The organism is Phyllobacterium sp. LjRoot231, assembly GCF_964253365.1.
GTDB lineage: Bacteria > Pseudomonadota > Alphaproteobacteria > Rhizobiales > Rhizobiaceae > Phyllobacterium.
Genome location: NZ_CAXUQT020000001.1, coordinates 1,077,296 through 1,134,099, shown reverse-complemented (window position 1 = coordinate 1,134,099; position 56,804 = coordinate 1,077,296). Strand labels below are relative to the sequence as shown.

At 56.4% G+C, this 56,804-nt stretch carries 53 protein-coding genes and 1 riboswitch (2 of these 54 running past the window's edge); of the genes, 17 read left to right on the top strand and 36 right to left on the bottom strand.

The annotated features are described in order from the left end of the window. Together gap and tkt are read right to left on the bottom strand one after the other, a co-directional pair. Positions 1-449, bottom strand: the start of a protein-coding gene (gene gap, locus ACSQ3H_RS05440; protein ID WP_436116106.1) for a type I glyceraldehyde-3-phosphate dehydrogenase. Its footprint begins 559 nt before the window's first position; only the first 449 of its 1,008 coding nucleotides appear in the window; it begins with the start codon at positions 447-449; its stop codon lies off the left edge, out of view. A 57-nt stretch (positions 450-506) separates the two neighbouring features. Further along, entirely contained in the window at positions 507-2,492 is a 1,986-nt protein-coding gene (gene tkt / locus ACSQ3H_RS05435) for a transketolase (RefSeq protein ID WP_436116105.1), read from the bottom strand. A gap of 294 nt (positions 2,493-2,786) precedes the next feature. On the opposite strand from tkt, the gene ACSQ3H_RS05430 reads away from it, so the two are divergent. Together ACSQ3H_RS05430 and ACSQ3H_RS05425 are read left to right on the top strand one after the other, a co-directional pair. Continuing rightward, entirely contained in the window at positions 2,787-3,059 is a 273-nt protein-coding gene (locus ACSQ3H_RS05430; protein ID WP_436116104.1) for a DUF4164 domain-containing protein, read from the top strand. Between the two features lie 18 nt (positions 3,060-3,077). Further along, entirely contained in the window at positions 3,078-3,443 is a 366-nt protein-coding gene (locus ACSQ3H_RS05425; protein ID WP_436116103.1) for a cell division protein ZapA, read from the top strand. Here the strand turns inward: ACSQ3H_RS05425 and ACSQ3H_RS05420 are convergent. From ACSQ3H_RS05420 to ACSQ3H_RS05405, 4 genes are all read right to left on the bottom strand, one after another. After that, entirely contained in the window at positions 3,440-5,254 is a 1,815-nt protein-coding gene (locus tag ACSQ3H_RS05420) for an ABC-F family ATP-binding cassette domain-containing protein (protein ID WP_436116102.1), read from the bottom strand. The two genes, ACSQ3H_RS05425 and ACSQ3H_RS05420, sit on opposite strands and share 4 nt — an antisense overlap. A 139-nt stretch (positions 5,255-5,393) precedes the next feature. After that, on the bottom strand, positions 5,394-5,717 hold the full coding sequence (locus ACSQ3H_RS05415) for a glycine zipper 2TM domain-containing protein (protein WP_436116101.1): 324 nt from the start codon (positions 5,715-5,717) through the stop codon (positions 5,394-5,396). A 155-nt stretch (positions 5,718-5,872) separates the two neighbouring features. Continuing rightward, the gene (locus ACSQ3H_RS05410) at positions 5,873-6,166 is read right to left on the bottom strand and encodes a glycine zipper domain-containing protein (protein ID WP_436116100.1); all 294 of its coding nucleotides are present in this window, start codon (positions 6,164-6,166) and stop codon (positions 5,873-5,875) included. A gap of 92 nt (positions 6,167-6,258) precedes the next feature. Beyond that, positions 6,259-6,894, bottom strand: coding sequence for a thiamine diphosphokinase (locus tag ACSQ3H_RS05405; RefSeq protein WP_436116099.1), 636 nt, complete (start codon positions 6,892-6,894; stop codon positions 6,259-6,261). A gap of 596 nt (positions 6,895-7,490) precedes the next feature. Beyond that, positions 7,491-7,608, top strand: a riboswitch (TPP riboswitch). 79 nt (positions 7,609-7,687) lie between these two features. On the opposite strand from ACSQ3H_RS05405, the gene thiB reads away from it, so the two are divergent. The 4 genes from thiB to ACSQ3H_RS05385 all read left to right on the top strand — a co-directional run bounded on the left by thiB (position 7,688) and on the right by ACSQ3H_RS05385 (position 12,670). After that, on the top strand, positions 7,688-8,668 hold the full coding sequence (gene thiB / locus ACSQ3H_RS05400) for a thiamine ABC transporter substrate binding subunit (protein WP_436119361.1): 981 nt from the start codon (positions 7,688-7,690) through the stop codon (positions 8,666-8,668). A gap of 4 nt (positions 8,669-8,672) precedes the next feature. Then, entirely contained in the window at positions 8,673-10,298 is a 1,626-nt protein-coding gene (thiP, locus tag ACSQ3H_RS05395; RefSeq protein WP_436116098.1) for a thiamine/thiamine pyrophosphate ABC transporter permease, read from the top strand. Between the two features lie 64 nt (positions 10,299-10,362). Beyond that, positions 10,363-11,037: a thiamine ABC transporter ATP-binding protein gene (gene thiQ, locus ACSQ3H_RS05390; RefSeq protein ID WP_436119360.1), complete on the top strand. Its 675-nt coding sequence runs from the start codon at positions 10,363-10,365 to the stop codon at positions 11,035-11,037. 205 nt (positions 11,038-11,242) lie between these two features. After that, the gene (locus tag ACSQ3H_RS05385; RefSeq protein ID WP_436119359.1) at positions 11,243-12,670 is read left to right on the top strand and encodes a M48 family metalloprotease; all 1,428 of its coding nucleotides are present in this window, start codon (positions 11,243-11,245) and stop codon (positions 12,668-12,670) included. A gap of 53 nt (positions 12,671-12,723) precedes the next feature. On the opposite strand, the gene ACSQ3H_RS05380 is transcribed toward ACSQ3H_RS05385, so the two are convergent. The 6 genes from ACSQ3H_RS05380 to ACSQ3H_RS05355 all read right to left on the bottom strand — a co-directional run bounded on the left by ACSQ3H_RS05380 (position 12,724) and on the right by ACSQ3H_RS05355 (position 20,518). Then, a complete protein-coding gene (locus tag ACSQ3H_RS05380; RefSeq protein WP_436116097.1) occupies positions 12,724-13,323 on the bottom strand; it encodes a CarD family transcriptional regulator in 600 nt (199 codons plus the stop codon). A gap of 356 nt (positions 13,324-13,679) precedes the next feature. Next, positions 13,680-14,018 (bottom strand): ferredoxin FdxA, encoded by a 339-nt coding sequence (fdxA, locus tag ACSQ3H_RS05375; protein WP_436116096.1) that lies wholly within the window; start codon positions 14,016-14,018, stop codon positions 13,680-13,682. Positions 14,019-14,333: 315 nt separating this feature from the next. Next, on the bottom strand, positions 14,334-14,756 hold the full coding sequence (locus ACSQ3H_RS05370; protein WP_436116095.1) for an RNA-binding S4 domain-containing protein: 423 nt from the start codon (positions 14,754-14,756) through the stop codon (positions 14,334-14,336). Position 14,757: 1 nt separating this feature from the next. Further along, complete coding sequence (locus tag ACSQ3H_RS05365) at positions 14,758-17,820, bottom strand: helicase-related protein (RefSeq protein WP_436116094.1); 3,063 nt, start codon at positions 17,818-17,820, stop codon at positions 14,758-14,760. A 657-nt stretch (positions 17,821-18,477) separates the two neighbouring features. Continuing rightward, positions 18,478-19,203 (bottom strand): beta-ketoacyl-ACP reductase, encoded by a 726-nt coding sequence (locus ACSQ3H_RS05360; RefSeq protein ID WP_436116093.1) that lies wholly within the window; start codon positions 19,201-19,203, stop codon positions 18,478-18,480. Between the two features lie 130 nt (positions 19,204-19,333). Beyond that, positions 19,334-20,518: an acetyl-CoA C-acetyltransferase gene (locus tag ACSQ3H_RS05355; RefSeq protein WP_436116092.1), complete on the bottom strand. Its 1,185-nt coding sequence runs from the start codon at positions 20,516-20,518 to the stop codon at positions 19,334-19,336. Positions 20,519-20,777: 259 nt separating this feature from the next. On the opposite strand from ACSQ3H_RS05355, the gene phaR reads away from it, so the two are divergent. The 5 genes from phaR (at position 20,778) to ACSQ3H_RS05330 (ending at position 23,935) form a co-directional block, all read left to right on the top strand. Beyond that, entirely contained in the window at positions 20,778-21,389 is a 612-nt protein-coding gene (gene phaR, locus ACSQ3H_RS05350; RefSeq protein WP_436116091.1) for a polyhydroxyalkanoate synthesis repressor PhaR, read from the top strand. An 88-nt stretch (positions 21,390-21,477) separates the two neighbouring features. Continuing rightward, complete coding sequence (locus tag ACSQ3H_RS05345; RefSeq protein WP_436116090.1) at positions 21,478-21,915, top strand: GlcG/HbpS family heme-binding protein; 438 nt, start codon at positions 21,478-21,480, stop codon at positions 21,913-21,915. Between the two features lie 23 nt (positions 21,916-21,938). Then, the gene (locus ACSQ3H_RS05340) at positions 21,939-22,220 is read left to right on the top strand and encodes a cupin domain-containing protein (RefSeq protein ID WP_436116089.1); all 282 of its coding nucleotides are present in this window, start codon (positions 21,939-21,941) and stop codon (positions 22,218-22,220) included. A 103-nt stretch (positions 22,221-22,323) separates the two neighbouring features. After that, positions 22,324-22,683 carry a YciI family protein gene (locus ACSQ3H_RS05335; protein WP_436116088.1) on the top strand — a complete coding sequence of 120 codons (360 nt, stop codon included), beginning with the start codon at positions 22,324-22,326 and terminating at the stop codon, positions 22,681-22,683. Between the two features lies 1 nt (position 22,684). Beyond that, complete coding sequence (locus tag ACSQ3H_RS05330; protein WP_436116087.1) at positions 22,685-23,935, top strand: RNA polymerase sigma factor; 1,251 nt, start codon at positions 22,685-22,687, stop codon at positions 23,933-23,935. Positions 23,936-23,986: 51 nt separating this feature from the next. On the opposite strand, the gene rpmF is transcribed toward ACSQ3H_RS05330, so the two are convergent. Next, on the bottom strand, positions 23,987-24,169 hold the full coding sequence (gene rpmF, locus ACSQ3H_RS05325) for a 50S ribosomal protein L32 (RefSeq protein WP_008121851.1): 183 nt from the start codon (positions 24,167-24,169) through the stop codon (positions 23,987-23,989). Positions 24,170-24,329: 160 nt separating this feature from the next. Beyond that, complete coding sequence (mtgA, locus tag ACSQ3H_RS05320; protein ID WP_436119358.1) at positions 24,330-25,031, bottom strand: monofunctional biosynthetic peptidoglycan transglycosylase; 702 nt, start codon at positions 25,029-25,031, stop codon at positions 24,330-24,332. Between the two features lie 210 nt (positions 25,032-25,241). Between mtgA and ACSQ3H_RS05315 the strand changes: the two genes are divergently transcribed. Next, a complete protein-coding gene (locus ACSQ3H_RS05315) occupies positions 25,242-26,159 on the top strand; it encodes a polyprenyl synthetase family protein (protein WP_436119357.1) in 918 nt (305 codons plus the stop codon). Between the two features lie 3 nt (positions 26,160-26,162). On the opposite strand, the gene ispG is transcribed toward ACSQ3H_RS05315, so the two are convergent. Next, entirely contained in the window at positions 26,163-27,434 is a 1,272-nt protein-coding gene (ispG, locus tag ACSQ3H_RS05310) for a flavodoxin-dependent (E)-4-hydroxy-3-methylbut-2-enyl-diphosphate synthase (RefSeq protein WP_436116086.1), read from the bottom strand. Between the two features lie 184 nt (positions 27,435-27,618). Between ispG and ACSQ3H_RS05305 the strand changes: the two genes are divergently transcribed. Then, positions 27,619-28,398, top strand: a complete 780-nt coding sequence (locus ACSQ3H_RS05305) for a 3-hydroxybutyrate dehydrogenase (RefSeq protein WP_436116085.1) — start codon at positions 27,619-27,621, stop codon at positions 28,396-28,398. Continuing rightward, positions 28,398-29,516, top strand: a complete 1,119-nt coding sequence (locus ACSQ3H_RS05300; RefSeq protein ID WP_436116084.1) for a patatin-like phospholipase family protein — start codon at positions 28,398-28,400, stop codon at positions 29,514-29,516. Before ACSQ3H_RS05305 ends, ACSQ3H_RS05300 begins: the two co-directional genes overlap by 1 nt. A gap of 2 nt (positions 29,517-29,518) precedes the next feature. Here the strand turns inward: ACSQ3H_RS05300 and ACSQ3H_RS05295 are convergent, their stop codons facing one another. From ACSQ3H_RS05295 to ACSQ3H_RS05245, 11 genes are all read right to left on the bottom strand, one after another. Beyond that, positions 29,519-30,688 carry an MFS transporter gene (locus ACSQ3H_RS05295; RefSeq protein WP_436116083.1) on the bottom strand — a complete coding sequence of 390 codons (1,170 nt, stop codon included), beginning with the start codon at positions 30,686-30,688 and terminating at the stop codon, positions 29,519-29,521. A 156-nt stretch (positions 30,689-30,844) separates the two neighbouring features. Beyond that, positions 30,845-34,351: a pyruvate carboxylase gene (pyc, locus tag ACSQ3H_RS05290; protein ID WP_436119356.1), complete on the bottom strand. Its 3,507-nt coding sequence runs from the start codon at positions 34,349-34,351 to the stop codon at positions 30,845-30,847. A 119-nt stretch (positions 34,352-34,470) separates the two neighbouring features. After that, positions 34,471-35,586: a branched-chain amino acid ABC transporter substrate-binding protein gene (locus ACSQ3H_RS05285; protein WP_436116082.1), complete on the bottom strand. Its 1,116-nt coding sequence runs from the start codon at positions 35,584-35,586 to the stop codon at positions 34,471-34,473. A gap of 126 nt (positions 35,587-35,712) precedes the next feature. Next, on the bottom strand, positions 35,713-36,066 hold the full coding sequence (locus ACSQ3H_RS05280) for a DUF6867 family protein (RefSeq protein WP_436116081.1): 354 nt from the start codon (positions 36,064-36,066) through the stop codon (positions 35,713-35,715). A gap of 50 nt (positions 36,067-36,116) precedes the next feature. Further along, positions 36,117-36,848, bottom strand: a complete 732-nt coding sequence (locus tag ACSQ3H_RS05275; protein ID WP_436116080.1) for an ABC transporter ATP-binding protein — start codon at positions 36,846-36,848, stop codon at positions 36,117-36,119. Then, positions 36,848-38,242 (bottom strand): ATP-binding cassette domain-containing protein, encoded by a 1,395-nt coding sequence (locus ACSQ3H_RS05270; RefSeq protein WP_436116079.1) that lies wholly within the window; start codon positions 38,240-38,242, stop codon positions 36,848-36,850. Before ACSQ3H_RS05270 ends, ACSQ3H_RS05275 begins: the two co-directional genes overlap by 1 nt. Then, positions 38,242-39,639 carry a high-affinity branched-chain amino acid ABC transporter permease LivM gene (livM, locus tag ACSQ3H_RS05265; protein WP_436116078.1) on the bottom strand — a complete coding sequence of 466 codons (1,398 nt, stop codon included), beginning with the start codon at positions 39,637-39,639 and terminating at the stop codon, positions 38,242-38,244. Before livM ends, ACSQ3H_RS05270 begins: the two co-directional genes overlap by 1 nt. Before the next feature lie 4 nt (positions 39,640-39,643). Continuing rightward, positions 39,644-40,552 (bottom strand): branched-chain amino acid ABC transporter permease, encoded by a 909-nt coding sequence (locus ACSQ3H_RS05260; protein ID WP_436116077.1) that lies wholly within the window; start codon positions 40,550-40,552, stop codon positions 39,644-39,646. Positions 40,553-40,818: 266 nt separating this feature from the next. Continuing rightward, positions 40,819-41,820 carry a 4-hydroxyproline epimerase gene (locus ACSQ3H_RS05255; RefSeq protein ID WP_436116076.1) on the bottom strand — a complete coding sequence of 334 codons (1,002 nt, stop codon included), beginning with the start codon at positions 41,818-41,820 and terminating at the stop codon, positions 40,819-40,821. Between the two features lie 8 nt (positions 41,821-41,828). Then, complete coding sequence (locus ACSQ3H_RS05250) at positions 41,829-43,082, bottom strand: NAD(P)/FAD-dependent oxidoreductase (RefSeq protein ID WP_436116075.1); 1,254 nt, start codon at positions 43,080-43,082, stop codon at positions 41,829-41,831. A 17-nt stretch (positions 43,083-43,099) separates the two neighbouring features. Beyond that, positions 43,100-43,993, bottom strand: a complete 894-nt coding sequence (locus tag ACSQ3H_RS05245) for a dihydrodipicolinate synthase family protein (protein WP_436116074.1) — start codon at positions 43,991-43,993, stop codon at positions 43,100-43,102. Between the two features lie 82 nt (positions 43,994-44,075). Between ACSQ3H_RS05245 and ACSQ3H_RS05240 the strand changes: the two genes are divergently transcribed. Further along, positions 44,076-44,729: a GntR family transcriptional regulator gene (locus ACSQ3H_RS05240; RefSeq protein WP_436116073.1), complete on the top strand. Its 654-nt coding sequence runs from the start codon at positions 44,076-44,078 to the stop codon at positions 44,727-44,729. A 32-nt stretch (positions 44,730-44,761) separates the two neighbouring features. Here ACSQ3H_RS05240 and ACSQ3H_RS05235 read toward each other — a convergent pair whose 3' ends face one another. Both ACSQ3H_RS05235 and ACSQ3H_RS05230 read right to left on the bottom strand, forming a co-directional pair. Further along, positions 44,762-45,079 carry a hypothetical protein gene (locus ACSQ3H_RS05235; RefSeq protein ID WP_436116072.1) on the bottom strand — a complete coding sequence of 106 codons (318 nt, stop codon included), beginning with the start codon at positions 45,077-45,079 and terminating at the stop codon, positions 44,762-44,764. A gap of 259 nt (positions 45,080-45,338) precedes the next feature. Next, a complete protein-coding gene (locus ACSQ3H_RS05230; protein WP_436116071.1) occupies positions 45,339-46,835 on the bottom strand; it encodes a CoA-acylating methylmalonate-semialdehyde dehydrogenase in 1,497 nt (498 codons plus the stop codon). 133 nt (positions 46,836-46,968) lie between these two features. Between ACSQ3H_RS05230 and ACSQ3H_RS05225 the strand changes: the two genes are divergently transcribed. Both ACSQ3H_RS05225 and ACSQ3H_RS05220 read left to right on the top strand, forming a co-directional pair. Continuing rightward, positions 46,969-47,850, top strand: coding sequence for a LysR family transcriptional regulator (locus tag ACSQ3H_RS05225; protein ID WP_436116070.1), 882 nt, complete (start codon positions 46,969-46,971; stop codon positions 47,848-47,850). A gap of 117 nt (positions 47,851-47,967) precedes the next feature. Continuing rightward, positions 47,968-48,312: a DUF3011 domain-containing protein gene (locus ACSQ3H_RS05220; protein ID WP_436116069.1), complete on the top strand. Its 345-nt coding sequence runs from the start codon at positions 47,968-47,970 to the stop codon at positions 48,310-48,312. Between the two features lie 6 nt (positions 48,313-48,318). On the opposite strand, the gene ACSQ3H_RS05215 is transcribed toward ACSQ3H_RS05220, so the two are convergent. The 8 genes from ACSQ3H_RS05215 to obgE form a co-directional block, all read right to left on the bottom strand. Further along, positions 48,319-50,262 (bottom strand): MacB family efflux pump subunit, encoded by a 1,944-nt coding sequence (locus ACSQ3H_RS05215; protein WP_436116068.1) that lies wholly within the window; start codon positions 50,260-50,262, stop codon positions 48,319-48,321. A gap of 3 nt (positions 50,263-50,265) precedes the next feature. Continuing rightward, a complete protein-coding gene (macA, locus tag ACSQ3H_RS05210) occupies positions 50,266-51,558 on the bottom strand; it encodes a macrolide transporter subunit MacA (RefSeq protein WP_436116067.1) in 1,293 nt (430 codons plus the stop codon). Between the two features lie 167 nt (positions 51,559-51,725). Continuing rightward, positions 51,726-52,208 carry a 23S rRNA (pseudouridine(1915)-N(3))-methyltransferase RlmH gene (rlmH, locus tag ACSQ3H_RS05205; protein ID WP_436116066.1) on the bottom strand — a complete coding sequence of 161 codons (483 nt, stop codon included), beginning with the start codon at positions 52,206-52,208 and terminating at the stop codon, positions 51,726-51,728. 124 nt (positions 52,209-52,332) lie between these two features. Continuing rightward, complete coding sequence (gene rsfS / locus ACSQ3H_RS05200; RefSeq protein ID WP_436119355.1) at positions 52,333-52,695, bottom strand: ribosome silencing factor; 363 nt, start codon at positions 52,693-52,695, stop codon at positions 52,333-52,335. Positions 52,696-52,906: 211 nt separating this feature from the next. Then, positions 52,907-53,503, bottom strand: a complete 597-nt coding sequence (locus tag ACSQ3H_RS05195) for a nicotinate-nucleotide adenylyltransferase (RefSeq protein ID WP_436119354.1) — start codon at positions 53,501-53,503, stop codon at positions 52,907-52,909. A gap of 56 nt (positions 53,504-53,559) precedes the next feature. Continuing rightward, positions 53,560-54,843, bottom strand: coding sequence for a glutamate-5-semialdehyde dehydrogenase (locus ACSQ3H_RS05190; protein WP_436116065.1), 1,284 nt, complete (start codon positions 54,841-54,843; stop codon positions 53,560-53,562). 3 nt (positions 54,844-54,846) lie between these two features. Continuing rightward, positions 54,847-55,998 (bottom strand): glutamate 5-kinase, encoded by a 1,152-nt coding sequence (gene proB / locus ACSQ3H_RS05185; RefSeq protein WP_436119353.1) that lies wholly within the window; start codon positions 55,996-55,998, stop codon positions 54,847-54,849. Positions 55,999-56,051: 53 nt separating this feature from the next. Further along, a protein-coding gene (obgE, locus tag ACSQ3H_RS05180) for a GTPase ObgE (protein ID WP_436116064.1) crosses the window boundary here: on the bottom strand, positions 56,052-56,804 show its 3' portion. The gene runs 282 nt beyond the window's last position; 753 of the gene's 1,035 nt are visible here — the last part of the coding sequence; its start codon lies off the right edge, out of view; the stop codon is at positions 56,052-56,054.

Genomic DNA, 56,804 nt, shown 5'->3' with positions numbered 1-56,804 from the left:
TTGGAAATGACCATGTGGTCTTTCGTCAGCTTGTGATCATTGACGCCGAAGACAACGGTCAGGTCAGCACCATCGGCAGGCGCCGAAACGATGACGCGTTTCGCACCGGCTTCAAGATGGGCGGCAGCCTTGTCGCGCGCGGTGAAGATACCGGTGCATTCCAGCGCGATATCGACGTTGAGCTCTTTCCACGGCAATTCGACCGGATTGCGCACGGCAGTAACCTTGATCGGTCCGCGGCCCACGTCGATCGTGTCGCCGTCAACTGTCACTGTTCCCGGAAACCGGCCGTGGACACTGTCGTAGCGCATCAGATGGGCATTGGTCTCGACCGGGCCGAGATCGTTGATCGCAACGACCTCGATGTCGGTGCGGCCGGATTCCACAATGGCGCGAAGAACGTTGCGGCCGATGCGGCCAAATCCGTTGATTGCAACGCGAACTGTCATTTGTATTTCTCCCTGGGTTCTGGGGCCCCTAAATGAATTATGCAGGAATGATGGAGATTATTTCAACTTCGCTTCCGCCGCTGCGACGATATGGTTCGCGGTGATGCCGAAATGCTCGTACAGCGCTTCGATCGGGCCGCTGGCGCCAAAGCCGGTCATACCGACAAAAATGCCGTCGACACCGATAAACCGGTCCCATCCAAGGCGAATGGCAGCTTCGACCGCCACCTTCACCGGCGCATCACCGAGCAGTACGCGCTTGTACTCGTCGCTTGTCTGTTCAAAAAGTTCGAAGCAGGGAACGGAAACGACCCGCGTCGGATGGCCGTCTTTTTCCAGCTGCGTCCGCGCATTGAGAGCGATTTCGACTTCCGAACCCGTGGCGAAGATGGTGACTTCGGCCTTGCCGCTTGCCGCTGCGAGTTCATAGGCACCATAGGCGCACTTATTCTCCGCGACATGTTCGGTGCGGACCGTCGGCAGGTTCTGGCGGGTCAAGGCGATTGTCGACGGTGTCTTGCGTGACTTCAGCGCCAATTCCCAGCACTCGGCTGTTTCAACGACATCGGCCGGGCGGAACACATAATTGTTAGGAATGGCCCGCAGTGCCGCCAGATGTTCAACCGGCTGGTGCGTCGGACCGTCTTCGCCGAGACCAATCGAATCGTGGGTCATGACATAGACAACGCGAATGCCCATCAGGCTCGAAAGCCGCATCGCGCCGCGCGCATAATCCGAGAACGTCAGGAAGGTGCCGGAATAGGGGATGAGGCCGCCGTGCAGCGACATACCGTTCATCGCCGCCGCCATGCCATGCTCGCGAATACCGTAATGCACGTAGCGCTGGCCGTAATCTTCAGGTGTAATATTGCTGGTCTGGCTGGTCTTGGTATTGTTGGACCCTGTCAGATCTGCGGAACCACCAATCGTCTCCGGGATAATCCCGTTGATAACTTCAAGCGCCATCTCGGAAGCCTTGCGGGTCGCAACTTTCGGCTTCTCTTCCGAAAGCTTTTTCTTGTAGGCACTGATTGTCGCTTCGAAATTATCCGGCAAATCACCGCGAAGGCGGCGATCCCATTCCGAACGGATGCTGGAACCGGCAGCCGCGAGACGCTCGTCCCAGGCTTGATGTTCCTTGGCGGAACGCAGACCGGCAAGACGCCACGCGTCAAGAATGTCCGCAGGCACGACGAAAGGCTCCGCCGTCCAGCCAAGTGCCTTGCGTGCGCCGGCAAGTTCTTCGGCGCCAAGCGGCGAACCGTGAACCTTGTTGGTGCCAGCCTTGGTCGGGGCACCAAAGCCGATCGTCGTCTTGCAGGCGATCAGCGTCGGCTTGTCTGACTTTTGCGCCTTTTCGATCGCAGCGGCAATCGCATCCTGATCATGGCCGTCAATGCTTATGGAATTCCAGCCCGAGGCTTCGACGCGGGCGCATTGATCGGTATTGTCCGCCAGTGAAACCGGGCCGTCGATGGAAATATTATTGTGGTCCCAGAAGACAATGAGCTTGTTCAGCTTGAGGTGACCAGCAAGTGCAATCGCTTCCTGGCTGATGCCTTCCATCAAACAGCCATCGCCAACGATGACATAGGTATGGTGATCGACCAGCTCATCGCCGAAATGCGCATTCATGATGCGTTCGGAAAGCGCCATGCCTACGGAGTTGGCAAGGCCCTGACCGAGCGGGCCGGTTGTCGTTTCGATACCGGCGGCATGACCGTATTCAGGATGACCTGCGGTGCGCGATCCGAGTTGGCGGAAGTTCTTGATCTCGTCGATGGTGATGTCTTCGTAGCCGGTCAGATACAGCAGCGAATAGAGCAGCATCGAGCCGTGACCGGCGGAAAGCACGAAACGGTCGCGGTCGGGCCAGTGCGGTGCTTTCGGATCAAATTTGAGGAAGCGGGTGAAAAGGACGGTCGCAATATCGGCTGCGCCCATGGGAAGACCAGGATGGCCAGAATTGGCTTTTTCCACAGCATCCGCCGAAAGGAAGCGGATTGCATTGGCCATTTGGTTGGATTTTTCAGAATTGGTCATGTTCACCGTCTTTCAAAGAGGAAAGGAGATGCCGTCTCTGGACGCCGGTCAGACAATATCCAAAAGGCACGCGACACATAGCAGGTGTCTTCAGGGAGTCAATAAAACCTAAGGCAAATTGGCCCCATCGACAAACGGGTCTTTCGTCGCAAGAGATTATTATCGGTGCATGACCGAACCATGACTGCTCGGATTGATTGACGCGGCGTTGATGTAACCCTTAGACTCTCCAAGATAAGCTGTTCTTCTTTTTGCGATTCGTTTAAAAAGATTGACACATGGGGAAGTGTTGAAATGGCATCGGAAGCCACCCTCAAACAGGTTCTTGAAAGACTGGTAAAAGCTTTGGCGTCCCTGGAGGATGCGGTTGACGTGCGTCTCGAGCATGAAGGCGATTTTGCCGAGGCCGAAGAAGAAGTGCAGCGCATGAACATGGACCGGCGCAAGCTTGCCCAGGAACTCGACGCATCGGAAGGTCGGGCCGAGCGTCTGGAAGCGGCCAACAAGGAAGTATCGCGCCGCCTCGTGGCTGCGATGGAATCCATCCGCACCGTTCTTGATCGATAAACCTGAAAGAGACTAACCATGGCCACTGTAACAGTTACGATCGACGGCAAAGCCTACAGAATGGCTTGCGACGAAGGCCAGGAACAACACCTGACCGGCCTTGCCGAACGTTTCGACCGCTATGTCACACATCTGAAATCATCATTTGGCGAGATCGGCGATTTGCGTCTGACGGTCATGGCCGGCATCATGGTCATGGACGAACTCAGCGAATTGCAGATGCGGGTCAAGGGTCTCGAAAACGAAGCGGAAGCGCTCCGCAAGGGTCGTGACGAGGCCTTGGCCAAGGCTGACAACAATGACGCGGCGATCACCGGCGTGCTGTCCGAAGTGACGACCCGCATCGAGACGCTGGCAACCAAGCTCGCGCCAAAGGCGAATTAGCCTTCAATCTCTTCGCGCAGCATTTCGAGCTCCAGCCACTCGTGCTCGTAGGTTTCGAGGCTGTGGCGCTTCTTTCCGATTTCTTCGACCGTCTTGTTAAACGATGCGGCGTTCTTGGCGAACAGTTCAGGATCTGCCAGTTTCTCCTCAAGCGTAGCAATCTCGCCGTGCAGTGCTTCAATCTTTCCCGGCAGGGTTTCAAGCGCGAATTTCTGCTTGTAGGAAAGCTTGCGTTTTTCCTCGCGCTGCACCTGAGCCTTGTCGGCTGAGCCACCAGATTGCGGCTTGGCGCTCTTCAACTCCTTGCGCGTTGCCAGCGCAGCTTCCTTACGTTGTGCCAGCATGTCTGTGTAGCCGCCGGCATATTCCAGCCAACGCCCATCACCTTCAGGCGCAATGACAGACGTCACTGTCCGGTCGAGGAAATCGCGATCATGGCTGACGAGGAGCACGGTTCCGGCAAAGCCGGCTACCAGTTCCTGCAACAGATCGAGCGTTTCCATGTCTAGATCATTGGTCGGCTCATCGAGCACCAGCAAATTGGCCGGCCGCGCAAGAACCCGTGCCAGCATGAGCCGCGCCCTTTCACCGCCGGAAAGCTCGCGAATGGGCGTGCGCAGTTGCTCTGGCTGGAACAGAAAGTCCTTCATATAGGAGGCAACATGGCGCTGCTCGCCATTGACGATGACGTTTTCGCCGCGCCCGTCGGTCAGATAATCGGACAGTGTCTGTTCGAGGTTGAGACTGTCTCGCTTCTGGTCGAGGATGGCGATCTCGAGATTGGTACCGAGCTTGACAAACCCGCTGTCTGGCGCAAGCACCCCGGTCAGCATCGACAACAATGTCGTCTTGCCCGCACCGTTGGGCCCGACAAAGCCGACGCAGTTTCCGCGCTGGATCCGCGTCGAGAAATCATTGACCAGCACCAGATCGCCATAGGCTTTGACGAGATGCTCCGCCTCTATGACGAGCTTGCCGGACTCTCTTGCATCGCTGGCTTTCAGCACGGCCTTGCCTTGAGCGCCGCGGTGATTGCGGAACTCACTGCGCATGGACTGCAGATCGCCCAGACGTCGCATATTGCGCTTGCGCCGCGCCGTCACGCCATAGCGCAGCCAGTGCTCTTCCCGTACGATCTGACGCCCTAGCTTGTGCAGATCGCGCTCTTCCTCTTCGAGAACCTTGTCGCGCCATTCCTCGAAAGCGCCGAAGCCCTGATCGAGACGCTTCGTCACGCCGCGATCCAGCCAGATGGTCGAGCGGCTGACATTCTCCAGGAAGCGCCTGTCATGCGAAATGACCACGATCGCAGAACGTATCTGGCGCAATTCGCCTTCCAGCCACTCAATCGTTGTCAGATCCAGATGGTTCGTCGGCTCGTCGAGCAATAGAATGTCGGGTTGTGGCGCCAGCACCTTGGCCAAGGCGGCACGCCGCGTTTCGCCACCGGAAAGATTGTCGGGCTCTTCCTCGCCCGTCAGGCCGAGATGTTCCAGCAGGTAGCTGACGCGGTAGAGATCGTCGGCCGGTCCAAGACCCGCCTCGACATAGGCGCGCACATTGGCAAAGCCGTCCATATCGGGAGCCTGCGCCAGATAGCGCACGGTCACCCCCGGGTGCTTGAACACTTCGCCATCGGTCGGTGCGATAAACCCGGCGGCAATTTTCAGCAGTGTGGATTTACCCGATCCGTTGCGGCCGACCAGCGCAATGCGGTCGTTTTCGCTGACGGAAATGGCCGCGTCGCTCAAGAGCGGTGTGCCGCCAAATGTCAGCGCTATCTGGTCAAGACGGAGAAGAGGGGGAGCCATGCACGTTTACAGTTCTGGAAAATGAAGCCACGATCGAAGGTCGCCGTGCTTGTCGGCGAGATTGTCGCCGCTGTCAAATGACATGAAGCAAAACAGGCCGGAATTTCCGGCCTGCTGGATTTAAATCAGTCGGTTGCGATCAGTATCCGCCGCCGCCGCCGCCAGTGCCTTCGCACGGGGCCTCGTAAATCGATCCATCACGCCGCTGGTAACGGCAGTAGTTGCCACTCTGGCCCTTGGGCGTCGTGGCTGTACCAATGACTGCACCAAGAAGTGCGCCGCCTGCTGCACCAACTACAGTGCTCTTTGTATCATGTCCAAGAGCCTGGCCGGCCAGCGCACCAACGCCGCCACCGATCAAAGCGCCCGTCCCGGCACGTTGATTTTGCTCACTGGTTGCGCAACCGGCTAGAGACATGGCCAGAAGCGCGGAAACCGCAATTGCGGTCAAACGAATTGTCATCTTAAAAATCCTCTCACATCAAATAGAACGCCACAAACCCTGCTTTGGTAATGCGGCAGAAGAAAGATCGCAGCGCCTTCGCTTAACATCTGCAACCTTCAAAACGATACAGGCCGGTAAGCCGGCCTGTATGTCGTTCTCGGATCGTAAGCTGATTAGTAGCGACGGCACGGCGCGCGGTAGCGTTCACCATAGCGATTTTCGTAAGTGCAATAGCGGCCGCCACTGTTGTTGTTGGTTGCAGCGCCCACCAGGGCACCACTGGCACCACCGATCGCGGCACCTGCGAGGGCACCACGGCCACTACCCGTGATTGCGCCACCGGCCAGCGCACCCAGTGCAGCACCACCGACGCCATAACCGGCTACGCGCTGATCGCTGGTCGTGCAACCGGCAACCGAGAGCGCTAAAAGCCCCGCAACTGCAATCGTAGACAAACTTTTCAACATGGAAGACCTCTCCGTTTTAAAACCAAACTCACCAGCTTGCGTCCCCAATGCTGTGTGCCAACAATTACACTTTCCGCTTTATTTTACAAGCGTTAGGCGATTTGCGTCGCAGCAATCAGGATCGCTTTACCCGAATGAAGTGACACGTGGAGATTCCCACGCACGGCATTCGACACCGTAAGCGATGAACCGAAAGAAAGTTCCACATTTTCCAGCGGCCAGCGCGCGCCATGGATAAAAAGTCCGTGTAATTGCGAAAATGCAACAATGCTGAAGAGCGTTCCATCGGCAAAATCGAAGTCATAGGAGCCCGCAACCAGAGGATGTGCCTCCTCATAACCGCTGGAGAGAACAAGCTTTCGCCCTTCAGCCGCGTGAGCCGTCGCCATGGTCAGATGCAGCAGCGCGTGATCGGTACGCGGACCGCCAAATGCACCGCACAGAATGACCTCGGTTGCACCCAAGCGGTAAGCTTCGTTCAGGGCAAGTTCGCCATCGGTCATGTCCTTGGCCGCTGGAAATACAACGCGCGGCACGTGGGCATATAACGCGTCGAGTTCCGGTGAGGTCGAATCGAAATCGCCAAGCCAGAGTTCTGGGTCAAGCCCGAGCGATTCGGCATGCGCAATCCCGCCATCGGCTGCAAGCACCCGCGCGCCGGCGACAAGACGCAGGAGACGGTCAGTGACGTGGACGGTTCCGCCAAGAAGAAGAACGAATTTGCTCATGTTTCGCCCATAGCATGCGTGAGGGCGGGGAGATAGATGCGCCTGGATAAAGAACCCCTCCCTGCTGCTGCGCAGCCTCCCTCCTCACAAGGGGGAGGGCAAGGGGCGGCGCCGTCGCGGCGAGCCCTCCAGATCAAAAATAATCGTGGCGACTTATCCACACCCTCCAAACATCACTTATTCTAACGGCGTCCTTTCCATGGGGAACTGCTTCCGGAGCCGTTCGAAGTGGGGAGAGGATCGGCGCCTCCGATGGCGGGTAACGGACCCGCCGTCCGGGGAAGTTCTGTCCAAGGGTTCCCCTGCCGGTACTAAGGCCGGTGCGTGCTGGACGAGCACTGTGAGGGCGGCAGATTGGCTGGGCGCAGTCCTGGCCGCTGGCGTTTCCGACGCGGAACGGACGGGATCAAAAAACGCCGGACGGGCGGTCTTCGGATCGCATTTTTATTCTACCAAGACGCGCTTCGACGACCGCCCGGCTTTCCCACCATCATTCGATGGCCAGACTCAGATGAGGGCGTGGCAACGGGAAAACATGTCGCTCGGCCGACGAGGCATGTTGCTTGCACGGCCAAGGCTTTATCTCTAATCTTTGCAATGCTCTAACGGGGTGCCAATTCGCAAGGATCGGCTGAGAGGCTTCAGGAAAAATCCTGCCAACCCGCGGAACCTGATCCGGTTTGTACCGGCGGAGGGATTAGACGCGGCATGTAGCCGGCGCACCAATCCTTTTGAATTTTAACTCTAGGAGGCGCCGATGCGGCCATTCGACATTATTCTGAAATCTGTGAGCATGGCGAGCGTTCTCGCGCTTGCGCTTGCCGGACCGGCAAAAGCCGATGGCAAACTGACCGTCTATACCTATGAAAGCTTCACTGCCGAATGGGGTCCAGGGCCAAAGGTCAAGGAAGCTTTCCAAAAGCAATGCAATTGCACCGTGGACTTCGTCGCCGTCACCGATGGCGTCGCTCTGCTTAACCGCCTCAAGCTTGAAGGTGCATCGACCAAAGCGGACGTCGTACTCGGCCTCGATACCAACCTGACCTATGAGGCGAAGGAAACCGGACTGTTCGCCCCACACGGGATCGACACAAGTGCGATCAACATTCCGGGGGGTTACAAGGACGATACTTTCGTTCCTTACGACTACGGCTATTTCGCTGTGATCTACGATACGGAAAAACTCAAGAATCCGCCCGCGAGCCTGAAGCAATTGGTCGAGGGCGATCCAAAACAGAAGATCGTTATCGAAGACCCTCGCACCTCGACGCCGGGACTTGGCCTCCTGCTCTGGGTGAAGGCCGTCTATGGCGACAAGACCGGCGAAGCCTGGGCCAAGCTGAAAGATCGCGTTCTGACAGTGACTCCGGGCTGGTCGGAAGCCTACGGCCTGTTCACCAAGGGCGAAGCACCGCTGGTTCTTTCCTATACGACCTCGCCTGCCTATCATCTGATCGCCGAGAAAACCGATCGCTACAAGGCCGCTGCATTCGAAGAGGGGCACTACCTGCAGGTCGAAGTGGCCGCGCAAACCGCCAATGGCGCCAAAAATCCACTTTCGGCCCAGTTCCTGACATTCATGACCGGCACATCGTTTCAGGACACCATTCCCGAAAACAACTGGATGTTTCCGGCGGCAAAGACAAGCGGACCACTCAACCCTGCCTTCGACACGTTGGTGAAGCCGGCAAAGACCCTGATCTTTTCGCCGGAGGAAGTGGCCAAGAATCGGAAGGTCTGGATCGACGAATGGTTGTCGGCCATGAGCCTGTAGCGCTTTGACCGCCTTGAAGCCATTGGCGGGGGCTCTCGCCCTCGCCTTTCTTGCCCTGCTTGCGGGGGGCGCTTTGCTCAGTCTTGCTATCGAGGCGCTAAGCGGCAGCATGGAAGGTTTCGCGGCCTTCGACAGCTATCTGTGGCGGATTACCCGCTTCACATTGCTGCAGGCGCTGCTCTCAATGCTGCTTTCGGTGGCATTCGCCATTCCGCTCGCCCGCGCGCTGCATGCGCATCCGGCCTTCCCCGGACGCGCCATGATCCTGCGGCTTTTCGCTCTGCCCCTTGCTCTGCCTGCCCTCGTCGCCGTGCTCGGCGTCACCAGCATCTATGGCCGCAATGGTCTGCTTGCTGCTTTTTTCGATTGGCTCGGGCTGGACGTCACTCCCAATATTTACGGCCTGACCGGCATCCTTATCGCACACGTGTTCTTCAACCTGCCGCTGGCAACACGGCTTATCCTTTCGAGCCTCGATTCCATTCCGGAAGACTATTGGAAACTCTCCTCACAACTTGGCATGGGGGGATGGGCACGGTTCCGGCTGATCGAGTGGCCAGTGATCCTGCGCAACCTTTCCGGCATTGCCGGGCTGATTTTCATGCTGTGCATCACGTCCTTTACCGTCGTCTTGACGCTCGGCGGAGGACCACGGGCGACCACGCTTGAGGTCGCGATCTACCAGTCGCTGCATTTCGATTTCGACATTGCGCGAGCGGTCTCGCTGACGCTCGTGCAGCTGTGCCTGACCATTGCGGTTCTGTCGGTTCTGGGCTTGACGGGACGCCCTGCCGAGGAGGGATTCAGCCTGCGCACGACAACACGCCGTTTTGAACAGCCGACAGGAAAAGCAAAGCTTCTGGACGGCACGTTAATAATCCTCGGACTGCTTTTCGTTGCACTACCCATAGCTGGAACCGTGGTTTCCGGTCTGGCGGCCGATCTCACCCGGCTTCTCGGCGAGAGTCTTGTGTGGCGTGCAATCCTGACGAGTCTAGTCCTTGGAGCAAGCGCGGCTGCGCTGTCGCTGATCATTTCCCTGGCGCTGGTCATGGCCCGCGAATATCTGGCGAGTCGACGCCGTTATGCACCGCCAAAACTGTTCGAGCGCTCGCTTGATCGCGGCGCAAGCCTGATCATGGTTGTTCCGCCGATTGTGCTCGGCGCCGGATGGTTCATCCTGTCGCGCCATTTTGCTGATCCATTCAGCCTAGCACCCGTCATGGTCGTGAGCGTCAACGCTGCGATGGCGATACCCTTTGCTTTTCGCATTCTGCGCCCGACATGGGATACGGCGGCAAGCCGCCACAACAGGCTGTGTGCGCAATTGGGCATTAGCGGACGGAACCGGCTTCATCTGATCGACTGGCCGGTTCTGAAACGGCCATCGAGCGTCGCTTTCGCCTTTGCGATGGCGCTATCGCTCGGGGATCTTGGAACGATTGCTCTCTTCGGTAACAATTCCGTTCAGACCCTGCCCTATTTACTGCTGCAACGCATGGGCAGCTATCGGACACAGGACGCCGCAGGTCTCGCGCTTATTCTTGGGGTGCTGTGCCTGTTCCTGATGATCGCGGCTGACAAAGGTGCAGGCACTCTGACGAAGAGAGAGGTCGGAAACATTGGCTGAACTCTCCCGAACCCAAAGCGGTGCCGACATCCGCCTTGATGCGGTCGATTTCGACTATGGCGATATGGCGATGCATTTCGATCTTACCATAGAGCCATCGACGATCACCGCGGTCATAGGACCGAGTGGATCTGGAAAATCGACGCTTCTCAATCTCATTGCCGGATTCGAAACGGCCAAATCCGGAAGAATTTTGATCGGCGGTACCGACGTCACTGGTGCCGCGCCATCCGAACGGCCTGTCTCCATGGTTTTTCAGGACAACAATCTCTTTGCGCACCTCGATGTCGCCGCAAATATCGGCCTGGGTCGAAGACCTGATCTCAAGCTCAACGAGACCGACAAGGCGGCAATTGCCAAGGCTATTCAGAAGGTCGGACTGACGGGGAAGGAAAAGCGAAAGCCGGAAGCGCTGTCAGGCGGCGAACGTCAGCGTGTGGCGATTGCCCGCGCCCTCGTACGAAACCGGCCAATACTTCTGTTGGATGAGGCATTCGCCTCTCTCGGCCCGGCTTTGCGACACGAGATGCTCGACCTTGTCGGTATTCTGCAGGAAGAAACCAGCATGACCGTAGTTATGGTCACGCATCATCCGGATGATGCGTTGCGTCTGCCCTCCAGGCTAATTTTCCTCGACAACGGTAAAATCGCGGCTTCCGGATCGGCAAAAGAACTATTGTCTGATAAGAGACCGTCGCTGTTGCGAAAATACCTCGGCGCAGAAGACTCTGGCCTTTGACATATTTTCGACGCCTTGCCACATTCAAGAGACCAATGAATTTCTTGCCCAGAACTGCTCGCCGGGCTAGCAAGAATACGTACATACAAGTTTTGCGCGCGCGCGTGACGATAATGAGGACATGATACTGGCTTCGCACAATTCCCCCACAAGCAACGGATGGTTCCATCCTGCCGCTCGCGTCCGGAATCTTGCGTCGGCAACATTGCTGCTTGCCTTTTTGTCAGGATGCCAGGTTCTCAATGTCGGCAAGGAAGATGCGCTCGGACCTTCGTCCAATCCGGTAACGGTTGATAATGTCACCAAGAACGACAGGCTGGCAAAACTGAGTGCCGAGCAGCATCCGCGTATTCTTGCGACTTATGGTGGTGAATACAAGGATGCCAAGCTCGAACGCATGGTCGCCAAGGTCGTCGGTAACCTGACCACGGTTTCCGATAATCCGACGCATACCTATCGCATCACCATCCTGAACTCGCCGAACATCAACGCCTTTGCGCTCCCCGGCGGCTATCTGTATGTGACGCGCGGCCTTCTCGCCCTCGCCAATGACAGTGCCGAACTCGCAGCCGTCATCGCACATGAGATGGGTCATGTGATCGCCAATCACGGGATTGAACGCCAGCAGCGCGAACAGGAAGCACAAATTGCCGGTCGCGTCGTTTCGGAAGTCTTGCAGGACGACAGTGCTGGACGCGAAGCGCTCATCCGGGGCAAGCTGCGCATGGCGCAGTTCTCGCGTAACCAGGAACTGCAGGCCGACGCCATCGGCATCAAGATGATAGGTGAGGCTGGCTATGATCCGTTCGCGGCTGCCCGCTTCCTGCAATCCATGGCATCTTATGCGGATTTCCGCAGTGTCTCAGGTGCGACCGATGCCAGCCTCGACTTTCTTGCCAGCCACCCTTCAGCACCACAGCGCATAGAACTTGCGCGTGGTCACGCCCGTCGTATAGGCGCACCGGGTGTCGGCACGACCGATCGCGATTCCTTCCTCCAGGGCATTGACGGCCTTCTTTATGGTGACACGCCGGAGGAAGGCTACGTTCGCGGACGCAACTTCGTTCATCCGCTGCTTGGCGTGAGCTTCACCGTTCCCGACGGTTTTGTTATCGACAACAGCGCCGACGCCGTCATGGCAACGGGTCCCGGCGAAGTGGCAATCCGCTTCGACGGAACGCAGGTTTCCGGCAACCCGACAATGACCGACTACATGCGTAGCGGCTGGGTAACGGGTCTGGACAATGCGAGTGTTCAAGCGACGACTTTCAATGGCATGCCCGCCGCAAGCGCAAAAGCGCGCGCGGATCGCTGGGAATTCGACATATTCGTCGTCAATGCCGGCAACCGGATCTATCGCTTCCTGACCGCTGCGCCAACAGGAAGCACCGCGTTGATACCGGCATCTCAGACCGTGATCCAGAGCTTTCACCTGCTGACGCCGGGAGAGAAGGCAAATATCAAGCCCCTGCGCATCCGTGTCGTCACGGTTAAGCCAGGCGACACGCTGGTCAGCCTCTCCAACCAGATCATGGGAACCGATCGCAAGCTCGATCTCTTCCGTCTGATCAATGCATTGCCGCCCGGCGGAACGGTTTCCGCCGGCGACAAGGTCAAGATCATTAGCGAATAAAAAAAAGCCCGGCATTGCCGGGCCTTCTTTTATTGAATTGGATGAACCCGCTTTTACGCGGCCTCTTCCTGCTCGTCTTCAACAACGACGTCTGCCTCAACCTCACTCTCTTCAGCCTTAGCACCACGCTTCGGCCCCTTGGCGAGGTTAACCTCAATAAGACGCACGGCTTCTGTTTCCGACATCTTGTTGACCGCAGAAATCTCGCGAGCCATGCGATCGAGCGCAGCCTCATAAAGCTGGCGTTCGGAATAGGACTGTTCCGGCTGGTTGTCGGCGCGGAAAAGATCGCGTACGACTTCCGAAATCGAGATCAGATCGCCTGAATTGATCTTCGCATCATACTCCTGGGCGCGGCGCGACCACATGGTCCGCTTGATACGCGCGCGACCCTGGACAACCTTCAACGCGCGATCAACGTAGTCTGTCTCTGAAAGTTTGCGCATACCGATAGCTGTTGCCTTGGCGACCGGTACCTTCAAGCGCATCTTGTCTTTCTGAAAATCAATAACGAACAGTTCAAGCTTGTGGCCTGCCACTTCCTGTTCCTCGATATTGACAATTTGACCTACGCCGTGTGCCGGATATACAATAAACTCACCCGTTTTAAATCCGATACGCTGGGCGGTTTTTTTCTGCTGAACTGCTGTCATGCGCTTAACTACTCCTTGCTGCGCCCGGCAAAACGCACCGGCTAAACCAATCACTGGAAACCGGAACCCGGTTTGTCGGCCGCCAATATTGTCACGCAAAAGCACTCCGGACAACACAGCCTGACGGGCAAACAAACCACAACGCCCTGAACTGCCGAGTCCGAAATAAATCTAGCCGATTGGTGATTTATGCTTTAGCGCCACGAAATTGACGTCCAATGATCCACATATGCTGGAACCATATCACGAAAAGTGATTAGAATCAACTTTTTGCTGCGTTTGCTCAAAAGGCGGAATATTGCAAGACCTGCCCCTTGATAGAACCCGACTATTTATTTCTAAACTCGAATAAAATATTAGTCGCCTTCTCCGGGCTCCGGCGAAAAGAACTTTTCAAACTTGCCTTCAATGCCATCCATATCCTTGGCGTCGGCAGGAGCGTCGCGTTTCTGGGAAATATTAGGCCACTTTTCTGCATATTCCGCATTGATCTGCAACCATTTGTCGAGCCCCGGCTCGGTGTCCGGCTTGATGGCTTCCGCGGGACATTCAGGTTCGCAAACGCCACAATCAATGCATTCATCTGGATGGATGACGAGCATATTGTCGCCTTCGTAAAAACAATCGACGGGACAGACCTCAACGCAATCCATATATTTGCAGCGGATGCAATTGTCGGTCACAACATAAGTCATTTGCTGGCTCCTGAAGACACCGCTATCAGCGTGTCAGCGGTTGAGGTAACGATTTGACGCCGGGCTGACAAGAGGGGAAAATAAGCTGCGGCACCAGAACGCGGCCCGCATCATGTCAAAGCTCCGGAGATCGTCCCCGTTGGACCCGAACATGGGCCACACCCAAGTACGCACGGCGCCATTCATCGCACCACGAAGCCTGAGCTACAAGCAACCCTTGTCTCTTGCTAGCACATTTCGCGAAATATTATTTTATCTGGACGGCCGCTAGTGAAGATTATTTCGACGCAACGGCGAATATTTGAAATCCAGACATCAATCCTCTGAAATATCCTGATCGCCTTGCATCAGCCGGTCCACCTGCCGCCGTTCGCGTTTTGTCGGGCGACCACTGCCAGTGTCGCGCCTTGGCAATCCATCGAGACTGCTGATGCCGTCTTTGGGCGGAGGCGGCGGCGAGATGTCTTCGTACAGTGTGCGCGCTTCTTCGGCCGGACCGCGGCGCGTCCCACCAGAGAGCACCTTGTAGATGAGAATGCGCCGGTCGAGAGTAATCGTCAGCACGTCACCCGGCTTCACGCCGTGCGATGGTTGATCGATCTTGTCCTTGTTGGATCGGACACCGCCACCAGACACAAGCTTTGCCGCGAGGGACCGGGATTTGACCACCCGCGCGAAGAACAGCCATTTGTCGATGCGCTGCCTCCCGCTTCCGTCATTTGGGGCCGTTCCCACCATCCTATTTCTTCATTTGTTCCTTCAGCGCCAGCAATTTGGCGAAGGGTGAGTCCATATCGATCTTGACCGGGCGCTCTTCACGTTCCGGACGCTTCGCATGAATCGGTGGCTTGTCCGCAGGCTTTCCGTCCTGCTTGAAGCGTTCCTTTCCGCCGGGCTTGCCTTTGCCGCGGAAATGCTCTTTGCGCTCACCGCGCTCGTTCTGCTGGTTTTCGTTGCGTTCAGGTCTGGCGGGACGCGGTTCGGCCTGACCATTTCGCGCTTGACCTCGTGGATGCTCGCGTTTCTCCTGATGTCCGCGATTGTTGCGTCCGTCGAAACGCGCCTGCCGCCAGAGGAATATCGGTTTTGGCGCTTCTTCAGGTATGGCTGGCGCAAGGGTGGTGGGCTCTCCAGCGGGCTCGCTTGCTTCGGTAACCGGTTCAGCCACAGCTTGCGTTTCCGCAAGTGGCTCTACGGGTTCAACAGCAGTTGTTGGTTCCGTTACCGCCGAGGTCATATCCTCGACAGGAGCCGTTTCCGCCACAGTGGTCACGACTTCTTGCGGTGCGGCGGCAGGCATTGGTGCTGCATCGAGTTCCACCAGCTTTGCAGCGACAATCGCTGCGTCGACCGGCTCCTGACGATAACCGAGGCTCTTCAGAATTTCTTCCATGTCGTCGGCAGTGGCACCTAGAATCGACATCATCGACGGCGTGACAACAAAACGCGTGCCATCATAGGCGCCGTCCGGCCGTAAACCGATTCCCGGTTTCCAGGAAAGCGCGGGACGGATGAGATCGGCAAGCCGCTCTAGAATATCGATGCGGACGGCTCGCCGGCCGAGGAGACGATAGCCTCCAAGCCGATAGAAGGCTGGATCAAAGCTCGGGTCTGTAACCACCGATGTGCGTCCGGCGGATAAGACCTGCACCACATCGCCATATCCCGGGCGATCCTTGGCGTCTTCCTTGAGCGCCCACAAAAGCGTCAGCAGACCGGCCGGTGCAGGTTTGAGCAACGCCGGCAGAAAGACGTGGTAGGCGCCAAAGCGGACGCCGAGACGGCGTAGAGCGGCGCGGGAATCCTGATCGAGGCCACGAACGTCTTCCGCCACATCACGGCGCTGAAGAACGCCGAAATTCTCGACGAGTTGGAAAGCGAGGCCCTTGGTGATACCAACCAACGCATCGGCATTGGCAAGGTCGACAAGTGGCTTCAGGATCGTATCGATATGATGGGCGAGGAAGCGATCGACACGGGCCGCGACCTTGTCGCGTGCCGGCCCGGTCAGTTGCTCGTCGGCCAGCAACACAGCGCGGGGCTTAAGTGCTTGCTCTCCGGAGACGACCGAAGCAACTGGAGCGCCGATCCATCGTAAGGTCCCGTCGGAACCAAGAGCAAAATCGCCATTTGCCGAAGCGGAAAAACGCTCGGCGCGATTTTCGAACTCCGTCGCGAGGGCTTTTTGCGCAGCCGCTTTGACGGCTTTCGCATCCGTTCCGTCGACTTGAGCGTCCGTGGTGAAACGGAACCCATCCAAACGTCCAACATGGTGCCCTTCGACAACAACGTCCCCGGCAGGGCTAATTTCGGCTTCTAGCATTGTATTCTCTCTCAGGCGCCTCATAAGCACGCTTGTCCTGCGGTCTACGAAGCGTTTCGTCAACCGTTCATGCAGTGCATCTGATAATCTGTCCTCAATTTCACGCGTCTTTTCTTGCCAATGTGCCTGATCTGCAAGCCATCCAGGCCTGTGAGACACAAAAGTCCAGGTTCTGATCTGGGCGATACGCCGTGAAAGCGCATCGATATCGCCGTCCGTGGAATCCGCTCGGCGAACCTCTTCGGCCATGTAATTTTCATTCACATGGCCCTTATCGGCGAGATCGGTATAGATCGATGCGATGATATCGGCATGTTGCGCCGGCGCGATCTTGCGATAGTCGGGCAAGGCGCAGGCGTCCCACAAAAGTGCAACACGCTCTGGGGTATCGGCCAATGGTGCGACATCGGGGTCGTTGGACAGATATTCGAGCGCCTGCTGATCCACCGCGGGCAGCGCTCTGGTCAGTCCTTCAACCGGCGCAGGCGTGTCGATGGATCGCTTCAGCGCATCAAGGCTGGAGTAATCAAAGCGAGCAGTTCGCCATTGCAGGATTTTTACCGAATCGAAGGCATGCGATTCCACACGCTGTACGAGTTCTTCGGAGAAGCTGGATACCTGTCCGGTGACACCAAATGTACCATCGCGCAAATGCCGTCCCGCGCGCCCCGCGACCTGACCGATTTCGCCCGGCGACAGATTGCGGAACTGATAGCCATCGAACTTCCGGTCCTGGGCGAAAGCCACGTGATCGACATCGAGATTGAGACCCATACCAATGGCGTCGGTCGCAACAAGGTAATCTACGTCACCCGATTGATAGAGATCAACCTGAGCGTTGCGGGTACGCGGACTCAGCGCTCCCATGACTACTGCCGCACCACCGCTCTGGCGTCGTATAAGCTCGGCGATGGAATAAACCTCCTCCGCGGCGAAGGCGACGATGGCCGACCGGGGAGGCAAGCGGGTTATCTTTTTTGGCCCGGCATAGGTGAGATTTGAAAGCCGCGGTCGCGTGACAACCGAAATCCCGCGCAGGAGCTTCTCAAGGATCCCACGCATCGTTGCTGCGCCGAGCAGCAGAGTTTCCTGACGCCCCCGCAGATGCAGAATACGATCGGTAAAGATATGACCGCGCTCAAGATCATTGGCGAGTTGCACTTCATCGATAGCGACAAAGTCCATATCGGTCTGGCGCGGCATGGCTTCGACAGTGCAGACCGCATAGCGGGCACCGGGGGGATTGATCTTTTCCTCACCAGTGATCAGCGCGACGTTTGCGAAGCCTACCCGTTCTGCCACACGATGATATACCTCGCGGGCCAGCAGGCGGAGTGGCAGACCGATCATTCCGGTCTGATGCGCAAGCATCCGCTCGATCGCCAGATGGGTTTTTCCCGTATTGGTGGGCCCCAGGACGGCTGTAACATCGCGGCCCGTCAAGACGAGGGGAAGTTCGAGGCTAGGCATAAGGTTCATCAATTACAATCCAATACCGGCCAAACGAGGCGGTGCGAGCCGGGCATGTATCTGCGATTAGCATTTTAAGCGTCCGACAGAAAGGTATGCGGGGCTCTCCAGATAAACAATCGCGAACCGATTCACGGAGTGTTCCGTGAAGAAATAGAACGCGAGGAGAACGAATCAGCTACGAAATGGCTCTAGGATGAGATTCCTGATTTGTTCACGGCCATATTTAGCTTTTTAGGCCAAGATTCGCACTACATGCTGAATCGCTCAAGATTGCATCACTCAGATCCGTCTCTAAGGTATGTACGTTTGTAAATTTGTTATTATGACCACGCTTCCGATATTTCAAAGTTTAAAAAACCTGAATGATTCCTTATAATTAGTTAATACATTTGGCATTCGAAAGACTACTTCTATTAACACTTCGATCAAAGCCGGAACGAATCAGCGACGAATCAGCGCCTCCCGAGATTTCCCGTTTTGTTCACCACAATATTTTGTGCTGCAACGACAGAATCCATACAAGCCGAAGAGAATCCCAAGCTTTACTAGGACAAGATTCAGATTGATCGTTAATGTTCTCGCACAGATTCGGACAACCATAATCGACGAGAGGTAAACCGCCACGCACCTTTTCCACGCGCAGCGGCACCGATTTAATTGCATTCAGGTTGAGTATTGTCCGCCATTGGCTGTAAGCGTAGAACCGGTAATGAAGCCAGCATCGTCGGAAGCAAGGAACACGACGCAGCGAGCAACCTCTTCCGGTTCGCCGAGGCGTCCGACCGGAATCTGCGGAATGATCCGCTCATTGAGCACTTTCTCATCAATTGCCCGCACCATCTCGGTACCGATATAGCCCGGGCATATGGCGTTGACAGTGATTCCGGCGCGGGCACCCTCTTGGGCCAAAGCTTTGGTAAAACCGATATCACCGGCCTTCGAAGCAGAATAGTTGGCCTGCCCCGCCTGACCTTTTTGTCCATTGATCGATGAGATATTGATCACCCGACCGAACTTGCGATCGCGCATACCATTCCACACCGGGTGGGTCATGTTGAACAGACCGGTGAGATTGGTGTTGATGACGTCACTCCATTGGCTCGGTGTCATTTTGTGGAACATCGCATCACGGGTGATACCCGCATTGTTGACCAGCACGGCGACGGGGCCGAGATCTGCTTCGATTTTGGCGACACCGGCTGCGCATTCCTCGTAATTGGAAACGTCCCATTTGTAGGTCGCGATTCCGGTCTTTTTGCTAAATTCTTTCGCCGCGTCATCATTACCGGCGTAGTTCGCCGCTACTTTGTAACCCGCCGCTTTCAAAGCGACGCAAATGGCAGCGCCTATACCGCGCGTTCCACCTGTAACGATTGCTGTTTTTGTCATTTACCCCTCCCTCAAACTGATCTCGTACAAACGCTCTGTAGTTATGAAAACATGAAACGGCGGTTTGGTTTCAGCGACAGCCACCGACATCGAAAACCGGCCCAATAATGCTTGGGCCGGTGAAGCGTCACTAGTCCTTGATGCGCTCGATGCAAAGCGCTACGCCCATGCCGCCGCCGATGCAAAGCGTCGCGAGGCCCTTAGTTCCGTTGCGACGCTTCAACTCGAACAGCAACGTATTGAGAACACGAGCACCAGACGCGCCAATTGGATGGCCTATGGCAATTGCGCCACCGTTCACGTTGACAATGTCCGGGTTGAAGCCAAGATCCTTGTTGACTGCGCAGGCCTGCGCAGCAAACGCCTCGTTTGCCTCGACCAGGTCGAGGTCTTCGGCCTTCCAGCCAGCCTTTTCCAAGGCTTTGCGAGATGCCGGGATCGGTCCTGTTCCCATGATCGACGGATCAACCCCCGCCGTGGCCCAGGACGCGATGCGCGCCAGTGGCTTGATCCCGCGGCGCTTGGCTTCTTCCTCGCTCATCAACACGACCGCTGCGGCACCATCATTAAGACCCGACGCATTGCCCGCGGTCACAGTGCCGTCCTTATCGAAAGCTGGCCTCAACTTTGCCAGCGAGTCCAAGGTCGCTCCGTGACGGATATATTCATCGTCGGCAACCACGACATCGCCCTTGCGCGTCTTGACCGTAAACGGCACGATTTCGTCCTTGAACTTACCAGCCTTCTGGGCCGCCTCAGCCTTGTTCTGCGAGCCAAGCGCGAACTTGTCCTGATCCTCGCGGGTCAACTGCCACTTGCGGGCGATATTTTCAGCGGTAATACCCATATGATAACCGTGAAACGCGTCCGTCAGGCCGTCCTTGATCATCGTATCAATCAACTTCATGTCGCCCATCTTTGTACCATTGCGAAGATGCGCGCAGTGCGGCGCCAAGGACATTGATTCCTGACCGCCAGCAACAACAATATTCGCATCGCCCATTGCAATCTGTTGCATGCCAAGCGCCACTGCGCGCAAGCCAGAGCCGCAAACTTGGTTCAGACCCCAAGCCGTCGCTTCCTGGGGAATGCCGGCAGCCATGGCTGCCTGTCTCGCGGGGTTCTGGCCCTCGCCTGCGCCGAGGACCTGGCCCATGATCACTTCATCGACATCGGCGCCGTCAACGCCCGCGCGGCTCAGTACTTCCTTGATAACGGCCGCACCCAACTCGTGTGCCGGAACATTGGCGAATGCACCGTTGAACGATCCAACAGGAGTGCGGGCAGCGCTAGCGATGACGATGGATTGGGTCATAACGTTTCCTCATATTTGTCATTCTGAATTCATAAAGCATATATCGGCCAGAATTAGCCGCCTGCAACAGTTTGACAAGGCCCATTTAAGTCTAAGGCGCAAATATCGCTCTTCGCGCTGCAGCATTGACCACAATGCACTGCGTTGAATGCAATGCACAAATCGCTTTGAATTGGCGCGCTTTGCCCCTATCCTCTTAAGTCTGTCCGTAAGCCGCCACGCAAATTCGGCGAAGGAAGCGAAGTTGGGGAGTTGAACAATGGCAGCAAAAACCGGGGACATCGTCATCAAGAAATACGCTAACCGGCGTCTCTACAATACCGGAACAAGTACTTATGTGACGTTGGAAGACCTGGCCGAGATGGTAAAGCGAAATGAGGACTTTACGGTTCAGGATGCAAAAACCGGCGAGGATATTACCCACTCAGTCCTCACCCAGATTATTTTCGAACTTGAGAACAAGGACGGGCAGAACATGCTGCCTATTCCCTTCCTCCGCCAATTGATTGCCTATTATGGTGATCAGATGCAGGTCGTGCTTCCAACGTTCCTCGAACAGTCCATGTCGGCCTTTGCCAAGGAGCAGGAGCGCATGCGAGAGCAGCTGACCGCCGCGTTCGGCAAGACGCCAATGGACATGATGAATGTCAGCGCCCCGATAAAGTTGGTCGAGGAGCAGGTTCGCCGCAACACGGAAATGTTGCAGCACGCCATGCGCATGTTCACACCCTTTCCGTTGAACAAGACAGCCGGTGCGGCTGAGCCCAATGAGACACCTGCGCCTGAAAAACCGGCGAAGGATACGGGCCTCGACGAGTTGAAGGAACAAATCGCCGCCATGCAGCGCAAGCTCGATTCCCTCGATAAATAACGAGCACAGATCATCAAGTTGATAGACACCGGCTGTCACAACAGGCAGCCGCATATTCAATTCGATAACACGTATGAAACAAACCATCATGGCCCAGATCACACTTTCCAAAGCCAATGGCATCATCAAGGCTGCTCTCGCCAAAGGTACCCAACTCGCAATGCGTCCCCTGTCGGTAGCAGTGCTCGATGCAGGTGGCCACCTCAAGGCATTCCAGAAGCAGGATGGCTCGTCCATGCTGCGGTTTGAAATCGCCTTCGGCAAAGCATTCGGGGCGCTCACCATCGGCGCCGGTTCGCGCACGGTCGAGAAGTTCGCGAAAGACCGGCCACATTTCATGGAAGGTCTGGTTGCAGCGTCCGGAGGACATGTCATTCCGGTTGCAGGAGGTGTGCTGGTCAAGAACGCCAAGGGCGAAATACTTGGCGCGGTCGGCATCAGCGGTGACACGTCAGACAATGACGAAACAGCAGCTATCGCTGGCGTTGAGGCGGCGGGTTTTGTCGCCGACGGCGGTCAAGGCTGACCATCATTAAGGAGAGAATGGCAATGGCAGGATCGGCGAAAGCAACAGTCTTCATCGACAATGAGCGGGTCCTCGTCACGGAGTATCGTTTCGCGGTTGGAGAGAACACCGGCTGGCACCGCCACGCACATGATTATGTCGTGGTTCCGTTGATGGACGGTCGCGTGAAGCTGGTGACGAAGGATGGGGATACTTTCGCCGAAATGAAAAAGGGCGTTCCCTATTTTCGCGCGGAGGGCGTCGAGCATGATGTCGTCAACGCCAATGATGGCGAATATGCTTTCATCGAGATAGAGCTAAAATAGCTCCCGAAAAACAATTTCTGCGGTTCATGTCAAAATGCGATCTGATGAGCCGTCATTGCATCGAGCGCATGTCTTTCGCGCTTTAAACCCGAAAGGAACTGCCATGAACTACACGATTTTGGCTTACGAAACAGCAGACGCATACGCGGCCCGCACTGATCCCAACAAGCAGGAAAACTATCGCGCCGGGTGGATGGCTTATACCCAGGTCCTCAGAGAAGCCGGCATAATGGTCACGGGCGCCGGGCTTCAGGCACCCGATACCTCGACCACGGTGAAGTTGCACAATGGCCAGCGGTTGGTCCAGGACGGACCATATGCTGACACGAAGGAACAATTGGGCGGCTTTTATATCATTAACGTGCCCGATCTTGACACGGCGCTTGGCTGGGCGGCTCGCTGCCCGGCTGCCGTTGCAGGCGGCGTGGTCGAGGTAAGGCCCAATATTCAAATGCCAAGCTGAAATGGAAGACTTCGACGCGCGCCGTGCCATCGAAATTGCGGCGCGCGACTCCTACGGCCGGTTGATTGCTTTTCTCGCGGCACGCTCACGCGACGTCTCTGCAGCCGAGGACGCATTGGCCGACGCTTTCGCTTCGGCCCTGGAACACTGGCCACGTAATGGCATACCGGACAAACCCGAGGCTTGGCTGTTGACCGCCGCCCGCAACCGGATGACCGACGCGAGACGCCATGCCTGTGTGCGGTCGGAAGCGGTTCCAGCCCTGCTCATGATAGCCGACGAGGCGCACGCCATGGCTGACAGCAATATTTCGTTCCCGGATGAGCGGTTGAAACTGCTTTTCATCTGCGCCCATCCGGCGATCGAAGCACCTGCCCGCACGCCCCTCATGCTCCAGACCTTGCTTGGACTGGGTGCTGTGCGTATAGGGTCCGCCCTTCTCGTTCAGCCTGCAGCCATGGGTCAGCGTCTCGCGCGGGCAAAACGCAAGATCCGTGATGCCGGCATCGGTTTCGAGGTACCAACAGCCAAGGAATTGCCTGCTCGTCTTGAAGCCGTACTGGAGGCAATATACGCCGCCTATGGCAGTGGTTGGGATGATGTGGCAGGCGCCGATCCACGTCGCAAGGGGCTGGCGCTTGAAGCGATCGGTCTATGCCGGATGCTTCTGCAGCTTATGCCAGGACAACCCGAAGTAATGGGCCTTCTGGCGCTCATGCTGTACTGTGAATCGCGACACAAAGCGCGGCGCAGTGCTACCGGTGAATATGTCCCTCTTTTGGAGCAGGACACAGCACGATGGTCGAGGCCGATGATCAATAGCGCAGAGCAGTTATTGAAGGCCGCTGCGCACTCAGGCCTCATCGGCAGCTTTCAGCTTGAGGCGGCGATTCAGTCGGCGCATGCGCAGCGCATCAAAACAGGTCATACTGATTGGGAGGCAATCGCACTGCTGTACGAAGGTCTGGTTGTCCATGCGCCAACGATCGGCGCACTCGTTGGCCGGGCGGCGGCCGTTGCCGAGGCACGAGACGCCGCTGTTGGCTGGGCGCTACTCGAGGCTATTCCCGCCGAATCGGTAAAGAGCTACCAACCCTATTGGGCACTTGCGGCCCATCTGCTCGCGCGCCTGCAACGCATTGACGAGGCCCGCGTCGCCTACGGTCGCGCCATTGGTCTATGCGAAGACCCGGCTATGCGTGAGTTCCTCACACGGAGACTTGAGGCACTGCCAGTGGAACCAACCAAATGAAAAGACCGGCACAAAGGCCGGTCTTTTCAATCGCAAACTCGAAAAAAGCGATTAGCCTTCCTTCGGCGTCAAAACCTGACGGCCGCGATACATGCCAGTCTTGAGATCGACATGATGAGGACGGCGCAGTTCGCCCGAATTCTTGTCTTCGACATAAGTCGGTGCCTTCAGCGCGTCGGCGGAACGGCGCATGCCGCGCTTCGACGGAGAAGTTTTTCGTTTAGGTACAGCCATTGTTCCAGCTCCAGTAATCAGTCAAAATCCGGCACTGGCCCGATTGAGCCTGTCACAATGGACAAAATTCCGGAAAGTTCGGTGGGGCTATACACGGCCTGAGAGCTTTTGACCAGCAGGAGTCACATATTTTTTGTCACAAAAGCTTTGTCCCGCCGATTCAGGGCCCGTTGACGCAGCCGACATAGGCACCAGCGCCACGTGCGCGACGCTCGTTGACCCGAGCCAATGTCTGCATACCTCGTCCGGGTCTGGCCGGATTGCGTACGATGGGATTGGGCAAGGTCACCGCGAGATATGCAGCCTGACGCGGCTGAAGCTTTGCGGCGCTTACCTTGAAATGGTGCTCCGCCGCAGCCTCGATGCCGTATATGCCCGGCCCCCATTCAGCTATATTGAGATAAATCTCCAACAGACGGCGCTTAGGCAAGATAAGATCCGTGAGTACCGCCAGAGGCACTTCCAGCCCCTTGCGAATAAAAGAACGGCTCGTCCAGAGGAAAAGATTCTTGGCTGTCTGCATTGGAATTGTCGAAGCACCGCGCGTCTGCTCGCCATCGATCGTATCCGAGACAACAGAATTGAGTGCGTCCCAGTCCACGCCGTTGTGGAAACAGAATCTGGCATCTTCGGACATCATCACCGAATTGACGAGAGATGGAGATATCTGATCGAGCGGCACCCAGCGGCGATCGTAACCGGAGAATGTCACGAGATCCTTGACCATCAACGTGGAAATTGGATGGATGAATGGCAGACGGTAGAGACTGAGCAGGATGATCGGCAACATGATCAGAATGATTCCGATCAGAATGAGATAGCGCACGACACGGCCGAAGGGCGAACGTCCGGGATCGACCAGATAACCTCTGCCCCGCTTGTTTCTGACGAGAACCCTTGCCACACATGCCTTCCAGTTGAATATTCCTGTCGGACATAAAGCAAAGAGTAGCAGAAGGGAATTCTTTCTGCGATTTTCTGCGTGGTACACACAGGGCGGCTGTAAAAAAACAATAGAGGCTTTGCTCAACCATTGACCGGGAGACCATTTGTCGGCAATTGGCTGAGCATGATGACAGATCAGGATTCCTCATTGTTCCAGATCGCGCTGCAGCAGCGCGCAGCTTCGGTCGAGGCGTTGCTCGCCGATCTGTTGTCGGATCGGCCGCAATCCGGCGAGATCACTCGCCCGGACCGATTGATGGCTGCTATCCGCCATGGCGTGCTGAATGGCGGGAAACGCTTGCGCCCATTTCTGGTGATGGAAAGTGCCGCTCTGTTTGGCGCGGATAACCTTGCCGCTTTGCGTGTTGCTGCGGCGCTCGAATGCATTCACAGTTACTCTCTCGTCCACGACGATTTGCCCGCCATGGACAATGATGATCTGCGCCGCGGCCAACCGACGGTGCATCGTAAATTCGATGAAGCTGCCGCCATTCTGGCCGGGGATAGTCTCCTGACCTATGCATTCGAATTGATCGCTTGCGAGGAAACCGAGCTTGATGCGCACGCGAGGGTAACGCTCATCTCAACGCTGGCCCGCTCCGCAGGCATAGGCGGCATGGTTGGCGGCCAGGCGCTCGATCTCGAAGCAGAGAAAGTCAAACCCGACGAGCAAGGCATCATCCGTCTGCAGGCAATGAAGACCGGAGCGTTAATCCGCTTTGCCTGCGAGGCGGGCGCCATCATCGGCCATGCAGACCCGAAGGATCGCGAACGACTGGCGGAATATGGCTCCGCCATCGGCCTCGCCTTTCAGCTTGCCGATGACCTGCTTGATGTGACTGCCGATGCGGGACACATGGGGAAAGCAACAGGCAAGGATGCTGCGGCGGGCAAGGCCACACTTGTCTCGATGCATGGCGTCGAGTGGACCAAGCGACAGCTGGCCGGTCTGGTCGCGCAGGCAGAAGAGCTTCTTGCGCCATTTGGTGAGAAGGCAGCCTTACTCAAGGATGCGGCGCACTTTATCGCCGAAAGACAGAGCTAGTCATTATTCTGCTGCGTGCGAATCCGCACCTTGGCCGAAGCGGTTTTCGATGTACTCCGCCACCATTTTCTGGAAATCTTGGGCGATACCGGCACCGCGCAAGGTCGCAACTTTCTTGCCATCGACAAAAACAGGCGCGGAGGGCGTTTCGCCCGTTCCCGGCAGCGAAATGCCGATATCGGCCATCTTGGACTCGCCCGGTCCGTTGACGATGCAGCCCATGACGGCGACGTTCAGCGCTTCGACGCCGGGATATTTTTCCCGCCAGACCGGCATGTTAGTGCGGATATCACTCTGGATCGATTGAGCCAGCTCCTGGAACACTGTCGATGTCGTGCGCCCACAGCCCGGGCATGCCGCAACGATTGGAATAAACTGGCGGAAGCCCATCGTCTGCAGGAGCTCCTGCGCCACCTGCACTTCACGTGTGCGATCCCCACCCGGTTCTGGCGTCAGCGAAATTCGGATCGTGTCCCCTATCCCCTGCTGCAAAAGGATACCCATTGCAGCCGAGGAAGCGACGATGCCCTTGGTGCCCATGCCCGCTTCGGTCAGCCCGAGATGCAATGCGTGGTCGCAGCGACGTGCAAGTTCGGCATAAACAGCGATCAGATCCTGAACCTGGCTTACCTTTGCAGAAAGTATGATCTTCGAGCGCGGCAGGCCGATCTCTTCGGCCAGTTGCGATGAAATGAGGGCCGATTGGACAATCGCTTCTCGCGTAACGGCTTCGGCGGTCAGCGGTGCACCCGCCGCATGGTTCTGGTCCATTAGGGCGGTCAGCAGTTCCTGATCAAGCGAGCCCCAGTTGACGCCGATGCGCACCGGCTTGCCATAGCGGATCGCCATTTCAATGATCGCACCGAACTGCGCGTCTTTTTTGTCCTTGAAGCCAACGTTTCCTGGATTGATGCGGTATTTGGCCAAGGCTTCGGCGCAGGCCGGATGATCGGCAAGAAGCTTGTGGCCGATATAGTGAAAGTCGCCGACCAATGGCACGGTAAGACCCACACGGTCGAGTCGCTCGCGAATTTTCGGCACGGCCGCGGCGGATTCATCGCGGTCGACGGTAATACGCACGATCTGCGAGCCAGCACGGGAGAGCGCCGCCACTTGCGCCACAGTTCCGTCCACATCGGCGGTATCGGTGTTGGTCATCGACTGAACGACAATCGGCGCGCCTCCGCCCACCATGACTCCACCCACATCCACACCAACTGAGCGTCGCCGGGCGAAAGGCTGCGAATAATAGTCTGACATTGTCAAGCTCCACATATGCTGTTCAGGTGGCGCAGCAATCGCTGTTTGTCAACATGCGACTTTCATGGATGCTACTCCCGTATCGCAGACACTGCATGACAAAGTGTTCATGCTCCAAGCCTAGTAATTTTGCTGCAATGCAATATATTCCGGGAGCTGCCAGCACACCCGGTTGATTGAACCAAAGGAAATTTATGCCATGGCCAAGAAGACTGCAGTCGTTACAGGTTCCAGTTCCGGTATCGGGCTCGGAACGGCGCATGCCCTCGCAGCAGCCGGTTACAATATCGTGATCAATTCATTTACTGACCGGCCGGAAGATCATGCACTTGCCCAGGAGATTGCCGACAAGCATGGGGTCGGGGTCGCCTATATCAAAGCCGATATGTCGAATGGTGCTGAGTGCAGGGCCTTGATCGACAAGACGGCTGCAGCGTTCGGCAGTGTCGACGTGCTGGTCAACAATGCCGGCATTCAATTTGTCGCTCCTGTTGACGAGTTCCCCCCCGAAAAGTGGGATGCGATCATCGCGATCAACCTGACATCGGCTTTCCATACGACAGCTGCTGCTCTTCCCTATATGAAGAAGGCCGGCTGGGGCCGCATTATCAATATCGCTTCGGCGCATGGCCTGAGGGCTTCGCCGTTCAAATCCGCCTATGTTGCCGCCAAGCATGGTGTTCTCGGTCTGACCAAGACCGTCGCACTGGAGGTTGCCGAGAAACACATCACCAGCAATGCCATCTGCCCCGGTTACGTGCTGACGCCTCTCGTCGAAGCCCAGATCCCGGATCAGATGAAGGCACACAACATGGATCGCGAAACGGTCATTCGCGAAGTCATGCTCGACAAGCAGGCCACGAAGGAATTCGCTACAGTCGATCAGATCGGCGCAACAGTTGTGTTTCTTGCCAGCGACGCTGCCGCGCAGATCACAGGAACGTCCATATCCGTCGACGGCGGCTGGACGGCAGAATAATGAGCGCGAAGCCAAAGACGATCAACATCGCCCTGCAAGGCGGCGGTTCACACGGTGCTTTCACGTGGGGCGTTCTCGATCGCATCCTCGAAGATGGCAGGCTGACGATCGAGGGCATATCTGGCACCAGCGCGGGTGCGATGAATGCGGTAGCCCTCGCGGATGGCTGGTCGCACAATGGCGCGGAGGGCGCTCGTGCCAAACTTCATGAATTCTGGCGCGCCGTCGGACGGACAGGACAATTCAGTCCGGTCCAACGCACGCCGTGGGACAGGTTCTTTGGCAACTGGTCGGTCGAGAATGGCCTTGGCTACAATCTCTTTGAACAGTTTTCCCGGCTGTTTTCTCCCTATGAATTCAATCCGTTCAATCTCAACCCCTTGCGGGACGTGGTTGAAAAGGAAATCGATTTCAAACGGGTGAGAGCCTGTTCGCAGTTCAAGCTCTTCCTCTCCGCGACCAATGTCGAGACAGGGCGGTTGCGGGTGTTTTCGCAATCCGAACTCAATGCTGATGTCGTCATGGCCTCCGCCTGCCTCCCCTATATTTTTCAGGCAGTGGAGATTGATGGCGAGCCCTATTGGGATGGCGGCTATGGCGGCAACCCGGCACTATTCCCGTTCTTCTATTCAAGTGAGAGCGAAGATGTCCTGCTGGTCCAGATCAACCCCATCGAGCGGCGGGGCACACCAAAGACGGCCCGTGAAATCACTGATCGTATCGACGAAATCACTTTCAATGCCGCCCTCCTGCGTGAGTTCCGTTCCATTGCATTCATCAATTCCCTGATCGAGACGGGTAGGCTTGAGCACGGCGAGTACCGCAACATCCGCATGCATCGCATCGACGCGGATGAAGCGCTTGCCGGTCTCTCGGCATCGTCCAAGATCAATGCCGAATGGGCCTTCCTCGAATATCTGCGTGACCTTGGCCGCGCCGCCGCTGAGGACTGGCTGGAGGAACATTTCGATGCTGTCGGAGAACATGCCACGCTTGACCTGTCGGGCGAGTTGGCGCCGGAAATGAGTGCCGGTCTCAAGTCGAAGAAGCCTGGCAGACGCGTGACTGATTTCCTCATGCAGCGCAAGAAGCCCGCTGTCGCAGCGCGCCGGGCATAGATCTACGAGGCTTGTTTCCTGTCAGCGTTCGCAGCGAGATTGGCCATCAGGAATACAACGATCAGCAGTCCGGCGAGCACCATATAGACCGGGCCAAAACCGGTTCTGCCACTGACAAATCCGATGGCCGACGGCGCGACGAGAATGCCCGAATAACCCATCAACGTGACCATGCTGAGCGCCACACCTGAGGACGTGCCCTCCTGATTTCCCGCCGCGGAAAAGGCAATGGGCACCATATTCGCAATTCCCAAGCCGGAGAATGCAAAAGCAAGAATCGCAATCCAGGACGTCGGAGCAAGACTGGCCACCAGCATTCCCGTTGCGCCAATGAGCGCAGAATAGCGTAGCGTTTTCACTGCGCCGAAGCGGTTTCGCACACCGTCGCCGAGAAAGCGCATAATCGACATGGTGCCGGAAAAGGCAGCGAAAGCGAATCCCGCCATTGCGATATCGGCGCCACGTTCCTGCTGAAGGTAGAGCGCCGCCCAGTCAAGAACCGAACCTTCCGGCACCATGGAAAACAGTGCCATCAAACCGATGAGATAGATCAGCGGATTGGTCGGGAACTCAAGTTTATGTTTCTCGTGCGCTGCCGGTGCGTCTTCGGTAATCATGTAGCGGAAAGTTGCGAGCCCAAGCACAATGGCGATAAGGGTAACAACAACCGCATGGGCCAAGTGGCCATGAGCTTCGATCAACAGACCTCCGAGAGCACCGCCTGCGAACCCACCGAGGCTCCAAAATCCATGCGATGACGACATAACCGCGCGGGAAAGTTTTTTCTCTACCTCTACCGCATTGGCGTTCATCGCGACATCCATGCCGCCAATCACTGCACCGAACAGAAACAGCGCTGGCGCAGCAGTCAGGACATTCGGGGCGAGAGCGACGAGCAGCAGCGAAAATGAGCAAAAAACCGCGAAGCCCTTGACCACCGCCCGCGATCCAAAACGGCTGATGAGATAACCGCACCACGGCATGGCAGCAAGCGCGCCTACGCCGAAAACCAGGATAAGCAGACCGAGCATGAATTCGCTGATCCCGAGACGCGCCATGAACACGGGAATTTGCGGCGCCCAGCTGCCAACCAGGAAGCCATTGAAGAAGAACGCGCAGGCGACAGCCCATCGACCGTAAACGGCCCGCTTGAGATAGACAGAGGCATCCATTGATTCGTCACCGGCTGGAAATTCGGGAGCAGGCGCACGATTAAATCGATTGAACGCTAAGTCAATTCACTCTTTTTGATGGATTATGAAAATAATTGAGCGCGTCCTCCAATTTTATGCGTGATTGGACGAGCATCGAGCCACGCATTACGGATATCACTCGTAGACGACCAGCAGATCCTTCGCGTCGATCTGGTCACCGGCACGGACAAGCACTTCCCCAATCGTGCCATCTCGTTCCGCGCGCAACGCGGTTTCCATCTTCATCGCCTCGATCGAGAGCAACACATCTCCGGCATTGACCTTCTGCCCTGTCGTGATGCCAACGGTTGAGATGATACCCGGCATCGGCGCACCGACATGCTTGTCATTGCCAAGTTCGGCCTTGCGCCGGACGCCTGCGCCGCTGCCGGCACGAGTGCGGTCGGGCACTTTTACGCGGCGTGGTTGACCATTCATTTCAAAGAATACTGTGCACATGCCTTTGTCGTCGGGCTCGCCCACAGCCTGATTCCGCACGACGAGGGTTTTGCCGCGCTCGATATCGAGAAACACCTCTTCCTCCTGCGCCAAACCATAGAAATAAACATGGGTCGGCAGTACGCTCGTCGGTCCGTATGTGTTGTGTGTCACGGCAAAATCCGTGAACACTTTCGGATACATGAGATAAGAAGCGAAATCCTGATCGCTGATCTTCCGTTCCAGTTTTGCCTCGACCTCTTTGCGCTCGGCATCAAGATCAGCAGGCTTCAAAAGTGCGCCGGGCCGTTGAGTAAACGGCTTCTCGCCTTTCAGGATTTTCTTCTGAATATCCTTGGGCCACCCCTTCGGCGGCTGTCCGAGATCGCCGCGCATCATCGAGACAACCGAATCCGGAAAAGCGATATCCTTATCGGGGTTCTTCACGTCAGCGACGGACAAATCCTGGCTTACCATCATCAGAGCCATATCTCCGACAACCTTGGAGGACGGCGTTACTTTGACGATATCACCGAACATCTGGTTCACGTCCGCATAAGTCTGCGCGACCTCGTGCCAACGCGTCTCAAGCCCGAGCGAGCGTGCCTGTTCCTTCAGATTGGTGAACTGACCGCCGGGCATTTCGTGGAGGTATACTTCGGAGGCCGGCCCCTTTAGGTCACTCTCGAAAGCAGCATATTGCGTGCGCACCGCCTCCCAGTAGAAGGAAATGCGACGAATCCACTCCGGATCGAGACCCGGATCGCGTTCCGTACCTTTCAACGCCTCGACGATCGAACCGAGACAAGGTTGCGAGGTATTGCCGGAGAGAGCATCCATCGCAGCGTCAACCACGTCGACGCCCGCATCCACCGCGGCAAGCACCGTTGCTGCGGAAACGCCTGACGTATCGTGCGTATGGAAATGCAACGGCAGGTCGGTTGCTTCCCGCAACGCCTTGAACATCACCTTTGCGGCGTTTGGCTTCAAAAGGCCTGCCATGTCCTTGAGGGCGATGATATGGGCGCCTGCCTTTTCTACTTCCTGTGCAAGATCGACGTAATATTTCAGATCGTACTTTGGCCGCGCGGAATTCAGGATATCGCCCGTATAGCAAATCGCGGCTTCGCAGAGCTTGTTCTCCTCGACAACCGCATCCATGGTGACGCGCATGTTCTCGACCCAATTGAGACTATCGAACACGCGGAAAACATCGATGCCGCCTCGTGCCGCCTGTTGCACGAAATATTTGACCACATTGTCAGGATAGCTCTTGTAGCCAACCCCGTTGGCACCGCGCAGCAGCATCTGCAGCAGGATATTTGGTACCTGCTCGCGGATTTCTGCAAGACGCTCCCACGGATCTTCCGTCAGGAACCGCATCGCCACATCGAACGTCGCACCGCCCCAACACTCCAGCGAAAAAAGCTGCGGCAAAGCGCGGGCGTAGGTGCCGGCGACACGGGCGATATCAAAGGTTCGCATTCGGGTAGCGAGCAGCGATTGGTGACCGTCGCGCATCGTTGTGTCGGTGAACAACGCACGTTTCTCATTGCGCATCCACTCGGCAAACTTCGTCGGCCCGAGTTCATCGAAAAGCTGTTTGGTGCCGCCCGGAATGGGCGTTTCAATAAATGGCACTCGCGGAAGCGCCGCTTCCTTGGGTGGTGTGGCACGGCCCTTGGTTTCCGGGTGGCCGTTGACCGTCACGTCGGCGAGATAGGTCAGAAGCTTGGTGGCACGGTCCTGCCGCTTCACCTGTTCGAACAGTTCCGGCGTCGTGTCGATAAACTTGGTCGTATAGGAATTGTCGATAAACTTCGGATGCGTAATGATCGCTTCAAGGAAGGTCAGATTGGTTGCAACACCCCGGATACGGAATTCACGCAAGGCGCGGTGCATCCTGTGTATCGTCTCTTCGGCTGTCGGCGACCATGCGGTAATCTTTTCGAGCAGCGGATCGTAAAAGCGCGTGATGACCGCGCCAGAATAGGCCGTACCCCCGTCCAGCCGTATGCCGAAGCCGGTGGCGCCACGATAGGCGGTGATGCGACCATAATCAGGGATGAAATTCTGCTCCGGATCTTCGGTCGTGATACGGCACTGCAAGGCATGGCCGTTGAGCTTGATTTCTTTCTGTGCTGGTACCCCGGACTCCGGTGTGCCGATCGTCGCACCCTCGAGAATGCGTATCTGCGCCTTGACGATGTCGATACCGGTCACTTCTTCAGTAACCGTATGCTCGACCTGGATGCGCGGATTAACCTCGATGAAGTAGAACTCGTTCGTATCGGCATCCATCAGGAACTCGATCGTTCCTGCGCCAATATAACTGGTCTCCTTGGCGATCTTCAGACCATAGTCCGATATCTCTTTGCGCTGGGCTTCATTGAGATAGGGCGCTGGTGCACGCTCGACCACTTTCTGGTTGCGGCGCTGGATCGAGCAGTCTCGCTCGAACAGATGCACCGCATTGCCATGCGTATCACCGAGGATCTGCACCTCGACATGACGAGCACGTTGCACGAGCTTTTCGAGATAGACCTCGTCCTTGCCGAATGCGGCCTTGGCTTCGCGCTTGCCTTCAGTGACTTCGCGGGCGATATCATCCGGTGAGAAGATCGCGCGCATACCGCGACCGCCGCCGCCCCATGAAGCCTTGAGCATGACGGGATAACCGATCTGTTCGGCCATCGCTTTCACGGCTTCCATATCGTCGGGCAGCGGCCCGGTGGCGGGAACAACCGGAACGCCGATTTCAATCGCCAGATTACGCGCCGCGACCTTGTTGCCGAGACGACGCATGGTCTCCGGCTTGGGGCCGATAAAGATGATGCCAGCATCTCCGCAGGCCTCGGCAAATTCCGGGCTCTCTGACAGCAGACCGTAGCCCGGATGAATAGCGTCCGCGCCGGACAGTTTGGCAACCCGAATGATTTCCTCGATCGAGAGATAGCTTTCGATCGGCCCCATATCCTTGGCGAGATGCGGACCCCGCCCGACTTGATAGGATTCATCAGCCTTGAAGCGGTGTAGCGCCAGCTTGTCTTCTTCCGCCCAAATCGCCACGGTTTTCATGCCAAGTTCGTTGGCGGCCCGGAACACGCGGATGGCGATTTCTGATCGGTTGGCGACAAGGATTTTCTTGATAGGCAAGGCGGAGACTCCAGACAGCGAAAGCGCTTTAAAATGGATTGGCTGCATCACTGGTTACAGATTGCTGCAGTGCAAACAACGCATATTGAACACAAGACTCTGAAATGTCCAATAGCAAAATGCCCGGCGCTAGGCCGGGCATTCGTGCAATATTTCAGACGGACAGCTTACTGCTGGAAATAGCTGTACTTGCCGTCTTCGCCCTTTTTCCATTCGTACATAACGTAGCCTGGAAGCTTCGGATCGCCCTTTTCGTCGAAGGCAATATCGCCAAGAACGGTCTTGAACGGACCCTTTTCCTTCATCGTCTTGGCAACAGTTTCAGGATCGTTCGATCCAGCAGCCTTTGCTGCATCGGCGATGACCTGTGCTGCTGCATAGGCATAGAGCGTATAGGCTTCCGGCTCAAAGCCCTGTGCACGGAACTTCTCGACGAGTTCCTTGTTGGCAGGGTTCTTGCTCGGATCTGGGCCGAACGTGTTCAGCGTACCTGCAACCGCATCGCCTGCGATCGAAGCAAGTTCGTTCGAAACGATACCGTCGCCGGAGATGAACGTGACCTTCAGGCCCTGGTCGGCAAGCTGACGGATAATCAGACCGGCTTCGGTGTGCAGACCACCCCAATAGAGAACCGTAACACCGGCTTCCTTTGCCTTGGCGATCAGTGCGGAGAAGTCCTTGTCGCCGACGTTAACGCCTTCGTACATAACTTCCTTGAGACCCTTAGCATTCAGCTCTTTCTTTGTCTCGTCAGCAAGGCCCTGGCCATATGGTGTCTTGTCATGAACGACAGCAACCTTGGCGTCCTTGAACTTCTCCGCGATATAATCGCCGGCAACGATGCCCTGCTGGTCATCGCGGCCGCAAGTACGGAAGGTGTTCCAGAGCTTACGTTCGGTAAAGACCGGGTTGGTTGCCGCAGGTGTGATTTCGAGGATGCCATTTTCGGCATAAACTTCAGATGCCGGGATCGACACGCCCGAGTTGAAGTGGCCGATAACAAACTTCACGCCGTCAGCAACAAACTTGTTGGCAACGGAAATACCCTGCTTCGGGTCGGAAACGTCATCGCCGAGCGTCAGCTTGACCTGCTCGCCATTGATTCCACCGGCTGCATTGATCTCAGCGATTGCGGCTTCAGCACCCTTCTGCAGCTGAGCACCGAAAGCGGCATTTGGACCGGTCAACGGACCGCCGACGCCGATCAGAAGATCGGCATAGGCATTGCCGCTCAAGGCGAGCATTGCAGCAAGCGCAACGCCCGATAACAGTGACTTCTTCATTTGAAAACTCCCATTTTCTAGGTACTTACCAAACCCCTCGCGATGACTTTTTTCATCGCTTGAAGACTACATTTGCCGATTTCCCGGCGGTTGTCACGCTGATTCATTTCGCATCAGCGAGATAGGTTAAGCTCTCGTTCTCTCTTTCCAGGCAAATGGAGAGGTTTTTTCGTAGAGCCAGTGATATTGCCGAACCATCTGATTGGTGCGGGTGTAACGATAGCCGAGGGTACCGATGATGATCAGCACAATCGTGTCTACGATATAGTAGTGAAGCGTCAGCATCGTTCCACCGAACAGCGCGAAATGGATGAAGCGGACGGCAACGCCGAGCAACAGCATGTAGAATACCACGACCGCTATGGGGCGCCACGTCTTGGCGCATGCGCGCCCCGCCATCCATGCAGCCCAACCGCCCATAAGGCAGGTGACCAGTATGAACAGCCAGATCGAAGGTTCTTCGTACAAAATGCCTTGCATGGCAATGTTCTCCTTGGGCTTTTCCGGGTGACAGAAAGTCCCTATTCTCGTTAGTGACGACCACCTTCAAGATAGGCTGCGCGCACTTCCGGATTGGCCAGAAGGTCCGCACTTGACCCGCTCATCGTCACGATTCCGTTGACCATCACATAACCACGGTCGGCGAGTTTCAAGGCGCCGAACGCGTTCTGCTCCACCAGAAAAACCGTCAATCCCGTATTCTTGTTCAGTTCCTTGATCGCCTCGAAAATGTGCTTGATGATCAATGGTGCAAGACCCAATGAAGGTTCATCGAGCAACAGCAGGCGTGGACGCGCCATCAGGGCACGGCCAATCGCCAGCATCTGCTGCTCACCACCTGAAAGTGTGCCACCGCGCTGGTTGATACGCTCCTTCAACCGTGGGAATAGATCGAACACCATGCGTGAATCTTCATCGAAGAATTTCAGGTCGTCGAGGCTGGCGCCCATCTGCAGGTTTTCCTGCACTGTCATGCGTGGGAAAATGCGGCGGCCCTCCGGTGATTGGGCAATCCGCAACCGCGCGATTTCATGCGTCGGCAATTGCGTAATGTCCCTCCCATCGAAAATGATGCGGCCAGCACGCGCACGCGGCATCCCAAAAATCGTCATCATCAAAGTCGATTTTCCGGCTCCGTTGGCGCCAATTAGCGCAACGATCTCACCCGGATCCGCATGAACTGTAACGCCGCTCAAGGCACGAATATTGCCGTAGTAGGTTTCAACACTCTCGACGCTGAGTAGGGCTTGCTTTTCCGACATTATCTAGCGCCTCCGGTCTTCTTTGGCGCCGGTTTTGCCTGGCTTTCCTTTGCCAGCTTCTTGGCTTGTCCAATCCAGTCTTCACGCGCGATGCGTCCGTCAAAAGCGAGATAAGCCTCAGCCGCGATGATATCGGCTTTCTTCCAGGCAGCGATCTGGTCGAAGTGGAAGATGCCGTGCTCGTTGAGCTTGCGCTCGTTGACCGGACCTATGCCCTTGATGACGATGAGCCTGTCCGCCTTGCCGCCGCGCGGCTCGGCAAGAGCGTTCGCCGTTGCGCCTGTTTTGATTGTCCCAAATGGCTTAACCGCAGATTTGGTTTCAGCAGGCTTTGCCGCTCTCCCCGGCGCTGTTCTGGCAGGAGCCTTGCCTGATGCAGCCTTTGCGGGTGTCTTTTTCACAACTGCTGTTTTGGCTCGTTTGGCGGCGGGCGCCGCGGAAACGAGCTGAGCCGGTGGCATATCCGGATGGGTTTCCTCAATCTCATGGATAGCCTCGGTCGAAAGCAGATCCACAGCAGCGGTAATATCATCGACGCCGGCAGCTTCGGCCTGTTCGATCAGTTCGACCACTTCCTCATCCTCGACACCGAGATAGGCGGCAATGACCTTCGGATCGTTCTTCACTGTTTCCGGTGTTCCATCCGAAATCTTTGTACCATATTCGAGAACGACGACATGATCGGAGATTTCCATCACCACCGCCATATCGTGTTCGATGAGCAGGATCGAGGTGCCGGTTTCAGCCCGGATATCGAGCAGCAGCCTGTTGAGTTCTGCCGACTCTCGCGCATTGAGACCCGCGGCAGGCTCGTCGAGACAGAGCAGTTCGGGCTCCGTACACATGGCGCGTGCAATTTCGAGGCGGCGTTGCGCTCCATACGGCAAATCACCCGCCGGATCATCGGCGCGGTCCACCAGATTGATCTTTTCCAGCCAGAAGCGGGCCTTCTCGATCGCATCAGCCGCAGCTTTCCTGTAGGTTGGAAAACCGAGCAAGCCGAGAATGGTAAAGCCGGAGGACAGCATCAGCGGATTGTGCTGGGCAACCAGCAAGTTTTCCAAAACGGTCAGCCCTGAGAACAGGCGAATATTCTGGAATGTGCGGGCGACCTTCGCTTTCTTCGTGATAACGAAATCAGCCATCCGTTCCAGAAGATATTCCTCGCCATTCTGGCGCGTCAGCGTCAGCATGCCTTCCGTCGGTTTGTAGAAGCCGGTGATGCAGTTGAAGACCGTGGTCTTTCCCGCACCGTTCGGGCCGATAAGTGCGGTTATTGCGCCGCGCTTTGCTTCGAAGTTCAGATCGTTGATGGCGATAAGGCCACCGAATTTCATGGATAGGCGTTCAACGCGCAAGATTGCGCTGGGATTCTTTTGCACTTCCGAAACCATCAGCCGTGCCCTTCTTTCGTAAACTCACCTGACACCACCTTGCGTTTGTGCAGGAAAGCGCTTGGTTCTCGGCCGCCGACAAAGCCTCGCGGCTTCCAGACCATGACCACGATCATCGCAAGTCCAAACAGCAGCATGCGGTAGAGCTCCGGCGTGAAATCATTGCCAAAAATGCGCTTGAGGAATTCTAGTTCACGTAGCAGTTCCGTGCCGCCAATCATGACGGCAGCGGCGATGGCAATACCGACCAGTGATCCCATGCCACCCAGAACCACCATCGCAAGAATGATCGCCGATTCGAGAAAAACGAAGGATTCGGGGCTGACGAAACCCTGTCGTGCTGCGAAGAATGATCCGGCAAAACCACCGAACATGGCGCCTGTGGCAAAGGCCGTGAGCTTTGTTGTCGTCGTATTGATGCCAAGCGAACGGCAGGCGATCTCATCCTCGCGCAAGGCTTCCCAGGCGCGGCCAATCGGCATACGGCGCAGGCGGATGGTGACCCATGCGGTCAACAATGCCAGAAGCAGAATGAGGTAGTAGAGGAAAATCTTGTAGTAGACGCCGGAATTCGGCAGGCCAAGCAATGCAGCGAAACCTGTGGGTCCCGGGGTGAAGGGGATACCGAAGAGCGTCGCCTTGGCAATGCCCGAAATACCAAAAGTGCCTTTGGTGACAACGGTCCAGTTGATCAGAATCAGCCGGATGATTTCACCGAATGCCAACGTCACGATGGCGAGGTAATCACCGCGCAGGCGCAAGACAGGAAACCCGAGAATAACACCCCACGTCGCAGCAAAAATGCCTGCCATCGGCAACAACAGCCAGAACGAAAAGCCGAAATGGGTCGAGAGCAAGGCGTAGGAATAGGCGCCAACCGCGTAGAAGGCGACATAGCCGAGATCTAGCAAGCCAGCGAGACCAACCACAATGTTCAAACCCCAGGCGAGCATTACGTAGATGAGAATCTGAATGCCGAAATTGTCGACATATTTGAGCGAGCCCTGCAGGCCACCCATGATCGAGCCGTTGTAGGCAGCGAGGATCAAAATAACGAGAAAGGGATAGATGAGTAGCAGGCCCAACCCGATTTTGGGGAAGCTCTTGCGAAAAGCCGATTGTTCTTTCTCGACTGCAGCGCGCTTGTTCTTGCTACGTGCTTCGCTCCAAGGCGTGATATAGGCGGTGAGCAAAAACCGTCCGATCCCTGCGACGAGCACGAAGATCGCCAGCAAGCCCCAACGCTGATTGAGAACAAGCTCATTACGGATGTTCTGGTCGGTGCGGAAACCGACGATGAGGAAAAACAGCCCGAAAGCCAGCGCGCCAGCGAGAAGCCCTTCCTTCACAGCTTTCGCGAAGACGGAATCCGGTTCTACTTTTTGGATGTCGGCCATGCGCTTAAACCTTTTCGACTTCGGGCCGACCTAGAATACCGGAAGGCAGGAAGATCAGAACGATTGCCAGGATCGAGAATGCCGCAACGTCCTTGTAGTCGATGGAGAAATAGGCGGACCAAAGGGCCTCGATCAGGCCGATCAGTAAACCACCGACCACCGCTCCAGGGAGCGAGCCGATACCACCTAGCACGGCGGCGGTGAAGGCTTTTACGCCAGGGGTAAAACCATCGGTGAAGGAGATAACGCCGTAGAACATGAGATAGAGCGTGCCGGCGACTGCAGCGAGCATGGCGCCCATGACGAAGGTCATGGAAATGGTCTTGTCTACGTCGATACCGAGCAGCGCCGCCATCTTGCGGTCTTGTTCACAGGAGCGCTGCGCTCTTCCAAGCGTAGTCCTGTTGACAAGATACCAGAACGCGGCAAGCAGGATCGCCGTGATGATAATGATAACCATCTGCTTGTAAGCGATCGTAATGTTCGTACCGTAAATCGTGATACCGCCATTGACGAGCGGCGGGATCGGCTTGTTGCGTGGACCCTGCGTGACCTGCACGAAATTCGACAACGCGATCGACATGCCGATCGCCGTGATCAACGGTGCGAGACGAAAGGATCCACGTAAAGGCCGGTAGGCCAAGCGTTCGATTGTCCAGCTCCACAATCCCGTCAACAGCATGGCCACGATCATCATCAGGAGCAGCGCCAGAACGACCGGTACTCCACCGATGAAAGTCGTCAACGCAAGAAAAACTATCATCGCCATGAAAGCGCCGAGCATGAAAACATCGCCGTGAGCGAAGTTGATCATACCGATGATCCCGTAGACCATCGTGTAACCAATTGCGATCAGTCCGTAGATTGAACCAAGCGTCAACCCATTGATCGATTGCTGGATGAAGTACTCCATCGCAACGATACCCCTCATTTTATTGGGAAGTTTTTTATCCGGTTTTTTTATCCGGTTCCCGTTACCCCAATGTCTTTACACCTAGCGTCTGCGTTATAGAAAGCAACTGCTTTTTTGGCGCACACGACAACGATACATTTGCTGCCATATATTTGCTGGAAATTTTCACCAAATTTTATGTGCAATGCAACAGAAATTCCGGCATTTTCCTTACTGTTAGACGAATTGACTAGTCGTGCCTTAATCCTCCAGTGATCAGGAAAGGCTCACTTTACGACAAAGCCATGTGCAAAAGGATCGCGATCGTCGATGAAGATCGTATTATAACCGGTCATGCGTGCCCATCCGGCAACCGACGGAATGATAGCCGGCTTGCCTGCCACACTGACGGTCTCTTCCACCCTGCCATGAAAGAGCGAGCCAATGATCGATTCGTGCACAAAATCATCCCCCGGCTTCAGCTTTCCCTTTGCAGCAAGTTGCGCCATGCGGGCAGATGTTCCTGTGCCACATGGCGAACGATCGATGGCCTTCTCGCCGTAAAACACTGCATTACGCGCATGCGCTTCGGTTTGCGTCGGTGCACCGGTCCAAAGAACGTGACTGAGCACATTGATGTCCGGCTTTTCGGGATGTTGGAACGAATAGCGCTCATTGAGACGCTCGCGAACTATCGGACTCCAACCGATAAGGTCGAGCGCTCTATAATCAGCAATGTCAGTGAAATTCTCTTGGCGGTCGACAATCGCATAAAAATTTCCGCCATAGGCAACATCCACGAACAGCGTTCCTAGATCCGGGCATTCGACCTCGAGCCCTTCGGCATACAGAAACGACGGGACATTAGTGATGCGCACGCTGGAAACGTACTGCCCTTCCTGTGTATACTCGGCGACCACGAGCCCGGCCGGCGTATCCAGCTTCAGGATACCCTGCGTCTTCGGTGTTATCAGCCCGTGTTCGATCGCCATGGTTACCGTGCCAATAGTCCCATGTCCGCACATGGGTAGACAGCCGGAGGTCTCGATAAACAGGACAGCCACATCGCAATCGCCACGGGTGGGCGGATAGAGAATCGACCCTGACATCATGTCGTGTCCCCGCGGCTCGAACATCAGGCCTGTACGTATCCAATCGAATTCCGCCAGGAAATGCGCGCGCTTTTCCATCATCGTCGAGCCGGAAAGGTTGGGACCACCACCCGCCACCAGACGCACAGGATTGCCACAGGTATGACCATCGACACAGAAGAAAGAATGACGCGTCATAATACTCCTTAGAAACGTTGTGGACGGAATGGATCGATCGAAATCGGCGGTTCATTGCCGTTGATCAGATCTGCGATCAAGCGTCCTGTCGCAGCCGACTGCGTCAGCCCGAGATGTCCATGACCGAAAGCATAAAGAACATTTTTGCTTCTCCTTGCATAGCCGATAACCGGCAATGAGTCGGGCAAGGACGGCCTATAACCCATCCATTGCCTTCCGCCAGCAGTATCAAGACCAGGCATGAACTTTTTCGCTTTTGTGAGCATCGCCTCGGAACGTTTATAGTTCGGCGGCAAATCCAGACCAGCAAGTTCCACCGCTCCGCCGATGCGGATACCGGTCTCCAATGGCGTCACCACGAAGCCATGGCCCGAGAAAATAAGCTGACGTTTGAGATCGAATGCCCCGGCAGGCAGCGTGGTATTGTAGCCTCGTTCGGTCTCTAGAGGAATTGTGTCACCAAGACTTTTCGCCAGCCGGTGCGACCAGGCTCCGGCCGCAATAATCAGCTTTGCGGCCTCGATTTTCTGGCTGTCTGCCAGATGAATTGCTGCGCCTGTTTCGCCCACGGCAACGGCAACTACTTCAGCCTGCAGAAATTCAGCGCCGAGACGCGTCGCATAATCCCACAATCTCTTGCCCACTTGCTGGGGATCGCTGACTGTCTTCCAGCCGGGCACAAAGGTGCCGGCAATGAAGCGCGATGCGAGGCCTGGCTGGCTCGCAGCAAGCTCCTCGCCCCGCAGATGTTCAAAGGCGATGCCAGCTTTTTTGCGTGCATTCCAGCCCGGCAGGGCGGTGTTCAGCTCATCCTCGCTTTCATAGAGCTCAAGCGAACCATCCTCGCGCACCATGCCGCGTATGCCTGCCCGCTCCATCATTCCCAGCATTTCTGGTTCGGCGAGCCGCATCATCGCACCCTGTACCTGCGTGGTTCGATCGAGGACCTCGGCGCGGCTGGCGCGCCAGAACCGGTAAAGCCACGGTGCAAGTCTCGGCAGGTATGACGGGCGGATGGTGAATGGTCCCAAAGGGTCCATGAGCCAACGAGGGACCTTGGCAAGAACGCCCTTCGAGGCCATCGGAAGAATATCGGAAAAGGCCAAAGCTCCAGCATTGCCGGAGCTTGTCCCTTCACAGATACCCAGCCGATCAATGACAAGGACCTTGTGCCCTTTTTCGCAAAGGCAGGCGGCAATAGCGATGCCGACAATGCCGGCACCAACGATAACGATTTCCTTCTTGTCCGAATGCTGGTCCATCAATCAGCCGATTGGCCTTAAAGCATCGGCAACTTCGGGCGGGACGCGATCGCGTCCTTTACCGTTTTCTCCACGGCTGCACGGCGCTCGCCGCGCAATGGCTGACGCGGCAGGCGAACGCGGTCATTGGTGCCGATTTCGTGCACTTCGGCCAGCTTGATGTTCTGCACCAGATATGTGGAGACATCAAGGTCGAGTAGCGGGCGGAACCAGCGATAGATTTCCAGCGCCTCCGCATAACGTCCGGCTATGACCAGTTTGTAAATAGCGACCGTTTCCTTCGGGAAAGCGGTGACGAGACCGGCTACCCAGCCAATCGCGCCAGCTGTCAGTGCTTCGAAAGCGAGATTGTCGACGCCAGTGAACAGATCGTAACGCGTGCCGAAAGTGTTGATGATATCCGTGGTACGACGGATATCATCCGAGGATTCTTTGATGGCAACGAAATGCTTGTCGGACGCAAGTTCAGCCAGGATCTCATTGGTCACATCAACGCGATAGGCGATCCGGTTCGAATAAATCATGACTGGCAGGTCGCCGGCCGCGGCAACCGCCTTCAGCGTCGTGACCGTTTCCTCCGAATCCGTGTGATAGATCGGGCTTGGAACCAGCATGAGACCATCAACGCCAGCCTTGGCAGCGCGTTTTGCAAGGGCTGCCCCATCTCGCGTCGCCGCCTCATTGATCGTCAGCAGCACTGGCTTGCCCATGGCCACGCTTTGCGCTGTCTTCAGGACTTCGAGCTTCTCGTCGTGGCTGAGCATCGGACCTTCGCCGAGCGATCCCGCAACGATCAGACCATCGCAGCCCGCATCCATCAGTAGCGAGAAGCAACGTTCCATTTCCCGATGATCGAGACTATCATCTTGCGTGAATTTGCTGGTAACTGCCGGGAATACACCTGACCACATGTCTCTGCTCCTTCTTGATATATCAGAAATATATCTGTAACATTCATTGCTGTCAATCGCTTTAAAAATGAAAGAACGACATATGTATCAAACGGCCGTCCATACTGTTGCCCAGACAGGCGAGAGCCTGGCAGAACTCGCCTATCGTCAGATCGAAGAAATGATCATAACGTTGAAGCTGGAACCCGGTGCGATCGTTAACGAGAGGGCACTGACAGACATTACCGGCATGGGTCGAACGCCCGTACGCGAGGCGGTGCAAAAGCTCGCTTGGGAGGGGTTGATGGAAATCCGCCCCCGCTCTGGCATCGCCATCGCAGCGCTCAACCCGCAGGATTTCGGCAAGGTGCTGGACGCCCGCGAGGGTGTCGAACGCGTTCTGGCCCGTGATGCCGCCCATTATGGCGCAGCGTTACACCACAAGCGACTAAAGGAAGCTTCGGAGGCCATGAGCGCGGCCCTAGCGGCCGACGACGTCAGCGGCTTTCTCATTGCAGACAAGATTTTCGACACGGTGCTCGGTCAGGCTGCAGAAAACCCTTTTGCCGCACGCGTTGCCTCGCCATTACAGACTCATAGCCGGCGCTTCTGGTTCCGGTTGCAAAGACCTGGAAGTCTGCAGCAATCGGCGGGCGCGCACCGGGCATTGATTGACGCGATCATCGCGCGGGAACCGGACCACGCTGCGGACGAGGCCACAAAGCTGATCGGTCATCTGCGCACGCTTGCTCCCTGAGCTAAGCGATTCGGTTAATCAAGCAACCACCGTCATGTCTTCAGCTCTGCTACGCCGGGCTTTTGTTCCCAGGAATCGCCTGCCGCAAGGATGCAGCTTTTGCCTGAGACGTCCGTGACAATGATAGTCCATGTGGCGCCCTGGTATGAGAGATAGAGCTCGAGGATTGCCCGGTCCCCAACCAGACCATAAGCTTCCTGAAATTCCTGGAACTGGTCCTTCAAGAACTCGACAATTTGAGCACGCTTGGCGCAAGTAAGAGCCTCTGCTCCGGCAGCCGGGATGCCAGCGGCAACCAATGCTGCCGCAAACACGGATATGATGATTCTGTGGATGTAAATGCGTTTCATAACGCACCTCCTTGGCCGAATCCGGTCTGGCAACAGAGGCGCGTTGTCGCGCTCAGTATACCGGAAGGATGACAGCTTGCCGTTTCGTACTCACCGTCTCGCTCCTTTCCGCGTTTCGGTTCCTGTCCATGAAATCGGCATGGTGCCGATTCCATCTACATATATGACGTGGGTATGTTTCATTCGAACTTCAAGATAGTGCAAAGGGGGCCACAGCGTTAATGCCATGACCCCCTTTGCACGAATATTCCGTTTAAGATTATTTCATCGTCGGGATGACGAATTCTGCACCATCCTTCACGCCTGACGGCCAGCGCGACGTGACAGTCTTTGTCTTGGTGTAGAAACGGAAAGCATCAGGACCGTGCTGGTTGAGATCACCGAAACCCGAACCCTTCCAGCCGCCGAACGTGTAGTAAGCGATCGGAACCGGGATCGGCACATTGATACCGACCATACCGACCTGTACGCGGGAGGCGAAGTCGCGGGCCGCATCGCCGTCGCGGGTAAAGATCGCGACGCCATTGCCATATTCGTGTTCGTTCGGCAGGCGGATAGCATCTTCATAGGTGTCAGCGCGAACAATGCCGAGAACCGGCCCGAAGATTTCTTCCTTGTAGATGCGCATGTCCGACGTCACATGGTCGAAGAGGCAGCCGCCCATGTAATAGCCGTTCTCGTAGCCCTGCATCTTGAAACCGCGGCCATCGACGACGAGCTTCGCACCTTCCTCCACACCAAGATTGACATAGTGCTGGATGCGCTCCAGAGCCTGTTTTGTGACGACGGGGCCATAATCGGCAGACATATCCGTGGAAGGGCCAACCTTGAGGCTTTCGACGCGTGGGATCAGACGCTCGACCAGACGATCGGCCGTGTCCTTGCCGACAGGCACCGCAACAGAAATTGCCATGCAGCGCTCGCCAGCCGAACCATAACCCGCTCCAATCAGCGCGTCCACGGTCTGGTCCATGTCGGCATCAGGCATGATGATCATGTGGTTCTTGGCGCCACCGAAGCACTGGGCCCGCTTGCCGTTTGCCGTCGCACGGCTGTAAATATATTGAGCAATCGGCGTCGAACCGACAAAGCCAACAGCCTTGATATCCGGGTCGTCAAGGATCGCATCGACCGCTTCCTTGTCACCATTGACAACGTTGAAGATACCGGCAGGAAGTCCCGCTTCGATGAAGAGCTCAGCCAGGCGCATCGGTACGCCCGGATCACGCTCGGAAGGCTTTAGAATGAAGGCATTACCGGAGACGATGGCAGGGCCGGCCTTCCACAGCGGAATCATCGCGGGAAAGTTGAAAGGCGTAATGCCCGCAACGACGCCGAGCGGCTGCCGCATCGAATAAACATCGATACCGGTACCAGCGCTGTCGGAAAACTCGCCCTTCAGCATATGCGCAGCGCCAAGGCAAACCTCGACCACTTCCAGGCCGCGCTGAATATCGCCCTTAGCGTCGGGAATGGTCTTGCCATGCTCGCGCGCAAGAAGCTCGGCCAGCGAGTCATATTCGGCTTCGACCAGTTCGAGGAACTTGCGCATAACGCGTACGCGGCGTTGCGGATTGGTCGCGGCCCAGCCGAGCTGAGCTGCCTTCGCATTCTCGACGGCAGCACGCACTTCTGCGGGTGTTGCGAGCGCGACACGACCCTGCACCGTTCCGTCCATCGGCTGAAAAATCTCGGTCGTGCGACCGCTGGTTCCGGCGACGTGCTTGCCACCGATAAAATGTCCGACTTCACGCATTGTGAGCAACCTCCCTATGGTTGTTGGATTTCTGTGATCCCATCATCGCGCTTCAAAAAATTTATTGCAAGCCGAGCAAAAGCATATCCGTTGTGCAAAAATTAAAGTACTGAGGTGTCCGGAGGGTGCTGTTATGAACTGGGATGATGTGCGTATTTTTCTGGCCGTGGCGCGTTCCGGGCAGATTCTCGGAGCTGCAAAACGGCTAAACCTCAATCACGCTACGGTCGCGCGACGGCTCAGCTCTTTTGAACATGATCTGAACACGAAACTTCTGACTCGGCGCACCAATGGATGCGAACTGACCCACGCGGGAGAAGAGTTCCTGCTTTCGGCAGAACGCATGGAAGCGGAGATGCTCTCCATCCGCTCTTCCTTGGGTGATGCGGATATCGCCATTTCCGGCTCAGTACGCATTGGCGCGCCTGACGGATTCGGCGTCACCTTTCTTGCGCCTCGGCTGGCATCGCTCACTGCCCGTTATCCCGATCTCAAAATCCAGCTTGTTCCTGTACCTCGCTCCTTTTCATTGTCCCGGCGCGAAGCCGATATCGCCATTACCGTCGATCGCCCGGATCAGGGCCGGCTCGTTGCACGCAAACTGGTCGACTACAGCTTGAGCCTCTACGCCAGCCGCTCCTATCTTGCGGAGCATCGTGCGCCACAATCAGTGGATCAACTCTCCGGGCATCGCCTTGTCGGCTATGTTGACGATCTCGTCATCAGCCCGTCGCTGAATTACGCACCCGAAATCACCCGCGATTGGCGTCCGGCGTTCGAAATCTCCAGTGCCCTTGGACAGGTCGAAGCGGTGCGGGCCGGCGCAGGAATCGGCATTCTGCACATGTTCATAGCCCGCGAGCATGACGATCTCGTGCCGGTTTTACCGGAACGTACGATCCGCCGGTCCTATTGGCTTGCCTATCATGAATCGGTCCGAACGCTCCGGCGGATCACCGCTGTCTCCAGTTTCATTTCCGATCTGGTGAACCGCGAAAACGCCCGGTTTTCCTGAGCAGCCCTGAGTTTAACGTGGCAAAAGATTGATTAACCAGCACGGAACAAATTTGACCATTTCGAATTTAAAATGGTGCACCATATTGGTGAGTCGAAACCGTATCGGAGAGGGAAAATGTACCGATATATCTTGGCATTCGCTGTGGTCCTGGGTGGTGCGCAGTTCGTGCCTGTTACTGCGTATGCGCAGGATTCTGTCAGATGTGAGTCGCGCAAGTTCAGATACCGGGAATGTGACGCTGATATGCGTCGCCCGCGCATCGCAAGGCAGTTATCAAAGACACCTTGCATTGCCGGGGATAGCTGGGGCTACAATCGCGGCGCTATATGGGTAGACAAGGGCTGCGCCGCCGTATTCACGGACGCCAGGCGCGGTCGTGACAGGTATGACGAGGACCGTTACGACCGTTATCCTCGCCGCCGCCGAGATAATGACGTCGAACTGGAACTCGACTTTTAGAGCGTTTTATTCTGAGCTGAGAGCAACTGCCGGCTGAAGCTGAGAGGCGTTTCTTGCCGGCAGATACCCGAAGACCAGCCCCGTCAGGAATGAGCAGGCGAAAGCCAGCGCTACGGGTCCGATTGTAAAACTGATCGGCGCGCCGAGAAGCTTTGCCAGAATACCAGTGCCAAGACCGGCTACGACGCCGATCGCTCCACCTATAGCCGACACAACAAGCGCTTCGATGATGAACTGCAACAGGATGTCGCGTTGCCGCGCGCCTGTTGCCATGCGAACGCCAATCTCCCGGGTCCGCTCACTGACGCTGACCAACATGATGTTCATCACGCCGATGCCGCCGACAAGCAGCGAAATTGCCGCAACGGCGCCAAGAAAAAGCTTCAGCGTATTTGAGGTCTCGGTAACAGCTTCGCGGATAGACGCCATGTTGGTGATGAGCGTGTCCTGTTTCTGGTGACGCTTATCCAGAAGCTCCTGAATCGTATCCTGGGTAGCGTCTATGGCCGAACCATCCTTCACTTGCACGGTAATCGTCCGCACATTGCGTTGGCCGAACAGCCGCATGCTCCCGGTCGTCAGAGGGACGATAATCGTATCGTCCTGATCGTTGCCTCCCGGGCCTGCTCCCATCTCGCTCATCACGCCGATGATCTGAAATGGAATCTTGTTGATGAGCACATATTTGCCCAGCGGATCTGTGCCATCGGCGAAGAGCGTCTTAACGACAGTTTGACCAAGCACCGCCACCGGAGCGTAATTGGTCATATCATCCTGATTGATGAACTCGCCCTTCCCGACAGTCCACGATTTGGCCTGCGTGAACTGTGGAACCGTACCATTGGCAGAGGTCTGGTAATCGACATTGCCATAGCGGACAGTCACCGTGCTCGTCATTTCGGGCACGGCGAAAGCAACATTTGGCTGTTCAAGGATGGCATCCGCATCGGCCGGGATCAGCGTGACGACGCTACCGCCGGTACCACCACGGAAGTTGGCCATGTTCGGCCGGACCACCAAAAGATCGGATCCCATGGAGGAAATCCGGTCGAGTACAGAGTTCTGAGCGCCAGTGCCAATAGCAAGCATAGCCACGACAGAACCGACGCCGATGACGATACCGAGCAGAGTGAGGATTGTGCGAAAAAGATTGGCCCGCAGTGCGCGGAAGGCCATTTTGATAGCTTCTGATATGTCGGCGATTGCCGCGACACCCTCGAAAGCTTTCTGCTTGAGCCCTGTAGCAGCCTCGGGATTACTGCGCCCCTTCTTGGTCCGGTCAGAAATAATACGCCCATCGCGCAATTCGATAAGCCGGTCGGCCTGTTCCGCAACTTCTCGTGAATGGGTAATGACGATGATCGTATGGCCGCTCTCGTTCATGCTGCCCAGCAGCGCCATCACTTCTTCGCCACTCTGGCTGTCGAGAGCGCCGGTCGGCTCGTCAGCGAGGATGACGCGCCCGCCATTCATGAGCGCCCGCGCGATGGATACACGTTGCTGTTGGCCGCCGGAAAGCTGGTTAGGACGATGATCAAGCCGGTCACCGAGCTTCAGTGAATTGAGCAGCGCCTTTGCGCGGTCATGCCTGTCACGCGCCGATGCGCCAGCATAAACCGCCGGTACTTCGACATTTTCCTGAGCGCTGGCGGTCGGTATAAGATTATAGCTCTGAAAGACAAAGCCAAAAGTGCGCCTGCGCAGCCCGGCAAGTTCATCCTGTTCAAAATCTGAAACGTGCTCGCCATCGAGCAAATAATGGCCGCTCGTCGGCTGGTCCAGACAGCCAAGAATATTCATCAGCGTCGACTTGCCGGAGCCGGATTGCCCGATAATCGCGACGAATTCGCCCGGCTCGATGTCAAGCGATATTCCATGCAAGACCTCAACGGCGAGATCGCCATTGTAGTAGGTCTTGCTGATGTCTCTAAGCGAGATGAGGTCAGCCATGGCTCAGAACATTGGCGGCATGCGCATGCCGCGCTGCGAGCGATTGCCGGAATTGCGGGTCGTGGTCGCAGCAGGGCTTTCGCTTCCCCGACCGACAACGACGAGTTCGCCTTCTTTCAGCCCGCTCTTGATCTCGACATTGATGCGGTTGCGGACGCCGACTTCAACCTCGCGTGTTTCGTTCGCCCCGGATGACGTAACCACCGTGACCTCAGCCTTGTGGGTTTCGCCGTTTGTTCCAGCACGACCCGTACCTCCGGGCCCGCCAATTGCGGAACTTGGAACGACAAGCACGTCATTTGCAGCCGATTGCACAAAGAATACCTGCGCGCTCATCGAGATCATCAGGTCGCCATCAGGGTTCGGAACGTCGAACAGGGCGTAGTAAAGCACGACATTGTTCTGGATATCCGGTGTCGGCTGGATCTGCCGCAACTTTCCCTTGTAACGCTTGCCAGGCTGTCCAAGCAAAGTGAAGTAGGCATCCATGCCAATCTTGAGCTTGCTGACGTCCGCCTCCGACACCTGCGCCTTGACCGTCATGATCGATAAATCCGCAATCGTTGCGATGGTCGGTGCTGTCTGGCTCGCATTCAGCGTCTGGCCCTCCTTGACAGGTACCGCAGCGATCGTACCGGCCATGGGCGCATAGATTTTCGTGTAGCCGAGATCGACTTGGTCGCCAGCCAGTGTCGCCTGCTGCTTGCGAATTTGTGCCTCCAACGCGTTGACGTCCGCTTCGGCAGCAGCAAGGTCGGCGATCGCTTGATCAAGCGTGGATTGCGAAACGCTACGCGTTGCAACGAGGTTGCGCTGGCGATCTATATTGGCTTGCTTCAGCACGAGTTGGGCCTTCTTGGAGACAAGTTGCGCCTGGAGATTGGCCAATTCCGCCTGATCGATTTCGATCCTGTTCTGGATTGTCGCCGGGTCGATTTCGCCGATGAGCTGATTCTGCGTGACCGTGTCGCCAATCTCGACGTGCAGCACTTTCAGCTGACCTGAAACCTGCGCACCGGCATCGACGGACTTGATCGAATCAAGCGTGCCAACGGCGGTAACGGCGTTCTCGATGTCACTGCGTACGACCGCTTGCGTGATCACGGCAGTACTTGATGCCGAGGCGCTGTAGTGGTTCCAAGCGTAGTAACCCGCCCCTGCAACCGCTAGGACGACAGGCAGCCATATCCACAAGCGCGAACGCTTCTTCATTCGTCCCGGTGGAACTGCAGCGGGAATGAAGGTCACATTGGACTCAGCGGGAGATGCCTTGCCCTGCTTGGCTATTTTGCTCATCTAACCCGTCCCACCTTGTTGCGCCGACGAAGGACACCCATCTTGATCTATCTTAGCAAGAAATGGAAATGAGTGGTTCGCCTGAAAAGCATTGAGATCATTATATTTTCGTAATGATCAGCGAGCGTCATTATGAAAGATGGGCATGAATGAGAGCTGAATGAATTTCAAACGCGGTGATAGGGATGGCCCGAGAGGATTGTGGTTGCGCGATAAAGTTGTTCGGCAACAAGAATGCGAACAATTTGGTGCGGCCACGTCATCGCGCCAAGTGCCAGAACGAAATCGGCACGATCTCTCAGCGACGCATCGTGTCCGTCAGGCCCGCCAATGGCCAGGAGAAGCTGACGCTTGCCATCATCGCGAAACCGAGCAATCGACGCTGCAAAGGCTTCTGACGGCATGGTCTTCCCACGCTCGTCCAGGATAATGAGGACGCCGCCCTGATCTAGCGCTTCCAGAACTTTCGCAGATTCTTCCTGCTTGCGCAGTTCCGGCTGTGGCGCACGGCTTTCAGTGATCTCCGTCACGGATGTGAATTCAAGCCCGAGCAAACTACCTGTCTTTCTCAACCGATCGAAATATCGATCTGCCAGTTCCCGTTCGGGGCCAGACTTCATCCGGCCCACGGCAAAAACGGTAATGCGCATGACACTCTCCGGGTTTCGGACCTCCGAAGGTCCGAAAATATACTACCCGGTCTGCGACCGGTCAAAATCCATCAGCCGTTCAGAGCGTTGGTAGAGCTTGAGCCCCGACACTCCAATCCGTCAGTTAATGAACGGTTTCTCCGTCAAGTTCGGGAGCCTGCCACATCTTTTCGAGGTTGTAGAACTCGCGCACTTCGGGACGGAAAATATGGATGATGATATCGCCCGTGTCGATCAACACCCAATCACCGCCCGCAAGACCTTCGATTTTGGCATTGTTGCCATGCCCGCTCTCTTTCAGAGCACGCAAAAGTTGGTCCGCAACCGCCGTTACGTGACGATGCGAACGTCCGGACGCGATGACCATATGGTCACCGATTACGGATTTGCCTCGAAGGTCGATGGGGATAATGTTTTCAGCCTTTGAGTCTTCAAGACTGGCAAGGACCGACTGGAGGGCAAGAGATACGGAATTGATACCGTTCATCTCTGCCGGTGAAGGTGCCAAGGCATCCTTCTTCTGAAATGCTGTTCTCAGTGTATTTCCTTTCCCTTAAGAACAACGCAACGCAGCTTGTACCCATACTGCACGTTATTAAGATAGGCAGAGTCGCATGACAGTTTCAAGACGTCATATCGAACTAACCCGCTATTACTGTCACACCTTGAATCCGGCTTCACGCAGCTGAAACGCAGTTTCATACCTTTGGTTTCATCACACCGTTGCGAATAGCGGTCGACGACAACAATGATCGCGGTCCATGAATGAAGGTCCATGCCGGCGCTCGTGAGCGGGCAAGCATCGGCGCATCGTCCTCATCGATACGCGCATAGTCGAACGTCTTCGCCATGCGCGACGAAAGGAACGCCAGCGTCGACCCTGGCCGGTCGATGACGGCAATCGGAAATGTCAGTGCGATCTTCTGCCAGCGCTGCCAGCGATGGAAATCCGCCAGATTGTCCGCTCCCATGATCCAGACAAAATACACTCCAGGGTTGCGCGCTTTGATCATCGCCAATGTATCCGCCGTGTAGCGAATATGATGTGCTGCCTCGAAGGCAGTGATCTTCACTCTCGGATCATGGATAAGCGCCTCACAACGCTCCAGCCGTTCTGCTAACGGCGCCAGATGACGTGCATCCTTGAGCGGATTGCCAGGGGTGACAATCCACCAGAGTTGGTCGAGTTTGAGACGTCGCAAAGCGATTTCAGCGACCAGCGCGTGACCGGCATGCGGCGGATTAAAGGAACCGCCGAACAGACCGACGATCATACCCTTTTCAACGAAAGGCATGCGCAAATGCGCTTCGCTGACGCCCGGAAAGCTTATCTGCCGCCCTTGCTTTGATGTCACGGACGCGTCTGGCCGCTGCCGCGCACGCGGTATTTAAATGAAGTCAATTGCTCGACGCCAACTGGACCGCGCGCATGCATCTTGCCGGTGGCGATACCGATTTCGGCGCCCATGCCGAACTCGCCGCCATCGGCAAATTGCGTCGAGGCGTTATGGAGAAGGATTGCGGAGTCGATTTCGCTGAAGAACCGTTCTACCACCCATGCATCCTCAGCGATCACTGCTTCCGTATGATGCGATGAGTAGTGATTAATATGATCGATCGCGCCACCGACGCCATCGACGAGCTTCACCGAGATGATGGCGTCCAGATATTCCGTCGACCAATCTTCTTCTGTAGCGAGTTTGGCTTCGGCATAGACCTCGGTAACCGCTTTGTCGCCACGGATTTCGCAACCAGCCGCACTCAAATCCTCAAGCAATGGAACCAAATGGGTTGGAGCTATAAGCCGGTCGACCAGAAGCGTCTCGGCCGAACCACAGACGCCGGTACGACGCATTTTGGCATTCACGGCAATCTTGCGCGCCATTGCCAAATCGGCGGAAGCGTCGATGTAGAGATGGCACAGTCCTTCCAGATGGGCAAAGACCGGTACGCGGGCCTCCAATTGCACCCGCGCGACAAGGCTTCTGCCACCGCGCGGAATGATCACATCGAGATTTCCGTCGAGACCCTTCAGCATTTCACCAACCGCAGTGCGATCCGTGGTTGGGACGAGCTGGATCGCATCCTTTGGCAGCTCCGCTGCCTCTAACCCTTCCAGCAAGGCTTCGTGAATGGCTTTCGATGAATGGGCTGAGTCCGAACCGCCACGCAGGACGACCGCATTACCGGATTTAAGACAGAGTGCACCTGCATCGGCCGTCACATTCGGCCGGCTCTCGTATATCACTCCGATAACGCCAAGTGGCGTGCGCACGCGCTCGATATGCAGGCCGTTGGGGCGATCCCATTCGGCAATGACGTCTCCAACCGGATCTTTGAGATCGGCAATTGCACGGATGCTCTCGGACATGCCGGCAATACGCAGTTCGTCCAGCTTAAGCCGATCAAGCAATGAAGCAGCCATCCCAGCTTTCCGGCCGTTGGCCATATCCTGTTTGTTGGCGCTCAATATCTCCGCCTTGCGGCGATCGATCGCGTCAGCCATGGAGAAAAGAGCCCGGGTCTTCTGGTCCGGCGACGCGGTAGAAAGCGGATGGGCAGCGGCGCGCGCCTTGCGGCCGATATCGGCCATCAATTCAGCAACGGACTGTTCTGCATCCACTCGTCTCAACATTCTCTACTCCTTAGGCACGGTAATACGCCTCGCCGAACGCACCACCAAATCATCGCGATGGATCATAGCGGAACGAGCATCATAACCAAGAATTGTCGCAATCTCATTGGTCTTGCGTCCGGCAATCTTTATGGCATCCACCGCATCGTAGGCAATAAGCCCGCGCGCTGCCTCGCGCCCATCAGGACCAACGACAGCAACTGTGTCGCCGCGCATGAAGTGACCCGCAACCTCGCGCACGCCCGCCGCGAGCAACGACTTGCCGGATTTAAGTGCAACCAGCGCGCCCTCGTCGATCACCAGCCGTCCGGATGGTTCGAGATTGCCGGATATCCATGTCTTCCAGGCATTGACCGGTGTCGAGCTCGCCTTGAACAGGGTGGAGCGCGCGCCTTTATCGATAGCTGCCAGTGGGTTAAGCCGCGTACCCGACGCAATGATCATGGCAGTGCCGGCAGCATTGGCGATCTTGCCTGCGTCAAGCTTGGTCTTCATGCCACCACGGGAATATTCCGACGCTGCCGCCCCCGCCATGGCCTCGATATCGGGCGTGATAGATTCAACAACGGGCAGGAATTGCGCATCGGGATTCTGATGTGGTGGGGCGGTGTAGAGTCCATCGATGTCGGACAGCAGGATCAACAGATCGGCGCCCATCATGGTCGCGACACGTGCAGCAAGCCGGTCATTGTCACCATAGCGGATTTCGGTGGTAGCGACCGTATCATTCTCGTTGATCACCGGAACGGCCTTTAGCCGCAGCAAAGTGCCAACCGTCGCGCGCGCATTGAGATAGCGGCGGCGCTCTTCCGTGTCGGCCAGGGTCAGCAGGATTTGTCCGGCCCGCAATTTGTGATGGTTCAAGACTTCCGCATAGGCTTTAGCCAATTCGATCTGTCCGGCCGCGGCCGCAGCCTGGCTTTCTTCGAGCCGCAATGCGCCCTTTGGCAAGCCGAGCACCGTTCGGCCCAGTGCAATCGCGCCTGACGAGACGATCATCATCTCGACGCCGGACGAGATAAGCGCCGCAACGTCAGTGCCGAGGCTTTCCAGCCAATCGCGCTTCAATCCGCTGGCGCGATCGACAAGCAGCGCCGATCCAATCTTCACAACGATCCTGCGATAGGAAGCGAGCTTCGGCAAAGAATTCACCATTGCCTCGTCTTCACTTTTCCGGAGCTCTGCGGTTTTCACGGACATTGCATGACTCAATATTTGAAGCGGTTATCGACCTCGACAGGAGCTTCCGATTGGCGTGATTCGAGAATGATCGCAGACAGTGCCCGCAGGACCTGTTCAATCCCTTCGCGACTGACGGATGACAGGAGCATCGGTTCGCGACCCGCTGCCTTTTTTAGCGCGGCGATTTTTTTCTTCCGGGCTGCCGCATCCAGCGTATCAATCTGGCTCAAGGCCACGATCTCGAGCTTATCCGCAAGTCCGGCGCCATAGGCTTCGAGTTCCGTGCGCACTGTCTTATAAGCTTCGGCGACATTTTCTTCCTGTGCCGAAACCAAGTGCAGAAGTACGCGCGTCCGCTCGACATGGCCAAGGAACCTGTCACCGATCCCGACACCCTCATGTGCGCCTTCGATCAGCCCGGGAATATCCGCGATCACGAATTCGCGAGCGTCGATCCGCGCGACGCCGAGGTTGGGATGCAACGTCGTAAACGGATAGTCGGCAATTTTCGGCTTGGCGGCGGTGACGCTGGCCAGGAAAGTAGACTTGCCTGCATTGGGTTTACCAAGTAGCCCCGCATCGGCGATGAGTTTAAGTCGGAGCCAGAGATTGCGCTCTTCGCCCTCGAGGCCCGGATTTGCCCGGCGCGGCGCCTGGTTGGTCGAGGTCTTGAAGTGTGCATTGCCAAAACCGCCGTTGCCGCCCTTGGCAAGCCGATAGCGCTGACCGACAACAGTGAAATCGCAGATCAGTGTCTCATTATCGTTTTCAAAAATCTG

Excerpts from the sequence above, each read along its gene's own strand:
- ACSQ3H_RS05245 (WP_436116074.1), bottom strand. The coding sequence starts at position 43,993 with ATGTGGTCAGGTGTATTCCCGGCAGTTACCAGCAAATTCACGCAAGAT.
- ACSQ3H_RS05305 (WP_436116085.1), top strand. The coding sequence starts at position 27,619 with ATGGCCAAGAAGACTGCAGTCGTTACAGGTTCCAGTTCCGGTATCGGG.
- macA (WP_436116067.1), bottom strand. The coding sequence starts at position 51,558 with ATGAGCAAAATAGCCAAGCAGGGCAAGGCATCTCCCGCTGAGTCCAAT.
- ACSQ3H_RS05415 (WP_436116101.1), bottom strand. The coding sequence starts at position 5,717 with ATGACAATTCGTTTGACCGCAATTGCGGTTTCCGCGCTTCTGGCCATG.
- livM (WP_436116078.1), bottom strand. The coding sequence starts at position 39,639 with ATGGCCGACATCCAAAAAGTAGAACCGGATTCCGTCTTCGCGAAAGCT.
- ACSQ3H_RS05220 (WP_436116069.1), top strand. The coding sequence starts at position 47,968 with ATGTACCGATATATCTTGGCATTCGCTGTGGTCCTGGGTGGTGCGCAG.
- ACSQ3H_RS05425 (WP_436116103.1), top strand. The coding sequence starts at position 3,078 with ATGGCCACTGTAACAGTTACGATCGACGGCAAAGCCTACAGAATGGCT.
- ACSQ3H_RS05410 (WP_436116100.1), bottom strand. The coding sequence starts at position 6,166 with ATGTTGAAAAGTTTGTCTACGATTGCAGTTGCGGGGCTTTTAGCGCTC.
- ACSQ3H_RS05295 (WP_436116083.1), bottom strand. The coding sequence starts at position 30,688 with ATGGATGCCTCTGTCTATCTCAAGCGGGCCGTTTACGGTCGATGGGCT.
- ACSQ3H_RS05370 (WP_436116095.1), bottom strand. The coding sequence starts at position 14,756 with ATGGTGGGAACGGCCCCAAATGACGGAAGCGGGAGGCAGCGCATCGAC.
- ACSQ3H_RS05380 (WP_436116097.1), bottom strand. The coding sequence starts at position 13,323 with ATGACAGCAGTTCAGCAGAAAAAAACCGCCCAGCGTATCGGATTTAAA.
- proB (WP_436119353.1), bottom strand. The coding sequence starts at position 55,998 with ATGGTGAATTCTTTGCCGAAGCTCGCTTCCTATCGCAGGATCGTTGTG.
- ispG (WP_436116086.1), bottom strand. The coding sequence starts at position 27,434 with ATGTGGAGCTTGACAATGTCAGACTATTATTCGCAGCCTTTCGCCCGG.
- ACSQ3H_RS05235 (WP_436116072.1), bottom strand. The coding sequence starts at position 45,079 with ATGAAACGCATTTACATCCACAGAATCATCATATCCGTGTTTGCGGCA.
- ACSQ3H_RS05420 (WP_436116102.1), bottom strand. The coding sequence starts at position 5,254 with ATGGCTCCCCCTCTTCTCCGTCTTGACCAGATAGCGCTGACATTTGGC.
- ACSQ3H_RS05275 (WP_436116080.1), bottom strand. The coding sequence starts at position 36,848 with ATGTCGGAAAAGCAAGCCCTACTCAGCGTCGAGAGTGTTGAAACCTAC.
- ACSQ3H_RS05365 (WP_436116094.1), bottom strand. The coding sequence starts at position 17,820 with ATGAACCTTATGCCTAGCCTCGAACTTCCCCTCGTCTTGACGGGCCGC.
- phaR (WP_436116091.1), top strand. The coding sequence starts at position 20,778 with ATGGCAGCAAAAACCGGGGACATCGTCATCAAGAAATACGCTAACCGG.
- ACSQ3H_RS05190 (WP_436116065.1), bottom strand. The coding sequence starts at position 54,843 with ATGTTGAGACGAGTGGATGCAGAACAGTCCGTTGCTGAATTGATGGCC.
- ACSQ3H_RS05260 (WP_436116077.1), bottom strand. The coding sequence starts at position 40,552 with ATGGAGTACTTCATCCAGCAATCGATCAATGGGTTGACGCTTGGTTCA.
- ACSQ3H_RS05430 (WP_436116104.1), top strand. The coding sequence starts at position 2,787 with ATGGCATCGGAAGCCACCCTCAAACAGGTTCTTGAAAGACTGGTAAAA.
- pyc (WP_436119356.1), bottom strand. The coding sequence starts at position 34,351 with ATGCAGCCAATCCATTTTAAAGCGCTTTCGCTGTCTGGAGTCTCCGCC.
- thiB (WP_436119361.1), top strand. The coding sequence starts at position 7,688 with ATGGCGAGCGTTCTCGCGCTTGCGCTTGCCGGACCGGCAAAAGCCGAT.
- ACSQ3H_RS05255 (WP_436116076.1), bottom strand. The coding sequence starts at position 41,820 with ATGACGCGTCATTCTTTCTTCTGTGTCGATGGTCATACCTGTGGCAAT.
- ACSQ3H_RS05225 (WP_436116070.1), top strand. The coding sequence starts at position 46,969 with ATGAACTGGGATGATGTGCGTATTTTTCTGGCCGTGGCGCGTTCCGGG.
- ACSQ3H_RS05355 (WP_436116092.1), bottom strand. The coding sequence starts at position 20,518 with ATGACCCAATCCATCGTCATCGCTAGCGCTGCCCGCACTCCTGTTGGA.
- ACSQ3H_RS05250 (WP_436116075.1), bottom strand. The coding sequence starts at position 43,082 with ATGGACCAGCATTCGGACAAGAAGGAAATCGTTATCGTTGGTGCCGGC.
- rsfS (WP_436119355.1), bottom strand. The coding sequence starts at position 52,695 with ATGAACGGTATCAATTCCGTATCTCTTGCCCTCCAGTCGGTCCTTGCC.
- ACSQ3H_RS05230 (WP_436116071.1), bottom strand. The coding sequence starts at position 46,835 with ATGCGTGAAGTCGGACATTTTATCGGTGGCAAGCACGTCGCCGGAACC.
- ACSQ3H_RS05300 (WP_436116084.1), top strand. The coding sequence starts at position 28,398 with ATGAGCGCGAAGCCAAAGACGATCAACATCGCCCTGCAAGGCGGCGGT.
- ACSQ3H_RS05360 (WP_436116093.1), bottom strand. The coding sequence starts at position 19,203 with ATGACAAAAACAGCAATCGTTACAGGTGGAACGCGCGGTATAGGCGCT.
- ACSQ3H_RS05270 (WP_436116079.1), bottom strand. The coding sequence starts at position 38,242 with ATGGTTTCGGAAGTGCAAAAGAATCCCAGCGCAATCTTGCGCGTTGAA.
- ACSQ3H_RS05330 (WP_436116087.1), top strand. The coding sequence starts at position 22,685 with ATGGAAGACTTCGACGCGCGCCGTGCCATCGAAATTGCGGCGCGCGAC.
- tkt (WP_436116105.1), bottom strand. The coding sequence starts at position 2,492 with ATGACCAATTCTGAAAAATCCAACCAAATGGCCAATGCAATCCGCTTC.
- rlmH (WP_436116066.1), bottom strand. The coding sequence starts at position 52,208 with ATGCGCATTACCGTTTTTGCCGTGGGCCGGATGAAGTCTGGCCCCGAA.
- ACSQ3H_RS05340 (WP_436116089.1), top strand. The coding sequence starts at position 21,939 with ATGGCAGGATCGGCGAAAGCAACAGTCTTCATCGACAATGAGCGGGTC.
- ACSQ3H_RS05315 (WP_436119357.1), top strand. The coding sequence starts at position 25,242 with ATGACAGATCAGGATTCCTCATTGTTCCAGATCGCGCTGCAGCAGCGC.
- ACSQ3H_RS05215 (WP_436116068.1), bottom strand. The coding sequence starts at position 50,262 with ATGGCTGACCTCATCTCGCTTAGAGACATCAGCAAGACCTACTACAAT.
- ACSQ3H_RS05285 (WP_436116082.1), bottom strand. The coding sequence starts at position 35,586 with ATGAAGAAGTCACTGTTATCGGGCGTTGCGCTTGCTGCAATGCTCGCC.
- ACSQ3H_RS05195 (WP_436119354.1), bottom strand. The coding sequence starts at position 53,503 with ATGCCTTTCGTTGAAAAGGGTATGATCGTCGGTCTGTTCGGCGGTTCC.
- ACSQ3H_RS05240 (WP_436116073.1), top strand. The coding sequence starts at position 44,076 with ATGTATCAAACGGCCGTCCATACTGTTGCCCAGACAGGCGAGAGCCTG.
- fdxA (WP_436116096.1), bottom strand. The coding sequence starts at position 14,018 with ATGACTTATGTTGTGACCGACAATTGCATCCGCTGCAAATATATGGAT.
- ACSQ3H_RS05405 (WP_436116099.1), bottom strand. The coding sequence starts at position 6,894 with ATGAGCAAATTCGTTCTTCTTCTTGGCGGAACCGTCCACGTCACTGAC.
- rpmF (WP_008121851.1), bottom strand. The coding sequence starts at position 24,169 with ATGGCTGTACCTAAACGAAAAACTTCTCCGTCGAAGCGCGGCATGCGC.
- ACSQ3H_RS05335 (WP_436116088.1), top strand. The coding sequence starts at position 22,324 with ATGAACTACACGATTTTGGCTTACGAAACAGCAGACGCATACGCGGCC.
- ACSQ3H_RS05280 (WP_436116081.1), bottom strand. The coding sequence starts at position 36,066 with ATGCAAGGCATTTTGTACGAAGAACCTTCGATCTGGCTGTTCATACTG.
- ACSQ3H_RS05345 (WP_436116090.1), top strand. The coding sequence starts at position 21,478 with ATGGCCCAGATCACACTTTCCAAAGCCAATGGCATCATCAAGGCTGCT.
- thiQ (WP_436119360.1), top strand. The coding sequence starts at position 10,363 with ATGGCGATGCATTTCGATCTTACCATAGAGCCATCGACGATCACCGCG.